The organism is Antarcticimicrobium sp. (assembly GCF_029212575.1).
GTDB lineage: Bacteria > Pseudomonadota > Alphaproteobacteria > Rhodobacterales > Rhodobacteraceae > Antarcticimicrobium.
Genome location: NZ_JARGPK010000055.1, coordinates 1 through 56673, shown reverse-complemented (window position 1 = coordinate 56673; position 56673 = coordinate 1). Strand labels below are relative to the sequence as shown.

55 protein-coding genes (1 of these 55 only partly in view) are annotated in these 56673 nt (G+C 67.1%); 21 read left to right on the top strand and 34 right to left on the bottom strand.

The features are described from left to right. The 7 genes from tolQ to ruvC all read right to left on the bottom strand — a co-directional run. Nucleotides 1-544, bottom strand: partial view of a protein TolQ gene (gene tolQ / locus P1U75_RS11555; RefSeq protein ID WP_300243407.1) — the 5' portion only. It extends 152 nt beyond the left edge of the window; the window shows 544 of its 696 coding nt (coding positions 1-544); the start codon lies at nt 542-544; the stop codon falls past the left edge of the window. Between the two features lie 102 nt (nt 545-646). Further along, a complete protein-coding gene (gene ybgC / locus P1U75_RS11550) occupies nt 647-1036 on the bottom strand; it encodes a tol-pal system-associated acyl-CoA thioesterase (protein ID WP_300243405.1) in 390 nt (129 codons plus the stop codon). After that, entirely contained in the window at nt 1033-1389 is a 357-nt protein-coding gene (locus tag P1U75_RS11545) for a nuclear transport factor 2 family protein (protein WP_300243402.1), read from the bottom strand. Before P1U75_RS11545 ends, ybgC begins: the two co-directional genes overlap by 4 nt. Then, nucleotides 1389-2012: a hypothetical protein gene (locus tag P1U75_RS11540; protein ID WP_300243400.1), complete on the bottom strand. Its 624-nt coding sequence runs from the start codon at nt 2010-2012 to the stop codon at nt 1389-1391. Before P1U75_RS11540 ends, P1U75_RS11545 begins: the two co-directional genes overlap by 1 nt. A 94-nt stretch (nt 2013-2106) precedes the next feature. Next, nucleotides 2107-3135 (bottom strand): Holliday junction branch migration DNA helicase RuvB, encoded by a 1029-nt coding sequence (gene ruvB, locus P1U75_RS11535; RefSeq protein ID WP_300243398.1) that lies wholly within the window; start codon nt 3133-3135, stop codon nt 2107-2109. A gap of 33 nt (nt 3136-3168) precedes the next feature. Continuing rightward, nucleotides 3169-3855 (bottom strand): Holliday junction branch migration protein RuvA, encoded by a 687-nt coding sequence (ruvA, locus tag P1U75_RS11530; protein ID WP_300243395.1) that lies wholly within the window; start codon nt 3853-3855, stop codon nt 3169-3171. Further along, nucleotides 3852-4355 (bottom strand): crossover junction endodeoxyribonuclease RuvC, encoded by a 504-nt coding sequence (gene ruvC, locus P1U75_RS11525; RefSeq protein ID WP_300243392.1) that lies wholly within the window; start codon nt 4353-4355, stop codon nt 3852-3854. The genes ruvA and ruvC overlap by 4 nt, the downstream gene beginning before the upstream one ends. Before the next feature lie 341 nt (nt 4356-4696). Between ruvC and P1U75_RS11520 the strand changes: the two genes are divergently transcribed. Beyond that, a complete protein-coding gene (locus P1U75_RS11520; protein ID WP_300243389.1) occupies nt 4697-4915 on the top strand; it encodes a DUF1127 domain-containing protein in 219 nt (72 codons plus the stop codon). A gap of 93 nt (nt 4916-5008) precedes the next feature. Here P1U75_RS11520 and P1U75_RS11515 read toward each other — a convergent pair whose 3' ends face one another. The 3 genes from P1U75_RS11515 to P1U75_RS11505 form a co-directional block, all read right to left on the bottom strand. Then, nucleotides 5009-5353: a hypothetical protein gene (locus P1U75_RS11515; RefSeq protein WP_300243386.1), complete on the bottom strand. Its 345-nt coding sequence runs from the start codon at nt 5351-5353 to the stop codon at nt 5009-5011. A 106-nt stretch (nt 5354-5459) separates the two neighbouring features. Continuing rightward, nucleotides 5460-6332 (bottom strand): 50S ribosomal protein L11 methyltransferase, encoded by an 873-nt coding sequence (locus P1U75_RS11510; RefSeq protein WP_300243384.1) that lies wholly within the window; start codon nt 6330-6332, stop codon nt 5460-5462. 63 nt (nt 6333-6395) lie between these two features. Next, nucleotides 6396-7628 carry an MFS transporter gene (locus tag P1U75_RS11505; protein ID WP_300243381.1) on the bottom strand — a complete coding sequence of 411 codons (1233 nt, stop codon included), beginning with the start codon at nt 7626-7628 and terminating at the stop codon, nt 6396-6398. 131 nt (nt 7629-7759) lie between these two features. Here P1U75_RS11505 and P1U75_RS11500 point away from each other — a divergent pair, with 131 nt between their 5' ends. Then, nucleotides 7760-8821 (top strand): YeeE/YedE family protein, encoded by a 1062-nt coding sequence (locus P1U75_RS11500; RefSeq protein ID WP_300243378.1) that lies wholly within the window; start codon nt 7760-7762, stop codon nt 8819-8821. Nucleotides 8822-8941: 120 nt separating this feature from the next. Here the strand turns inward: P1U75_RS11500 and P1U75_RS11495 are convergent, their stop codons facing one another. Beyond that, nucleotides 8942-11155 (bottom strand): primosomal protein N', encoded by a 2214-nt coding sequence (locus P1U75_RS11495; RefSeq protein ID WP_300243375.1) that lies wholly within the window; start codon nt 11153-11155, stop codon nt 8942-8944. A gap of 102 nt (nt 11156-11257) precedes the next feature. On the opposite strand from P1U75_RS11495, the gene fsa reads away from it, so the two are divergent. From fsa to P1U75_RS11475, 4 genes are all read left to right on the top strand, one after another. Continuing rightward, nucleotides 11258-11911, top strand: coding sequence for a fructose-6-phosphate aldolase (gene fsa, locus P1U75_RS11490; RefSeq protein WP_300243373.1), 654 nt, complete (start codon nt 11258-11260; stop codon nt 11909-11911). Nucleotides 11912-12011: 100 nt separating this feature from the next. Continuing rightward, on the top strand, nt 12012-12719 hold the full coding sequence (locus P1U75_RS11485; RefSeq protein ID WP_300243370.1) for a DUF484 family protein: 708 nt from the start codon (nt 12012-12014) through the stop codon (nt 12717-12719). A gap of 7 nt (nt 12720-12726) precedes the next feature. Continuing rightward, a complete protein-coding gene (locus P1U75_RS11480) occupies nt 12727-13650 on the top strand; it encodes a tyrosine recombinase XerC (protein ID WP_300243367.1) in 924 nt (307 codons plus the stop codon). 80 nt (nt 13651-13730) lie between these two features. Further along, nucleotides 13731-14435: a CDP-alcohol phosphatidyltransferase family protein gene (locus P1U75_RS11475; protein WP_300243364.1), complete on the top strand. Its 705-nt coding sequence runs from the start codon at nt 13731-13733 to the stop codon at nt 14433-14435. A 10-nt stretch (nt 14436-14445) separates the two neighbouring features. On the opposite strand, the gene P1U75_RS11470 is transcribed toward P1U75_RS11475, so the two are convergent. The 8 genes from P1U75_RS11470 to P1U75_RS11435 all read right to left on the bottom strand — a co-directional run bounded on the left by P1U75_RS11470 (nt 14446) and on the right by P1U75_RS11435 (nt 22791). Continuing rightward, entirely contained in the window at nt 14446-14913 is a 468-nt protein-coding gene (locus tag P1U75_RS11470; protein WP_300243361.1) for a hypothetical protein, read from the bottom strand. A gap of 83 nt (nt 14914-14996) precedes the next feature. Continuing rightward, nucleotides 14997-15452 carry a methylated-DNA--[protein]-cysteine S-methyltransferase gene (locus P1U75_RS11465; RefSeq protein ID WP_300243704.1) on the bottom strand — a complete coding sequence of 152 codons (456 nt, stop codon included), beginning with the start codon at nt 15450-15452 and terminating at the stop codon, nt 14997-14999. A 7-nt stretch (nt 15453-15459) separates the two neighbouring features. Then, complete coding sequence (locus tag P1U75_RS11460; protein ID WP_300243358.1) at nt 15460-15825, bottom strand: VOC family protein; 366 nt, start codon at nt 15823-15825, stop codon at nt 15460-15462. Between the two features lie 85 nt (nt 15826-15910). Then, nucleotides 15911-18937 carry an isoleucine--tRNA ligase gene (ileS, locus tag P1U75_RS11455; protein ID WP_300243355.1) on the bottom strand — a complete coding sequence of 1009 codons (3027 nt, stop codon included), beginning with the start codon at nt 18935-18937 and terminating at the stop codon, nt 15911-15913. Nucleotides 18938-19145: 208 nt separating this feature from the next. Beyond that, nucleotides 19146-19856: a VIT1/CCC1 transporter family protein gene (locus tag P1U75_RS11450; protein ID WP_300243352.1), complete on the bottom strand. Its 711-nt coding sequence runs from the start codon at nt 19854-19856 to the stop codon at nt 19146-19148. Between the two features lie 66 nt (nt 19857-19922). Then, entirely contained in the window at nt 19923-20930 is a 1008-nt protein-coding gene (locus tag P1U75_RS11445) for a YcjF family protein (protein ID WP_300243349.1), read from the bottom strand. Further along, complete coding sequence (locus P1U75_RS11440) at nt 20927-21376, bottom strand: GNAT family N-acetyltransferase (protein WP_300243346.1); 450 nt, start codon at nt 21374-21376, stop codon at nt 20927-20929. The genes P1U75_RS11445 and P1U75_RS11440 overlap by 4 nt, the downstream gene beginning before the upstream one ends. Further along, nucleotides 21373-22791 carry a YcjX family protein gene (locus P1U75_RS11435; protein ID WP_300243343.1) on the bottom strand — a complete coding sequence of 473 codons (1419 nt, stop codon included), beginning with the start codon at nt 22789-22791 and terminating at the stop codon, nt 21373-21375. Before P1U75_RS11435 ends, P1U75_RS11440 begins: the two co-directional genes overlap by 4 nt. Nucleotides 22792-22890: 99 nt before the next feature. Here P1U75_RS11435 and truA point away from each other — a divergent pair, with 99 nt between their 5' ends. After that, on the top strand, nt 22891-23664 hold the full coding sequence (gene truA / locus P1U75_RS11430; RefSeq protein ID WP_300243340.1) for a tRNA pseudouridine(38-40) synthase TruA: 774 nt from the start codon (nt 22891-22893) through the stop codon (nt 23662-23664). Nucleotides 23665-23757: 93 nt separating this feature from the next. On the opposite strand, the gene P1U75_RS11425 is transcribed toward truA, so the two are convergent. The 7 genes from P1U75_RS11425 to aroQ all read right to left on the bottom strand — a co-directional run bounded on the left by P1U75_RS11425 (nt 23758) and on the right by aroQ (nt 30205). Next, nucleotides 23758-24630: an amidohydrolase family protein gene (locus P1U75_RS11425; RefSeq protein WP_300243337.1), complete on the bottom strand. Its 873-nt coding sequence runs from the start codon at nt 24628-24630 to the stop codon at nt 23758-23760. Nucleotides 24631-24693: 63 nt separating this feature from the next. Further along, nucleotides 24694-26508: a feruloyl-CoA synthase gene (locus P1U75_RS11420; protein WP_300243334.1), complete on the bottom strand. Its 1815-nt coding sequence runs from the start codon at nt 26506-26508 to the stop codon at nt 24694-24696. 3 nt (nt 26509-26511) lie between these two features. Beyond that, nucleotides 26512-27000 (bottom strand): MarR family transcriptional regulator, encoded by a 489-nt coding sequence (locus tag P1U75_RS11415; RefSeq protein ID WP_300243331.1) that lies wholly within the window; start codon nt 26998-27000, stop codon nt 26512-26514. Further along, on the bottom strand, nt 26997-27773 hold the full coding sequence (locus P1U75_RS11410; RefSeq protein ID WP_300243329.1) for a crotonase/enoyl-CoA hydratase family protein: 777 nt from the start codon (nt 27771-27773) through the stop codon (nt 26997-26999). The genes P1U75_RS11415 and P1U75_RS11410 overlap by 4 nt, the downstream gene beginning before the upstream one ends. Nucleotides 27774-27956: 183 nt before the next feature. After that, nucleotides 27957-28655 carry a fumarylacetoacetate hydrolase family protein gene (locus P1U75_RS11405; RefSeq protein ID WP_300243326.1) on the bottom strand — a complete coding sequence of 233 codons (699 nt, stop codon included), beginning with the start codon at nt 28653-28655 and terminating at the stop codon, nt 27957-27959. Then, nucleotides 28652-29686 (bottom strand): cupin domain-containing protein, encoded by a 1035-nt coding sequence (locus tag P1U75_RS11400; RefSeq protein WP_300243324.1) that lies wholly within the window; start codon nt 29684-29686, stop codon nt 28652-28654. Before P1U75_RS11400 ends, P1U75_RS11405 begins: the two co-directional genes overlap by 4 nt. Nucleotides 29687-29767: 81 nt before the next feature. Further along, nucleotides 29768-30205, bottom strand: a complete 438-nt coding sequence (aroQ, locus tag P1U75_RS11395) for a type II 3-dehydroquinate dehydratase (RefSeq protein WP_300243322.1) — start codon at nt 30203-30205, stop codon at nt 29768-29770. 159 nt (nt 30206-30364) lie between these two features. Here aroQ and P1U75_RS11390 point away from each other — a divergent pair, with 159 nt between their 5' ends. Next, entirely contained in the window at nt 30365-31195 is an 831-nt protein-coding gene (locus P1U75_RS11390) for a 3-keto-5-aminohexanoate cleavage protein (protein WP_300243319.1), read from the top strand. A 10-nt stretch (nt 31196-31205) separates the two neighbouring features. On the opposite strand, the gene P1U75_RS11385 is transcribed toward P1U75_RS11390, so the two are convergent. The 4 genes from P1U75_RS11385 to P1U75_RS11370 all read right to left on the bottom strand — a co-directional run bounded on the left by P1U75_RS11385 (nt 31206) and on the right by P1U75_RS11370 (nt 36739). Further along, entirely contained in the window at nt 31206-32480 is a 1275-nt protein-coding gene (locus P1U75_RS11385; protein WP_300243316.1) for an FAD-binding oxidoreductase, read from the bottom strand. Then, nucleotides 32477-34660 (bottom strand): alpha-ketoacid dehydrogenase subunit alpha/beta, encoded by a 2184-nt coding sequence (locus P1U75_RS11380; protein WP_300243312.1) that lies wholly within the window; start codon nt 34658-34660, stop codon nt 32477-32479. Before P1U75_RS11380 ends, P1U75_RS11385 begins: the two co-directional genes overlap by 4 nt. A gap of 153 nt (nt 34661-34813) precedes the next feature. Next, nucleotides 34814-35971 carry an acyl-CoA dehydrogenase family protein gene (locus P1U75_RS11375; protein WP_300243309.1) on the bottom strand — a complete coding sequence of 386 codons (1158 nt, stop codon included), beginning with the start codon at nt 35969-35971 and terminating at the stop codon, nt 34814-34816. 111 nt (nt 35972-36082) lie between these two features. Continuing rightward, nucleotides 36083-36739 (bottom strand): TetR/AcrR family transcriptional regulator, encoded by a 657-nt coding sequence (locus tag P1U75_RS11370; RefSeq protein ID WP_300243306.1) that lies wholly within the window; start codon nt 36737-36739, stop codon nt 36083-36085. A 77-nt stretch (nt 36740-36816) separates the two neighbouring features. Here P1U75_RS11370 and P1U75_RS11365 point away from each other — a divergent pair, with 77 nt between their 5' ends. The 5 genes from P1U75_RS11365 (at nt 36817) to P1U75_RS11345 (ending at nt 41703) form a co-directional block, all read left to right on the top strand. Next, a complete protein-coding gene (locus P1U75_RS11365; RefSeq protein ID WP_300243303.1) occupies nt 36817-38136 on the top strand; it encodes an NAD(P)-binding domain-containing protein in 1320 nt (439 codons plus the stop codon). Next, complete coding sequence (locus tag P1U75_RS11360; RefSeq protein WP_300243301.1) at nt 38133-39035, top strand: bile acid:sodium symporter family protein; 903 nt, start codon at nt 38133-38135, stop codon at nt 39033-39035. Before P1U75_RS11365 ends, P1U75_RS11360 begins: the two co-directional genes overlap by 4 nt. Continuing rightward, complete coding sequence (locus P1U75_RS11355) at nt 39032-39970, top strand: SDR family oxidoreductase (RefSeq protein ID WP_300243298.1); 939 nt, start codon at nt 39032-39034, stop codon at nt 39968-39970. Before P1U75_RS11360 ends, P1U75_RS11355 begins: the two co-directional genes overlap by 4 nt. Beyond that, the gene (locus tag P1U75_RS11350) at nt 39967-40728 is read left to right on the top strand and encodes an SDR family NAD(P)-dependent oxidoreductase (protein ID WP_300243295.1); all 762 of its coding nucleotides are present in this window, start codon (nt 39967-39969) and stop codon (nt 40726-40728) included. The genes P1U75_RS11355 and P1U75_RS11350 overlap by 4 nt, the downstream gene beginning before the upstream one ends. Before the next feature lie 111 nt (nt 40729-40839). Beyond that, nucleotides 40840-41703, top strand: coding sequence for an NAD(P)-dependent oxidoreductase (locus tag P1U75_RS11345; RefSeq protein WP_300243293.1), 864 nt, complete (start codon nt 40840-40842; stop codon nt 41701-41703). A 111-nt stretch (nt 41704-41814) separates the two neighbouring features. Here P1U75_RS11345 and P1U75_RS11340 read toward each other — a convergent pair whose 3' ends face one another. From P1U75_RS11340 to P1U75_RS11325, 4 genes are all read right to left on the bottom strand, one after another. Beyond that, nucleotides 41815-45024: an efflux RND transporter permease subunit gene (locus P1U75_RS11340; RefSeq protein WP_300243291.1), complete on the bottom strand. Its 3210-nt coding sequence runs from the start codon at nt 45022-45024 to the stop codon at nt 41815-41817. Next, complete coding sequence (locus P1U75_RS11335; protein ID WP_300243289.1) at nt 45017-45997, bottom strand: efflux RND transporter periplasmic adaptor subunit; 981 nt, start codon at nt 45995-45997, stop codon at nt 45017-45019. Before P1U75_RS11335 ends, P1U75_RS11340 begins: the two co-directional genes overlap by 8 nt. A gap of 115 nt (nt 45998-46112) precedes the next feature. Then, nucleotides 46113-46280, bottom strand: coding sequence for a hemin uptake protein HemP (locus P1U75_RS11330; RefSeq protein ID WP_300243287.1), 168 nt, complete (start codon nt 46278-46280; stop codon nt 46113-46115). Between the two features lie 263 nt (nt 46281-46543). Beyond that, complete coding sequence (locus tag P1U75_RS11325; RefSeq protein ID WP_300243285.1) at nt 46544-47491, bottom strand: LysR family transcriptional regulator; 948 nt, start codon at nt 47489-47491, stop codon at nt 46544-46546. Between the two features lie 112 nt (nt 47492-47603). Here P1U75_RS11325 and P1U75_RS11320 point away from each other — a divergent pair, with 112 nt between their 5' ends. From P1U75_RS11320 to P1U75_RS11285, 8 genes are all read left to right on the top strand, one after another. After that, nucleotides 47604-48593: a class 1 fructose-bisphosphatase gene (locus P1U75_RS11320; RefSeq protein WP_300243702.1), complete on the top strand. Its 990-nt coding sequence runs from the start codon at nt 47604-47606 to the stop codon at nt 48591-48593. A gap of 10 nt (nt 48594-48603) precedes the next feature. Next, on the top strand, nt 48604-49476 hold the full coding sequence (locus P1U75_RS11315) for a phosphoribulokinase (RefSeq protein ID WP_300243282.1): 873 nt from the start codon (nt 48604-48606) through the stop codon (nt 49474-49476). Nucleotides 49477-49486: 10 nt separating this feature from the next. After that, nucleotides 49487-51478: a transketolase gene (tkt, locus tag P1U75_RS11310; protein ID WP_300243280.1), complete on the top strand. Its 1992-nt coding sequence runs from the start codon at nt 49487-49489 to the stop codon at nt 51476-51478. A gap of 9 nt (nt 51479-51487) precedes the next feature. Next, nucleotides 51488-52489, top strand: a complete 1002-nt coding sequence (gene gap / locus P1U75_RS11305; RefSeq protein WP_300243278.1) for a type I glyceraldehyde-3-phosphate dehydrogenase — start codon at nt 51488-51490, stop codon at nt 52487-52489. Beyond that, nucleotides 52486-53694 (top strand): phosphoglycerate kinase, encoded by a 1209-nt coding sequence (locus tag P1U75_RS11300; RefSeq protein WP_300243276.1) that lies wholly within the window; start codon nt 52486-52488, stop codon nt 53692-53694. The genes gap and P1U75_RS11300 overlap by 4 nt, the downstream gene beginning before the upstream one ends. A 16-nt stretch (nt 53695-53710) precedes the next feature. Continuing rightward, nucleotides 53711-54793 carry a class II fructose-bisphosphate aldolase gene (gene fba / locus P1U75_RS11295; RefSeq protein WP_300243274.1) on the top strand — a complete coding sequence of 361 codons (1083 nt, stop codon included), beginning with the start codon at nt 53711-53713 and terminating at the stop codon, nt 54791-54793. A 28-nt stretch (nt 54794-54821) separates the two neighbouring features. After that, complete coding sequence (locus tag P1U75_RS11290) at nt 54822-56210, top strand: ribulose-bisphosphate carboxylase (protein WP_300243271.1); 1389 nt, start codon at nt 54822-54824, stop codon at nt 56208-56210. A 61-nt stretch (nt 56211-56271) separates the two neighbouring features. After that, a partial coding sequence (locus tag P1U75_RS11285; RefSeq protein ID WP_300243269.1) for a ribulose-phosphate 3-epimerase occupies nt 56272-56673 on the top strand: 402 nt, incomplete at its 3' end.

The following is a 56673-nucleotide window of genomic DNA, read 5'->3' as shown; positions in this document are numbered from 1 at the left end:
CCTCGGCGATGCCCGGCGCCACCACGGCCAGGTTGGTGTTCTGCTGTTCGGCAATGCTGATGAAGGCGTGCATGATACCCCAGACCGTGCCGAACAGCCCGACGAAGGGTGCAGTCGAGCCCACCGTGGCCAGCACCGGAAGCCCCTTTTGCAGATCCTCGGCCTCCTTGGCGATGGCCACATCCATGCTGCGGTCGATCCGCGCCTGGGCGCCGGCGATCAGCCCGCCGTCGTTGCGGTGCGAGCGGCGCCATTCGACCATTCCGGCGGCAAAGATGCGCTCGGAGCGGCCGTCTGGCGTGGGTCCGGTTTCCTCGAACAGCCCGTCGAGCGGCTCGCCCGACCAGAAGGCGCGGTCAAAGGCCGCCGCCTCGGAGCGGGCCGCGCGATAGGAGATCGTTTTCTGTATGATGATGGCCCAGGCCCAGAACGAGGCGAAGACCAGCATCCCCATCACAAGTTTCACGATCAGGGTTGCACGTGCGAAAAGCGCCCACAGGGAGAAATCCATCTCCTGCGCTAGCGCCAGGGTTTCTGCTTCCATCCGCCTGCTCTTTGCCTACCGGCCGGGTTCTTGTTTCGGCCTTGTTGCGGCGAATCTAACCCAGTTTGCCGACAAATACCATTCCCGCCGCAGGGTCGTGATTCAGCCCTGCATCAATGCGCGAATCTCCGCTGGCAGGCGCACCGGCCTGCCCTCGGTATTCATGCAGACGGCGGTGACCGCCGCCGTGAAGATCGGGGTGCCGTCGCGTTTGACCACCTGGTCCATCACCAACCGCACGCCCGAGATGCTGCGCAGGGTGGTCTCGACCTCCAGCTCGTCCTCGAATTTCGCGGTGGTGATATAATCAGCCTCGATCCGACGCACCACCCAGACGAGGCCGGCGTCGCGCATGGCGTTCTGGTCGTTGCCAAGCTGGCGCACCCAGTCCGACCGTGCCCGTTCGATATAGCGCAGGTAATTGGCGTGATAGACGATGCCGCCCATGTCGGTGTCTTCGTAGTAGACGCGGATGGGGAACCTGTGGGTCATCGGGCCGCCTCCTCGTTCCGATGACAGGCCGATGCCTCGACGACAAGGCCGCCGGGTCCGAACCGCAGCGTTTCGGCGGCAAGCACGCCGCGATGGTTGCGATAGGTTATCACGATCATCTCGTGCCCTTCGAAAACATCCACCACCTTGAAACGCAGATCCGGTTGCGCCGCGAGCGCCCGCCCCCAATAGTCGCGCAAAGCACCGCGCCCCCGCACATCACCCGCCCCCACCAGCGCCGCGGCCTTGGCCGAGCGGAACAGGATTTCTGGGGCATAGTGCGACAGAATCCGGTCCAGGTCATGGCTGTTCCACCCGGTTTCCCACTCTGCCGCGAAACCCTGTGCATCCATCACGCGTCCTTTCTCATCCGAGCGAACAGCCGCAGCGCGTGCGAGGGGTCATGCGCCACCGCCGGCAGCACCGGGTCGTAGGCAGCGCGGATCACACCGGCGATCTCGGGGCGAAGAATGGTCTTTCCGCCCGCCACGGCCAGCGGAGAGCTGTCGCGAAAGGCGCCTTCGGACCACAAAAGAAACGTCTGCACCACCTGGCCGAGCGCGAGGCTTTCCGCCGGCACCTTGAGTAGGGCCTCGTCCATGCGCAGAAACACGAAAGCCGCCTTGATCGCGCCCCCCTCGTCGAAGCGAAAGGCGCGGTACTGGTTGGCGCCTGCCGCCGTCAGCCGCGCCACCAGCGGACCGAGGTCGGGCAACAGCCGGTCCATCCCCGGCATCTGCGGCAGTTCTGCCCAGTCGCGGATGAAGAACACCATGCAATTGCTGCCCAGCTCCGGGTCGGTCTCGGCCAGCTTGTGCCCTGACAGCGCCGCCACCGCCTCGAACGCGCCCTTGACCACCGAGAGCGTCTCCGCCTCGACGCCGAAGACCACCGGCGCGATGGGCCGGCCCCAGCGCGCGACCAGAAATGCGCCGTCATCGCGGGTAAACAGCGCCTCGATCTCTTGCGGTGTCACGCGGGGGGCCTCCGATCCCTTATTGCCGCCCCAAGGCTAAGACCGCCCCTTCGCAACCGCAAGAGGAGCGCAACGTCGCAGGGCGCTCCGGCGGCTAGCTGAACAGGTCTGACTGCGGTTTGGGCATCGGCAGGCCCAGATGCGCCCAGGCCTTTTGCGCCAACATCCGGCCGCGCGGGGTGCGCTGGATCAGCCCCTGTTGCAGCAGGTAGGGCTCGATCACCTCTTCCAGCGCGTCGCGGCTCTCCGACAGCGCCGCCGACAGGGTCTCGATCCCCACCGGCCCGCCGCCGTAGTTCTCGGCAATCAGCGCCAGATACCGCCGGTCGGCGCCATCCAGCCCCAGATGATCGACCCCCAGCCGGGTCAGCGCGTTGTCGGCCAATGCCTGCGTGATCGTGCCGTCGCCCTCGACCACCGCGAAATCCACCACCCGGCGCAGCAGGCGGCCCGCGATCCGGGGCGTGCCACGGGCCCGCCGGGCGATTTCGCGCGCGCCCTTCGGGTCGGCGGGCGCACCCAGCTTGCGCGCGTTGCGGGTCACGATCTCGAACAACTCGTCCTCGGTATAGAACTGCAACCGGGTCGGAATGCCAAAGCGGTCGCGCAGCGGCGTGGTCAAAAGGCCCATCCGCGTGGTGGCGCCGACCAGCGTGAAAGGCTGCAACTCGATCCGCACGGTGCGCGCCGCTGGCCCCTCGCCGATCACCAGATCGAGCTCGAAATCCTCCAGCGCGGGATAGAGCACCTCCTCGACCGCCGGATTCAGCCGGTGGATCTCGTCGATGAAGAGGACATCGCGCGCCTCCAGGTTGGTCAGAATGGCGGCCAGATCCCCCGCCTTGGCCAACACCGGGCCCGAGGTCATGCGGAAATTCACCCCCAGTTCGCGCGCCATGATCTGCGCCAGCGTGGTCTTGCCCAGCCCGGGGGGGCCGTGGAACAGGGTGTGATCCATCGCCTCGCCGCGTTGGCGGGCGGACTGGATGAAGATCCGCAGGTTGGCCCGCGCTTCGGCCTGGCCGATGAAATCGCCCAGCGTCTGCGGCCGCAGCGCGCGGTCGTCGCCGGCGCCGTCCTCGGGCAGCGGATCGGGCCGCAAGGTGGGGTCGGGATCGTTCATCGGGAAATTCTCCGATCAGTTTCCAGCATTCCCCTACCCCTTCGGCGCCAGAAGCTTCAGCGCGGCGCGGATCAGCGCGGCCTCGCCCGCCTCCGGATTCTCGCCGGCGGCCTCGGCCACGGCACCGGCGGCCTCCGACGGGCCATAGCCCAGGTTGGACAACGCCGAAAGCGCATCGGCCTGCGCGCTGGCACTGGACGGCACACGCGGCGCCGGTTTCTGACGTGTTTTCGGCCCGCTCGGCTCCACCACCTCGACCACCGGCGCCGGCTCCGGCCCCTCCATCGCCTCGGTGATCGACCCACCCATTGCCATCACGCCGGGCGCCTTGTCCTTGAGGTCGAGCACGATCCGCTGCGCCGTCTTGGGGCCGACGCCGCGCGCGGCCTTGACCGCCGCCCAGTCGCCCAGCGCGATGGCGCGACCGACGCCCTCGGGGCCCAGCGCGCCGAGAATCGCCAGCGAAACCTTGGCACCGACCCCCTGCACGCTGGTCAGCAGCCGGTGCCATTCCTTTTCCACCAGGGAGGGAAAGCCGAAGAGCTGCATCAGATCCTCGCGCACCACCAGATCGGTGTAAAGCGAGACCGCCTCGCCCACCCCCGGCAGCGCCGCCATGGTCCGGTCGGAGCAATAGACAAGATAGCCGACCCCGCCCACGTCGATCAGGATGTGATCCGTGGCCCGGTACCCGATCCGCCCGGTCAGCCGCCCGATCATGCCCGCACCTCGCGCAGGCGCATGCCGCCCTCGGTGCCGCCGTAGTATGCGTGACAGATCGCGATCGCCAGCGCGTCGGCGGCGTCCGGTCCGGCCGGGTTGCAGCCCGGCAATTGCAGCCTGACCATGTGCAGCACCTGTTCCTTTTCCGCGTGGCCGACGCCGACGACGGTCTTTTTCACCCGGTTGGGGGCGTATTCGCCCACCGGCAGCCCGCCCTGCGCCAGCGTCAGCAACGCAACCCCGCGCGCCTGACCCAGTTTCAGCGTCGCAACACCGTCCTTGTTGACGAAGGTCTGTTCGATAGCGGCTTCGTCGGGGGCGTAGTCCGCAATCACCTCGGCAATCTGCCGGTTCAGCGACAACAGCCGCAACGCCAGTTCATCGGAGGCCTGCGACTTGCACAGCCCATTGGCCACATGCCGCAACCGCCCGTTCCGCGATTCGATCACGCCCCAGCCAAGGGTTCTCAACCCCGGATCAATGCCCAGAATCCGCATGTGCTGCCCGGCCCCGCCCGGAAATTGTTGCTTTTTTGATGCAGTAGCACGAAAGGCGAACACGGTCCAAGAAAAACGCGGCGAACTTTCGATCACAACAAATGCGACATCCGCATTTTCCAAACACGACACATGGTCTGAAAACGACAGAACCCATGCCCGAAAACGACACACATCTTCACCGGAAGTCACGAATATTTCAGGTTTTTTTCAACCTGCACGACCCATGCACAAGGCGCATAAGAACCATGCGTTTTGCGCCCTTGTGCGGAAAATTCGGGCAGACTACCTGCCGGTGACAACGACACACAGTGCAAACCATCAATCAAAGGAACACGTCAATGGCTGCATTCGACACCACCCGCCCCGTTTCCGACTCGGCCATCCTGTTCGGCCGCATCGGCTCCGCGATCTGCGCCGTCATCAGCGCCGTCGCCGCCTGGAACGACGCCCGCGTCACCCGCAACGCGCTGGCATCGCTGAGCGACCGCGAACTGGAAGACATCGGCCTGATCCGCGGCGATATCGACCTGGTCGCAAACCGCATCTCGTCGAACTGACGCTGTCTTCGTCTCTCCCTCGGAGACATCTGAAACCGCCGCGGGGCCCTGGCCCACGCGGCGTTTCTTTTTTGGCGCCCCTTTCCGCCCCGCTCAGGGCAGCAGCCGCACGATCCGCCCGGCAAGCGCCTCTGTCACCGGGTCCGATTGCATGATCCAGGCGCCTGCGGCCTCGGCGGCGGTCCCGGCCTGCAGGCGCGCGACCCGCTCGTCATAGGCGGCGGTGCCGGCCGCGGCCATCAGCAAGGCCTTGAAGGCGAAGAATACCGCGACGAACAGCAAAATCACCCGCAGAGACACCCACCGCCGGGGCCGCGCGGGCGCGGTCACCAGCAACCCGTCGGGACGCATCCGGGTTGAGTACCCGCGCGACATGGCGCGGTGTTTGCGCGTCAACCGATTGACGCGGTTGGTAAATTCCAGATCTTGATGGGCCATGACAGCCTCTCCATCTCCGGCCCCCACCGGATCGGGAGGCGAAGATCGGGCTGAATTGTGGCAAGAATGGGGCAGATGTCTCAAATGCCCCTAAAACCCGCCTGATTTACGCCTTTTTCTGCAAAAGCAGCGTGGTCCAATCACCAATCTCTTCGCTTTCGACAAGATTGACGCCAGAGCGTGCATAAACCGAAATCACGTCTTCGGCCTGCTCGTTGAGAATCCCCGACAGGATGGCATATCCACCCGCGCGCAGATGCGCCGCCAGGTCCGGGGCCAGCGCCACCAGCGGCCCTTTCAGGATATTGGCAAAGATCAGGTCATAGGGCGCCAGCGCCGCCAGGTCGGGATGGGCAAAGCCTGCCGCCTCGACACAGCGCACCCGGCCCGCCATGTCGTTGGCGCGCAGGTTGGCCTCGGCCACGTCCACCGCCACCTGATCGATGTCGCTGGCGATGATCGCGCCATCCCAGACCCGCGCCGCCGCCATCGCCAGCACCGCGGTGCCACAGCCGATATCGGCGACCTTTTCACCCATGAACCCGCCCTCGATCAGCCGGTCCAGCGCCCGCAGACAGCCCAGCGTGGTGCCGTGATGCCCGGTGCCAAAGGCCATCGCCGCCTCGATCAACAGCGGGATGCGCCCCTCGGGCAGCTTGTCGGCGTCATGGCTGCCGTAAACGAAGAACCGCCCCGCCTCGACCGGCGCCAGTTCGCGCCTCACATGGGCGACCCAATCGGTCTCGGGCAGTTCAGAGACGGTGAACTCCCTCGCCCCGAAGGCGACGGACAACAGCGCCAGCGCGGCCACATCGGGGGGTTCGGTGAAATATCCGCCAACCTCCCACAGGCCCGACCCGTCCTCGACCTCGAACACGCCGACGCCGGTGGGCACCGGCTCCAGCCGCTCCATCGCCTCGCCCAGCGCCTCGGCCTGGGATTTTCCGGGAAGCGTGGTCAGCGCGGTGAACGTCGGCATGGGGCATCTCCTGCAAGGCTGCGCCCGGCCCTAGGGCGGCGGCGCGGCAAGGTCAAGCGCGCCCTATTCCGCCGGGGCCGGAACGAAGCGGGCCAGCACGGTCTCGTTGCCCGGCTCCGGGTGGCGCGGGATCAGCAGCGCCAGGCAGAGCGAGGTCATCGCCATGCCGGCCGCCAGCCCGAACACCGCGCCCGGCGAGGCCAGCCAGAGATAGCCCAGCAGCGCCGGCAGAACCACCGCGGCGATATGGTTGATGGTAAAGGCCACGGCGGCGGTGGGGGCGATATCGGCCGGATCGGCGATCTTCTGGAAATAGGTCTTCAGCGCCAGCGCCAGCGCAAAGAACATGTGGTCGATCACATAGAGCGTGGCGGCCAGCACCACCCCCCAGCCGAAGAAATAGATGCCGCCATAGGCCAGAAACACCACCACCAGCCCGGAATACTCGAACAACAGAGCGCGACGTTCGCCAAAGGCGCCGACGGCGCGCCCCACCAGAGGCGCGAACACCATGTTGGCAACCAGGTTGATCAGGAACAGCGCCGTGACCTCATGCACATCGAAGCCGAATTTCTCGACCATCATGAAGCCGGCGAAGACGGTGAAAATCTGCCGCCGGGCACCGGCCATGAACTGCAGCGCGTAATAAAGCCAGTAGCGGCGGCGCAGCACCATCTTCTTGCTCTGCACGGTGTCGGCCTGAAACTGCGGATAGAGAAAGAACGCCGCCGCCGCGACCAGCGCGGTGAACCCGCCGGCCAGCGCGTAGACGATGTTATAGGTCAGGCCCAGCGGCTCCCACAGCAGAACGATCAGCCCGTAAGAGACCAGCGTCGCCGCGGACCCTGCGGCCAGCAGCCAGCCCAGCATCCGCGGCGCGCGGTCCTTGGGCAGCCATTGCAGCTGCAGCGACTGGTTCACCGTCTCGTAATAGTGGAACCCGATCGAGCTGAGCATGGTGATCACCAGGATACCGCCCAGCGAGGGGAACTGCGCGGTCAGCGCCGTCGCCACCCCCAGCAGGATCAGCGACACCAGCCCCAGGACCTGCTCGCGCATCAACATCAGAACCGCGATCACCCCGATCGCCAGGAACCCCGGGATCTCGCGCACCGTGTGCAGCCAGCCGATGTCGCTGCCGTCGAACTGCGCCACCTCGATGACGAAATTGTTGAGCAGCGCCGACCAGGTGGCAAAGGCCACCGGCATGGCCACAGCCATCAGGAACAACAGCGCCACGGGGCGGCGCCAGACCGGCAATTGCCGGGCTTCGGACAGGGTAACGGGCGTGCTCATGACCCGGGCTCTTACGCCGGATTCTCAACCTTGGCGAGGGCAAATGCCCGCCCGAACATCTGATCTGCATCAATGCACCAGAGCACCGGGCCGTATATATCGCCATGAACGAATGTATGGGAGGGCGCGCGATGGATCTGGTCGCTGTCGTGGAACGGATCGGCGAGGCCCCGACAGCGGCGCTGTTCGGGCTGATCACCGGGATCGTGTTCGGGGTGGCGGCGCAAAGGTCGCGGTTCTGCCTGCGCGCGGCCACGATCGAGTTTGCCCGCGGCGCGATGGGGGCCAAGGTCTCGGTCTGGCTGCTCACCTTCTCGACCGCCGTGGTCTGGGTGCAGGGCGCGCAATTGCTGGGCCTGATGGACAGCGCCGATGCGCGCATGATGGCGGTCCCGGGAAGCTGGTCGGGCGCGGTGATCGGCGGCTTGCTGTTCGGCTCCGGCATGGTACTGGCGCGCGGCTGTTCCGGGCGGCTCCTGGTGATGGCGGCCACCGGCAACCTGCGCTCGGTGGTGTCGGGCCTGATCTTCGCCGTGGTCGCACAGATGAGCCTTTCGGGCCTCCTCGCCCCGCTGCGCGACACCCTCGCCGCGCTCTGGATCACCGAGGGTGGCCGCAACATGGATCTTCTTGCCGCGCTGGGTCTGCCACACTACGGCGGGTTCGTGCTCGGCCTGCTGATCGCGGCGCTGGCGCTGGTGCTGTCGCGGCGCAACCGCATCGGCGCGGGGCGGCTGGTCTTCGCCTCCGGGGTCGGCTTCTCGGTGGCGCTGGGCTGGGTGCTGACCTATTCGCTGGCCCAGGTCGCCTTCGAGCCGCTTCAGATCGAAAGCGCCACCTTCACCGGCCCCTCGGCGCATACGCTGATGTTCTTCCTCGAACGCAACGCCATCCTCGAATTCGATGTCGGCCTGGTGCCGGGGGTCTTCATCGGCGCGATGATCGCCGCCGGGCTGGCCGGCGAGATGCGGATCCAGGCCTTCGACGGCGCGGTGACCATGCGCAAGGCGATGATCGGCGCGGCGATGATGGGTTTTGGCGGCATGCTGGCCGGCGGCTGCGCCATCGGCGCCGGCGTCACCGGCGGCTCGATCTTCGCCGGCACCGCCTGGGCGGCGCTGTTCTTCATGTGGGTCGGCGCGATGGCCACCGATTTCCTGGTCGATCAACCGGGCAGCACGGTGACCGCCTGAGGTCGCCCCGGGCAATACCCTCTCCCGCTCTTTTTCTGGCCGAAAATACTCCCGCCGGAGGCTCCGCCGCTTGCCGTCGGCGCAGCATGAGCCGATCCCTCTCCCCGAAGCCACAGGCCCCTAGAGAAAGCTTTGCGGGTCGATATCCACGCTCAGCCGCAAATCCCCCTTCAGCCGCAGCGGCGCCAGCCAGCGGGCAAGCGCGGCCTGCAACGGCGCGCCCTTGGCCGCCTTGACCAGCAGCCGCACCCGGTGCCGTCCGCGAATGCGCGCGATGGGGGCCGGTGCCGGGCCGAAGACCTGCGCGCCGATCTGGTGCAGCGGGCCGGCGTTGCGGGCCAGCGCATTGCCCAGATCGAACACCGCACCGGCGTCGGTGCCCGACAGGATGATCCCGGCCATGCGGCCATAGGGCGGCACGCCCGCCGCCTGTCGTTCCGCCGCCTCGGCGCGCCAGAACCCCTCCTCGTCGCCGGCCAGAATGGCGCGGATCACCGGATGCTCGGGCTGAAAGGTCTGCAACAGCGCCAGCCCCGGCTTGTCGGCCCGGCCCGCGCGCCCGGCCACCTGCCGCATCAGTTGAAAGGTCCGCTCCGCCGCGCGCAGGTCCGAGCCCTGCAATCCCAGGTCGGCGTCGATCACCCCGACCAGCGTCAGCTTGGGAAAATTGTGCCCCTTGGCGACCAGCTGGGTTCCGATGATGATATCGGCACCGCCGGCCCCGATCTCGACGATCTTCTCCTTCAGCGCCCGGGCGCTGGCAAAAAGATCGGAACTCAGCACCGCGATCCGCGCCTCGGGGAACAGCGCCGCGGTCTCCTCGGCCAGCCGCTCGATCCCCGGCCCCACCGGCGCCAGCCGCCCCTCCACCCCGCAAGAGGGGCAGACCTCGGGCATCGGCCTGGTCTCGCCGCACTGGTGGCACACCAGCCGCTTGAGAAACCGGTGCTCGACCATCCGCGCATCACAATGATCGCAGGCGATCTGGTGACCGCAGGCCCGGCAGATCGTCACCGGCGCATAGCCCCGGCGGTTGAGAAACAGCAGCGCCTGCTCGCCGGCCTCCATCCGCGCCTGCACCGCGCCGCGCAGGCTGGGCGAGATCCAGCGCCCCGCCTCCAGCTTTTCGACGCGCATGTCGATCGCCCGCATCTCGGGCAGCACTGCATCGCCGAACCGCGCGGTCAGGTCCAGCCGGTCATACTTGCCCGCCTCGGCATTGGCCCAGCTTTCAAGGCTGGGCGTCGCACTGGCCAGCACCACCCGCGCCGCGGCCATCGCCGCGCGCAGCACCGCCATGTCGCGCGCATTGTACATCACCCCGTCCTCCTGCTTGTACGAGGTGTCATGTTCCTCGTCGACGATGATCAACCCCAGATCGCGGAACGGCAGGAACAGGGCCGAGCGTGCGCCGACGACCAGTTGCGCGCCGCCCTGTCCGACCATCCGCCAGATCCGACGCCGCTCGGTCATCGTGGCACCCGAATGCCACTCGGCCGGTTTGGCGCCGAACCGCGCCTCGACCCGGGTCAGGAACTCGGCCGTCAGCGCGATCTCGGGCAGCAGCACCAGCGCCTGCCGCCCCATCGCCAGGCATTCCGACACCGCCTCGAGATAGACCTCGGTCTTGCCCGAGCCGGTCACCCCCTTCAGGAGCGTGGTGCCGTATTGTCGACTGCGCAGATGCCCGCGCAGCACATCCGCCGCCGCCGCCTGATCCTCGGTCAGCGGCTTGCCCGGCAGCTTCGGGTCCAGCACCGGAAATGGCAGGTCGCGCGGGCTGTCCTCTTCGCGCACGGCGCCATGTTTCACCAGCCCCTTGACGACCGAGGGCGTCACGCCCGCCATCTCGGCCAGCTCCTTCAGGGTAAAGGCCAGCCCGCCATAGTCCTCGAGCACCTCCAGCACCCGGCGGCGGGCATCGGTCATCCGGTCCGGCTCCCCCGTTCCGCGACGATAAATTTTGCGCATCGAGGGCGGATCGCCCAGCCCCGGCGCCCGCATCGCCAACCGCAGCATCACCGGCATCGGCGTCAGCGTATAATCGGCGGCCTTGGCGAGAAAATCGTGCATTTCCTCGCGCATCGGGGCCACGTCCAGCACCCGGATCACCGCGCGGATCTTGGCGCGGTCGAAATCGCCCCGCCCCGGCCCCCAGACCACGCCCGGCACCTTGCGCGGGCCCAGCGGCACCTCGACGAAATCGCCCAGCACGCAGCCGCCCTCGGGCGCGCGGTAATCCAGCGTCCGGTCCAGCGGCTGGGTGGTCTGCACCGCCACAAGATCGCCTTCGTCGAACATGTCCCGCCCGCCGTGATCCCGCCCGTCCGTCATGCCGTTTGCGCCATCCTCCGATACTGCGCGGGGGGTTCCCGCCCTTCCCTTTCTGAGGTAAAGCCAAGCCCGAGCAAGGCCAACCCATCAAAGGATGCCCCCATGAGATTCTTCGTAGACACCGCCGAGATCGATGCCATCGCCGAGCTGAACGATCTGGGCATGGTCGACGGCGTCACCACCAACCCGTCGCTGATCATGAAATCGGGGCGCGACATCCTCGAAGTGACCAAGGAGATCTGCGATCTGGTCGATGGTCCGGTCAGCGCCGAAGTGGTCGCCATGGAGGCCGACGCGATGATCGCCGAGGGCCGCAAGCTGGCCGAGATCGCCGAGAATATCGCGGTCAAGGTGCCGCTGACCTGGGACGGGCTCAAGGCCTGCAAGGTGCTCTCGGGCGAAGGCCACATGGTCAACGTCACCCTGTGCTTTTCCGCCAACCAGGCGCTGTTGGCGGCCAAGGCCGGCGCGACCTTCATCAGCCCCTTCATCGGTCGGCTCGACGACATCAACATCGACGGGATGGAGCTGATCGCCGACATCCGCACCATCTACGACAACTACGGCTTTGACACCCAGATCCTCGCCGCCTCGATCCGCACGGTGAACCACGTGACCGAGGCCGCCCGCATCGGCGCCGACGTGATGACCGCGCCGCCAGCCGTGATCAAGGCGATGGCCAACCACCCGCTGACCGACAAGGGGCTGGATGCCTTCATGAAGGATTGGGCCAAGACCGGGCAGAAAATCCTCTAAGTCGCCACCTGTCGCGGGAATTTCGCGGAATTGGCGGATTTTTCGGCCCATTTCCGCGAAACCCGTGATATAAGGCGCGCAAGACCAAAAAGAGGCGGACATGAGCAGCAGCCCGAAACTGGAAGACAACCTGCGCGCGGCGATCATCGCCAAACCCGACGCCATCCTCGAGGACCGCGACGTGATGCATGCGCTGATCGCGGCGAACGAGCGGTCGATGGGCGGCAATATCGTCGATCTGCGCGGCATCGCGATGGAGCGGATGGAGGCCCGGCTCGACCGGCTCGAGGATACCCACCGCAGCGTCATCGCGGCGGCCTATGAGAACCTCGCCGGCACCAACCAGGTGCACCGCGCCATCCTGCGCATGCTCGACCCGACCGAGTTCGAGGTGTTCCTGCGCGACCTCGGCGGCGAGGTGGCCGAGATCCTGCGCGTCGATGCGATCCGGCTGGTGCTGGAAACCGCCCAGAACGGCGACGACCCGGCGGTCAGCCGCCTTGACGGGGTGCTGGCCCTGGCCGGCCCGGGCTTCGTCGACGATTTCCTGACCCGCAGGCGCGGCGGCCAGCCGCGCCAGGTCACCCTGCGCCAGTTGCAGAAGGGGTCGGAGCGCATCTATGGCAAATCGGCCGAGTTCATCCGCTCCGAGGCCTGCCTGCGGCTCGATTTCGGCGCCGGCCGCCTGCCCGGGCTGCTGGTAATGGGCGCCGAGGACCCGCATCAGTTCACCCCCCAGCACGGCACCGATCTGCTGGCCTTCTTTGCCGGCGTGTTCGAACGCACGATGCGCCACTGGCTCAGGTGAGCCCGGAATGACCCTGACGATTTCAGCCGCCTGCCGCGATGCGCTGCAGGACTGGCTGGACCGGCAAAGCGCGCTTTCGGGCGCGGCGCAGAACACCCTGACCGCCTATCGCACCGACGTGGCGGCCTTTCTCGCCTTCATGGCCGAACATCGCGGCGGGCCACAGGGGCTGGCCGCGCTGGAGAAGATCACCGTCACCGAGATGCGCGCCTGGATGGCGCGGACGCGCGGCACCGGCATTTCCTCGCGTTCGCTGGCGCGCAAGCTCTCGGCGGTGAAAAGCTTTTACCGCTGGCTGGCCGAGCGCGAGGGCTTCGATCCCACCGCCGTGCTCGCCGCCCGCTCGCCCAAGTTCCAGAAGAAACTGCCGCGCCCGCTGGCCCCCGAGGCCGCCCGCGCGGTGATCGACACCGTCGAGCTGCAATCGCAGACGCCCTGGGTCGCGGCCCGCGACGCCGCCGTGGTCACGCTGCTCTATGGCTGCGGACTGCGCATCTCCGAGGCGCTGGGGCTGACCGGCGCCGACGCGCCGCTGGGCGCCTCCCTGCGCATCCTCGGCAAGGGCGGCAAGGAACGGGTGGTACCGGTCCTGCCGGCGGCGCGCGACGCGGTCGATGCCTACCTGCGGCTCTGCCCGCACCCGAAAGATCCGCGCGCGCCGCTGTTTCGCGGCGTGCGCGGCGGCGCGCTGAACGCGCGGCTGATCCGCGGCGCGATGGCGCAGGTGCGCATGCAGCTCGGCCTGCCCGCCACCGCCACGCCGCACGCACTGCGCCACAGCTTCGCCACCCACCTTCTTGAGGCGGGCGGCGACCTGCGCAGCATTCAGGAACTTCTGGGCCATGCCTCGCTGTCGACGACACAAGCCTATACGGCGGTGGATACCGCCCGCCTGATGGAGGTCTACGCCCGCAGCCACCCCAAGGCGTGACACCACCCCACCCGCGAGGCTCGAAAAGAGAGACCCCCGCAGCAATTGCGATTTGCCGCGATTTGCGCCATGACATCTTCATGACACCCCAATTGCGCGCCCTTTCCGTCCATCTCTTCACTGCCACCGGCGCGGTTTTCGCCATGCTCGCCATGCTCGCCGCCGCCCAGGGAAAATGGAGCCTGATGTTCCTCTGGCTGGTGGTCGCCTTCTTCGTCGACGGCATCGACGGACCGATGGCGCGGCGCTACCACGTCAAGCATTTCGCGCCGGAATTCGACGGCGTGCTGCTCGACCTGATCATCGATTATCTCACCTATGTCTTCATCCCCGCCTTCGCCCTGTTCCAGTCCGGGCTGATGGACGGCTGGACCGGCTGGGTGGCGATCTTTGTCATCACCTTCGCCAGCGCGATGTATTTCGCTGACACAAGGATGAAGACCGATGACAATTCGTTCAAGGGGTTTCCCGGCTGCTGGAACATGGCGGTGCTGGTCTTCTTCGCGGTCGAGCCGAACTTCTGGATCATCCTCGGCTTCGTCGCCGCCCTGGCACTCGCGATGTTCCTGCCGCTGAAATTCGTGCACCCGGTGCGCACCGAGCGCTGGCGGGTGGTGACCCTGCCGGTGGCGCTGGCCTGGACCTTTTTCGCCGGCTGGGCCGCCTGGGTCGATTTTCATCCGGAAAGCTGGGCCAACTGGGGGCTGGTGGCCTGCACGCTCTACCTGCTGCTGGCCGGCATCGCGCAACAGGTGATCCCGGCCCGCAACGCGCAGGCCGGGTGACGGGACCCGCCTAAGCGACGTCCTCGATCTCGATCTCCCGGCCCTGGAAGGCAAAGCTGTCGCCGGCCTGCAGCCCGTCCATCGCCTTGTAGATCGGGCTCTCGGGCGAGATGCCCATATAGGTCACGCCGCCCACCTCGAACCGCGCGGTCGAGACGGCAACGATCAGGTGACGCCCGTCAAGGGTCACGATCGCACCGGGCCGCACCGTGTCGGTCGGGGTGAAATCCAGGTTCTCGATCACGTCCACCTTGGCGTGATGGGTCATGACCGGATGATGAAAGGCCGCAGCCAGGCCGACCTCTTCGGTCGAGCCGGCAAGTTCGTCGTTGTCATGGCCTTCGCGGTCGTCCAGCACGGATTCCTTCATATGCGCCTCATAGTGCGCAACGGCACTGGCCAATTCCTCGGATTCCAGCGACAACAACCTGTCGTACACAGCTTTTTTCAACGCGGCGCGGTCCTGCGAAGTGCTCATCTGTCTTGTCCTTCCTGACGGTTTGCCGCCTAACCTGCGGCCCGCCAGCGGCAAATGCAATCGGCTTTTGGCCGCAGCGCCGCTCAGATCAGAAAGCCGCCGGCGCCCTCGTGGCGCAGCAGCGCCACCTTGGTTTCCACGCCGCCCTGGCCAGAGTACCCGGTCAGCTTTCCATCCGCCCCCATCACCCGGTGACAGGGGATCAGAACCGGGATCGGGTTGTGCCCGCAGGCCCGCCCGACCGCCTGCGCCGACTGGCCCAGATCGCGGGCAATCTCGCCATAGGTGCGGGTCTCGCCAAAGGGAATCTCCAGCATCGCGGCGCAGACCGCGCGCTGGAACGCCGACCCATCGACGCGCAGCGGCAGGTCGAAGGTCTGGCGCGCGCCGGCGAAGTATTCCGTCACCTGCTGCCTGGCCCGCCGCAGCAGCGGAGTGTCATCAACCCCGCCCTCCTGCCAGTCCACCCGGGTGATCGCGCCATCCTCTTCGGTGAGGGTCAGCACCCCGACGGGCGTCTCGACGCTCAGGCGCGGAATTGCGGCATCAGATCTGACGGGCGACGTACCACTGCGTCCCGCAGGGCGTGCGAAACCCGCCGCGCCGGTCGCCGTCACCCTTTTCCATCATCGGCTGGATCTCCTCGGCGCCCAGGGCCAGCGCGCGGGAAAAGGCGGCGTCCGGATCGGGCAGGTAGACATGCACCATCGCAACCGGCCCGCCCTCGGCCCCGCCCATCATCAGCACGGTGTCACCGATGCGGCACTCCGCATGCATGATGCGGTCGCCGTCATGGATCACCCGCAGCTCCTCGGCGCCGAAGACAGCAGCGCAGAACTCCAGCACCGCGCGCGGATCGGGCACCACCAGGTAGGGCGCCAGCGAAGTATAGCCATCGGGTTTGTACGACATGGCCCCAAGGCTACCCGATTCCCCATCAGTCCAACAGTCGCATGATAGCGCGCCCTGCAAACGTCGTGCCGGGCGCGCAGGCGGGTTACCCCAGCGCCGTGTTGCAGCGGTGGCAGACGCCCGGATGCGGGTGCTGGCCGACGTCGGGCAGGATCTTCCAGCAGCGCTGGCATTTCTGCCCCTCGGCCTTTTCGAACACCACGCCGACGCCCTCCACCTCGGGCATGCGGAAGGCCTCGTTCGGGCTGGGATCGCCGGTCAGCACGATGTCGGAGGTGATGCAGACATCCTCGAAATCGACCGAGCGCAGCGCCTTCAGCACGTCCGTGTCGGACACATGCACCACCGGTGCGGCCTCCAGGCTCGCGCCGATCACCTTGTCGCGGCGCTGGACCTCCAGCGCGGCTGTGACCGCCCGGCGCACCTGCCGGATACCGGCCCATTTCGCCGCCAGCGCCGCGTCGCGCCATTCCGCCGGCGTCTCGGGGAAATCGACCAGATGGACCGAGCTCTCATCGCCCGGGAACCGCTCCAGCCAGACCTCTTCCATGGTAAAGACCAGGATCGGCGCCAGCCAGGTGGTCAGCCGGTGGAACAGCGCATCCAGCACGGTCAGCGCGGCGCGGCGGCGCATGGTATCGCCGTCGCAATACAGCGCGTCCTTGCGGATGTCGAAGTAAAAGGCGCTGAGTTCCACGGTGGCAAAGGTAAAGACCGACTGGAACACCGACTGGAAATCGAACGACGCGTAGCCTTCGCGCACCTGCCCGTCCAGCTCCGCCAGCCGGTGCAGCACCCAGCGCTCCAGTTCCGGCATCTCGGCGGTGTCGATCCGGTCGGCTTCGGTGAAATCGCCAAGGCTGCCCAGCATGAACCGCAGTGTGTTGCGCAAGCGGCGATAGCTGTCGGCGACGCCTTTCAGGATCTCCGGCCCGATCCGCTGGTCGGCGGTGTAATCGGTCTGCGCCACCCAGAGCCGCAGGATATCGGCGCCGTATTGCTTGACCACATCCTCGGGCGCGATGGTATTGCCGAGCGATTTGGACATCTTGTTGCCCTTCTCGTCCAGCGTGAATCCGTGCGTCACCACGTTGCGATAGGGGGCGCGGCCCATCGTGGCGCAGCCCTGCAGCATCGAGGAATGGAACCAGCCGCGGTGCTGGTCGGTGCCCTCCATGTAGACATCGGCGATACCGTCCTCGGTGCCGTCGGCCCGGTCGCGCAGCACGAAGGCATGGGTCGAGCCGGAATCGAACCAGACGTCCAGCACGTCGAACACCTGTTCCCATTTCGCCGGATCGTGATCGCCACCCAGGAATCGCTCCTTCGCCCCCTCGGCGTACCAGGCATCGGCGCCTTCGGCCTCGAAGGCCTCGGCGATGCGGGCGTTGACCGCCGGATCGCGCAGCAGGAAATCCGGATCGGTCGGCAGCACCCCCTTGCGGGTAAAGCAGGTCAGCGGCACGCCCCAGGCGCGCTGGCGGCTCAGCACCCAGTCCGGGCGCGTTTCGATCATCGAATAGAGCCGGTTGCGCCCGGTTTTCGGGGTGAAGGTCACCAGCTCGTCGATCGAGGTCAGGGCCCGCTCGCGGATCGTCTTGCCATAGGTGTCATCGCCGCCGCAGGGCACGTCGATGGCGGCGAACCATTGCGGCGTGTTGCGATAGATCACCGGCGCCTTGGAGCGCCAGCTATGCGGGTAGGAGTGCTTGATCTTGCCGCGTGCCAGCAACCCGCCGACCTCGGTCAGCTTGGCGATCACGGCGGCGTTGGCCTCGCCCTCCCAATCGCCCTTCTTGGGCTTTTCACGCAGGATGCGCTTGCCGCCGAAGAACGGCAGATCGGCGCGGAACGAGCCGTCATCGGTCACGTTATAGGTGATGACCTGCTCCAGCATCCCCAGCCCGCGATAAAGCTCGTATTCCTCCATCCCGTGGCTCGGCGCGCAATGGACAAAGCCGGTTCCCTCGTCGTCGGTGACGAAATCGGCGGCGCGGAAATCGCGCAGATCGTCCCATTCGCCCTCGGAGCCCTCGGCCCCGGCCAGCGGGTGCAAGAGCCTGATGCTGGCCAATTCCTGTTTCGGGACATCACGCAAGCGTTTCCACTGGCTTTTCTCGAGCCGGGCGCGGGTAAAGACGTCATCCGCCAACTTGTCGGCCAGAATGTATTTGTCGCCCATGCTGACCCAGCATTCCTCCGGCGTGCCGGTGACCTCGTAAAGGCCATAGGAAATGCCCTCGCCGTAAACCACCGCCTTGTTGCTGGGCATGGTCCACGGAGTCGTGGTCCAGATCACAACGCTCGCATCTTTGATTGCCTCGATCCTGCGGCTAAACTCATACAGGCCAGCTTCGGTATCTAGGTCTACGTCGTCAAATTCCCCTTCCCAGTGAGCGTGATTGACGGCCACTTCCGCCACCTTGAACTTCACCCAGACGGTAAAACTTTCCTTGTCGTGATACTCCACCTCAGCCTCGGCCAGCGCGGTCTGCTCGATCGGTGACCACATAACGGGCTTGGACCCCTGGTAGAGCGTGCCGTTCATCAGGAATTTCATGAATTCCTCGGCGATCACCCTCTCGGCGTGGAAATCCATCGTCAGATAGGGATCGGCCCAGTTGCCGGTGATCCCCATCCGCTTGAACTCCTCGCGCTGCACGTCGACCCATTCGGCGGCGAACTTGCGGCACTCCTGGCGGAAATCGACCACCGGCACCTCGTCCTTGTCCAGCCCCTTGGCGCGGTACTGTTCCTCGATCTTCCATTCGATCGGCAACCCGTGACAATCCCAGCCGGGGATGTAACGGCTCTCGTGGCCCATCATCTGGTGGCTGCGCACGATCATGTCCTTGATCGTCTTGTTCAGCGCGTGACCGATGTGCAGGTGCCCGTTGGCATAGGGCGGGCCGTCGTGCAGGGTAAAGGGCTTGCGGCCCTCGGCCGTCTCGCGCAGCTTATCGTAAACGCCGATCTTCTCCCAGCGCGCCAGCCACTCGGGCTCACGCTTGGGCAGGCCGGCGCGCATCGGGAAATCGGTCTTCGGCAGGTTCAGGGTGTCTTTGTATTCAGGCGTCTCGGTCGGGGTATCGGAGGGGGTGTCGGCGCACATTTGCGGCGTCCTTCGGAATTGGTCGTATGGCAAGGGTCGGTGAGGTCGGTGCGAGGGCTCAACACCTTTGCCCGGCGTCTCCTTGGGTCAGAGCGCCGGGGCCGTAATTCGAATGATGATGACGCGCGGATGGGTCATGGGCCGCCTTATAGGCGGGGCCGCAGGCGGGGTAAAGTGGGCGTGCCTTCCCCCGACCGCCCGATCCCCCTCACATGCTGAACAGCGTGCCCACGACATAAGCCAGACCGGCCGCCACGCCGCCGATCGCCAGCGTCTCCAGCCCCGACCGCCACCAGGGCGCCAGCGACCAGCGGCTTTTCAGCGCGCCGATGGCAAAGAACACGCCGCCGGTCATCCAGGACGACAGGGCAAAGGCGCCCTCCAGCCCCAGCACGAAGGGCATCAGGGGCACCATCCCGGCGACCAGAAAGGCGGCAAAGGTGGCCAGGGCCGCGCGCATCGGGTGCGGATCGACCCCGGCCAGCCCGTATTCGCCCTCCAGCATCAGCTGGATCCAGTTCTCGCGGTCGCCGCAGATCTCCTCGGTCGCCTCCTCCAGAACCCGGCCCGACAACCCCTTGCGCGCCAGGATCTCACGCACCTCCTGCCGCTCGCCATCGGGGTAGCGCGCGATGTGGCGCTCCTCGACCTGGCGCAGGCGCTGGATGTCGTCCAGTTCTGCCTTGGTGCCCGAGAAATTGCCCGCCGCCATGGAAAACCCGTCGGCCAGCACGTTGGCCAGCCCCAGTGCCACGATGACAAAGGGCGACAGCCCCGCGCCTGCCACCCCCGCCACGATGGCAAAGGTGGTGACCGATCCGTCGATGGCGCCGTAGACCACGTCGCGCAGATGGCCGCGCCCCTGCGGCGCGCCGACCCGCGCGGCGATCTCTTCGTGGCTGTGGCCGTGATCCTGCATCGCTACTCCCTCGCTGATCCCGGGGGACAGGCTAACCGACCCCGCCGCCCCGCCCCTTGCGGCAGATCAATCCGCGCCCCTGCCCGGCAACAGCCCGGTCAGCGCCCGCCGGATCATGCCGCGGATCGAGGGCCGGTGACGCTTGGAGAACGGCAGCGGCCGGCACACCTCCATCGCCGCGACGCCGACCCGCGCGCTGAGGGCGCCGTTGACCAGACCCTCGCCGAACCGCCGCGACAGCTTGGTCAAAAGCGACCCGCCCAGAACCGGCTCCAGCAGGTCGTCGCCCACCGCCACCGCGCCGGTGGCGACCAGGTGGGCAAACACTGCCCGCGTCAGCCGCCAGCTTCCCAGCACGCCCGAGCGCCCGCCATAGATCTCGGCGACCCGCCGGATCATCCGCAGATTGGAGGTGAGCGCGGCGGCCACGTCAGCCAACGCCAGCGGCACCAGCGCGGTCACCGCCGCCACCTGCCGCGCCGCCGCCTCGACCTCGCGGCTGGCCGCCTGGTCGAGCGGGGCCAGCAATTCGTCCTCGACCAGCGCCAGCACCGCCTCGGCGTCGAACTGCTCTTCGATCCGCCCCTGCAGCCGCGCGCGACCCCAGCGGGTGTCCTCGCGCCCGGCGTAAAAGGCGATCAGCCGCCCGGCGGCGGCGCGCGCGGCACTCAGATCCTCGCCCGCCAGCGCCGCCTCGGCCTCGCGCCGCAGCCCGTCGATCCGCTTGAGCCGCCCGATCGCCGCCAGTTCACGAAGGCTAAGCAGCGCCAGAACCCCGAGGAAGGCGGCGATCAACCCCGTCATCGCCCAGCCCAGCAGCGGCGCGCGTGCCAGCAGGCCCATGACGAAATCCCAGGCCGCAAGCGAGATCACCGCGCCCAGCAGCGCCCCGGCCAGCCCCCAGGCCCAGCGCGCCAGCCGCGACGGACCCCGCGCCGCCAGCCGCGCGGCCCGCGCCATCGCCCGCCCCTCGACGGGCGGCTCCATCGCATCGGGCACCGGCGCGGCACGGGCCACGTCCGGGGCCGGCTCGCCGCTCTGTTCCAGGTCGATCAGCACCGGGCCCCTGGTCATCGCGCCCCCTCCCTTCGCCATTCCATCGTGATATCCGGCAGCCCGTCGTCGTTCTCTGCCCCGTCGCTGCGGGCGATCTCGACAAACCCGTTGCGCCGGTAGAACCGCCGCGCGCCCGCGTTCTGTTCCAGCACCATCAACCGCAACCGGTCGCGCCCCTGCATGGCCGCGTCAAGCAGGCGCTGCCCCACCCCCGCGTTGCGCGCCTCCGCCGCGACATAAAGCGCGCAGATCTCCAACCCGTCGCAGGCGAGAAACCCGGCGACGCCCTCCGCCGCCTCGGCCACGGTGACCCAGCCGCGTTCGATCATCGCGCCGCAATCGGCGATCGTCTCGGCCCCCGAGTACAGTTTCGGGCCACCGTACACTTCGGCCTGGAAACCGTACAGGATATCCCCCATCGCCCCGGCATCCAGCACCCGGGCCGGGCGCAGATGCAGGCTCACAACCGGTCTCCGAACAGGAATTGCGCGGCCCGGTCCAGCCGGATATGCGGCGGCCCGTCCCCCGGCGTTAGCACCAGCCGCGCGGGCGCGAACCGCATCGCCTCGAACTCCGCATCGAGCCAGGCGTCGGCCCCCTCGCGCGCCGGCCCCAGCAGCCGCGCGGGATCTTCCGGCAACTCGCCGGGATAGAACGCCGCCTGCCGCCCATCCTCCAGCAGCCGCCCCCGCACGCAGGCCAGCTCGTGCCCCTCGTGGCGGCGCGTCTCCTCCGTCGTGGCGCGCAGCGAGGCGATGGCCATCGCCGCGGTCTCGGCCCCGGCGAACTGCGCCCGGTCACGCGCCCCGCGGGTCAGCGCCGCCATGATCGCGGTCAGCCTTGCATGCTGGCCGTGGTGCAGATGATCCGCCTTGGTCGCGGCAAACAGGATGCGGTCAACCCGCCGCCCATGCCAGAGCTGGCTGAGAAGGGCGTTCCGCCCGGGCCGGAAGGACGACAGGATATCGCCCATCGACCGCGCCAGATCATCGACCGCGCGCGGCCCGCGATGGATCGCCCCCAGCGCATCGACCAGCACCACCTGCCGGTCGATCCGGGCGAAGTGATCCCTGAAAAACGGCTGTACGACCCTGGACTTGTAGGCCTCGAACCGCCGCTCCATCTCGCGGTGCAGGGTGCCGCGCCGCGACGCCGTCGTGACCGGGACCGGCGCAAAGGTCAGCACCGGAGAGCCCGCCAGGTCGCCCGGCAACAGGAACCGCCCCGGCGGGATGCAATCGTAGGAGCCCAGATCGCGCGCGCCCGCAAGGTAACTGGTAAAGCGCGCCGCCAGATCCTGCGCCTGCGCCTCGTCATGCGGCGCCTCGGGATCGGCAGAGCGGGCCCGCGCCATGAACCCCTGTGCGTCGGCGCGGTTTTCCAGCCGGCTCAGGGTATCCTTCGCCCACTCGCGATAGCTCTTGTCCAGCAACCCGAGGTCCAACAGCCACTCGCCCGGGTAATCGACGATGTCCAGATGCACCGTGCGCGGCCCCTGCAACCCGGCCAGCAGCCCCGCCGGGCGCACCCGCAGCGACAGCCGCAGTTCCGAGATCATCCGCGTGCTCTCGGGCCAGTGCGGCTCCGGCGCGGTGAGCGCGGCCAGATGCGTCTCGTAGTCGAACCGCGGCACCGTCACGTCCGGCTGCGGCTGCAGAAAGGCTGCCTCGATCCGCCCCTGCTGCTGGGCCACAAGCCCGGGCATCCGCCCCCGGTCCAGCAGGTTGGCCACCAGCGAGGTGATGAACACCGTCTTGCCCGACCGCGCCAGCCCGGTCACGCCCAGCCGGATCACCGGCTCGAACAGGGTCTCGGAAATCCGGTCGCCCAGGGTCTCGACCCTGCGCGTGATCCCGTCTGCCAGTGTTGAAATGACCAAGCCGGTCTCCTGCCGTTGCCTCGGCCCAAGATAGGCATGCCCGGCGCCCGCGCCAAGCGGGACTTGCCCCGGACCCGCGCCCGCGCTACCAGCCCGGCCATGCCGCGTTACGCATTGAAAGTCGAATACCAGGGCGCCCCCTTTGCCGGCTGGCAAAGGCAGAAGGCGCAGCCGTCGGTGCAGGGCGCGATCGAGGCGGCGCTGGCGCGGCTGGAACCGGGGCCGCATACCATCGCCGCGGCGGGGCGCACCGACGCGGGCGTGCACGCGCTGGGACAGGTGGCGCATTGCGATCTGCAAAAGGACTGGGACCCGTTCCGCCTGTCCGAGGCGCTGAATTACCACCTCAAGCCGGCGCCGGTCGCCATCGTCGCCGCCGCAAGGGTGGCGGACGACTGGCATGCGCGGTTTTCGGCGGTGGAGCGGCAGTATCTTTTTCGCCTGCTGACGCGCCGGGCACCGGCGACCCATGACCGGGGCCAGGTCTGGCAGGTCCCGCACCGGCTGAACGTGGAGGCGATGCAGGCAGGCGCCGACATGCTGCTGGGGCGGCACGATTTCACCACCTTTCGCAGCACGATCTGCCAGGCGGCCAGCCCGGTCAAGACGCTGGACGAGCTGCGGGTCGAGGAGGTCGCTGGCTTTTGCGGCCCCGAGATCCGCTTTCACGTGCGCGCGCGGTCCTTCCTGCACAACCAGGTGCGCAGCTTCGTCGGCACGCTGGAACGGGTCGGCGCCGGCGCCTGGACACCGCAAGACGTGCGCGCGGCGCTCACAGCCCGAAACCGCGCCGCCTGCGGCCCGGTCTGCCCGCCACAGGGGCTCTATCTCGCCCGCGTGGGTTACCCGGACGACCCTTTCCCGGCCGTCTGAGCCCTATCCGCTCTTTTTCTGGCCGGAAGTACTCCGGGGTGCGCGAGGGGCTGGCCCCTCGCTCCCACGCGGATCACCCGCACTACAGGCAGGTCACGCCAGCCCCAGCAGGCGCGCGGCATTGCCCTTGGTGATGTCCTCGCGCAGGTGGTCCTTGATGTCGATCTTCTCGAAGTCGCTCAGCCAGCGTTCCGGCGTGATCATCGGCCAGTCGGAGCCGAACAGCACCTTCTTCTTGAGGATCGAGTTGCAGTATTTCACCAGGATCGGCGGGAAATACTTCGGCGACCAGCCGGAAAGGTCGATATAGACGTTGGGCTTGTGCTGCGCCACCGAGAGCGCCTCTTCCTGCCAGGGGAACGAAGGGTGGGCGAGGATGATCTTCAGGTCCGGAAAATCCACCGCCACGTCGTCGATCACCATCGGGTTGGAGTATTTCAGCCGCATCCCGTTGCCGCCCGGCATGCCCGAACCGACCCCGGTCTGCCCGGTATGGAACAGCGCGATGCAGCCCTCCTCCTCCAGCGCCTCGTAGAGCGGATAGGCCATGCGGTCGTTGGGCCAGAACCCCTGCATGGTCGGGTGGAACTTGAACCCCTTGATCTTGTACTCGCGGATCAACCGGCGCGCCTCGCGCACGCCCATCTTGCCCTTCCACGGGTCTATGCTCGCGAACTGGATCAACACGTCGCTGTGCTCAGCCACCTGTTCGGCGACCTCGTCGTTGGAATAGCGCCGATACCCGGTCTCGCGCTCGGCATCGACCGGAAAGATCACCGCGGCGATGCTCTGCTCGCGGTAATGCGCGGCGGTCTGGGCAATCGTCGGCGGGTGGCTCCAGGGCGCGCCGAAGTAGCTGGCCATGGTCGATTGCAGATCGTCATAGCCGTCATCGGCATGACAGCCGCAGGGTTCCTCGGCATGGGTGTGAATGTCGATAGCGCGGATTTTGGTTAGATCAACCATGGGTCTGGTCCTTGTCCTTGATCATGCGGGGGAGGAGCGGCGCTCCGATCGGTTTGGGCGGGGTCAGATCCGCGTCACGCAGGGGTCGTCGTCGGCATAAAGCCGCGCCAGAAGGTCTGCGCGCCGGGTCAGCACCTTGCGAAAGTTCAGGTTGCCCTTGGCGGTCATCTCGCCCTCGCCCATCGAGGGCGGCTCGGAGAGCACCATGGCGCGGGCCACCCGGGTCGAACTGCCGGAGATGTCGCGGGCGCGCTCGGCCAGACGGCGATGGATGTCGGAGAGCAAAAGCGGGTCCGACAGGGCGCCGCCCTGCGCCTGCGTGCCGTAGCCTTCGGCCTCCAGCTCGGCCAGATTGGGAAAGATCATCACCCCGATCTCGTCGCGGTCGGCGCCGGTGATCACCAGGTCCGAGGCCAGCGGCGTCAGGCAGGACAGCATGTCGAGCCGAAGCTGCGCCGCGCGCACCCATGTCCCGGTGGTCAGCTTGAAATCCTCCGAGATGCGTCCGTCGAACCGCATTCCCTTGTTGACGTCGCCGGGATCGACGAAACACATCGCGTCGCCGGTGATGAAATACCCCTCCTCGTCAAAGGCCTCCGCCGTCTTTTTCCGATCGCGGAAATAGCCCGGCATGATGTTGGGCCCCTTGGCGCGCACCTCGCAGCGGCCATCCTGATCGGGCAGCAGCTTGATCGTCACCCCGGTCATCGGCACCCCCACCACGCCCGAGCGCGTCGTCGGTTCCTGCTGGATCATGGTGGCCGGCGCGGTTTCGGTCAGCCCCCAGGAGGAGGTCATCAGCGGCACCTCGCCCCGGACCTGCATCGCCATCCGCTCGAACCCCTCCCAGACGTCCTGCGTCAGCGAGGCCCCGGCGTAAAAGATCATGTCGAGATCGGAAAACAGGGTCTGGCGCAATTTTTCGTCCTTGCGCGCCGCCTCGAGCATCATCGCGTAGCCCACCGGCACGTTGAAGATCGCGGTGCCGGGGATCATCGACAGGTTCTCGACGGTGCGGTCGAACAGCCCCTTCACCGGCTTGCCGTCGTCGATGTAAAGGCTGCCGCCATTGGCCAGCATCATGTTGAAATTATGCGAGCCGCCGAACACGTGGTTCCACGGCAGCCAATCGACGATCACCGGCGGGCGGTCGCGCAGGAAAGGCAGCGAATCCGCCAGCATCGCCTGGTTGGCGCACATCATCCGATGCGTCGTCATCACCCCCTTGGGCGCCGAGGTGGAGCCGGAGGTCATCAGGATCTTGACCACCGAATCCGGCGTGATGGCGGCAAAGGCCGCGTCCACATCGGCGCTGCCGTCGCCCTTCAGCAGGTCGGCAAAGGGCGTCGCGCCCGTTGCGCCGGGGCGGGAGGCGACGATTTCGATCCCGTCGAAGACATCGAGCGCCAGCGCCTCGGCATAGTGATCGCCGTCGACCGTGTAGGCCATCTTGGGTTCGACCAGTTCGATCGCGTGGCGCAGCCGCCCGTGGGCGCCGTGGATCAACGAATACTGCTCGGCCACCGGCACCACCGGGATCCCCGCATATTGCCCGGCCAGCGCCAGGATGCCGTGATCCACCCCGTTGCCCGACAGCACGATGATCGGCGTGTCCGGCCCCAGCCCGCGCGCCAGCAGCGACGCGGCCACCGCGCGCACCTGCTCCAGCGTCGCGGCATAGCTCAGCGCGCGCCAGCCCGCGCCGCTGCGTTCGGCCAGGAACACCCGGTCGGGCGCCTCAGCCGCCCATTGGTGCAGCCAGTCGCCGGTGCGCTCCGCGACCGGGCTCAGATCATAGGCCGAGCGCAGCAGGATCGTTCCGTCGTTCCGATCCTCGCGCAAAACGTCATGCGGCCGGAACCGCGTGGTGCGTTGCATGTCTCATCCTCCCTCAGAACCGCGCCGGATCACGGACATCGCCCGGATCACGGCCTGTTTGCTCTCCTCGTCCATCCCGTTCAGGATGCGTCTTTCGTGATCGCGCACCGCCTCCAGCGCGCGATCGTAGAGCCGCCGCCCGGCAAGCGTGGCATGCAGCGCATAGGCGCGCCGGTCGGTCGGCACCCGGTCGCGGGTGATCAACTCGCGCCCCTCCAGTTCGTCGATGATGACCACCAGGTTGGCCCGCTCGATATCCAGCGCCTCGGCCAGCTGCGACTGTCGCAGGCCGGGATTGTCCACGATCAGCACCAGCGCCGAATAGGTCACCATGCGCAGATCCAGCGGCTTCAGCGCCTGGTTCAGGTCGGCCTGCACCACGTTGAAGGCCCGCTTCATGTGATAGCCGATGAACCCGCAGAGCGTCGCGTCGGAGACCCGCGCGACCCCGGCCTCGGCGACGGCCCGACCCTTTGCCGCCGGGCGGCTCACCGCCCCTGCCCGAAACTGGGCACGCGTTTCTCGAGGAAGGCCGCCAGCCCCTCGACCGCGTCGGGGCTGGTCTGGGTCAGCGCGGCGCAGAGGCTTTCGGTAAAGAGCCCGCCCTGTTTGTCCATATCCTCGATCCGGCTCAGCGCCTGGATCATGACATAGTTGGACAGCGGCGCGTTATCGGCGATCTTGCGCGCCAGTTCCATCGCCTTGGGCAATGCCTCGCCCACGCCCACCGCGTAATGCGCAAGACCCAGCGCGACGCCCTCCTCGGCATTGTACTTGCGCCCGGTCAGCATCATCTCGATCATCCGGTCGGCACCCAGGATGCGACCCACCCGCACGCTCGCGCCGCCGCCGACATAGATCCCGCGCCGCCCCTCGGGCAGCTGGAAGATCGCCGACGGCTCGGCGATCCGCACATGGGTCGCGGTGGCCAGTTCCAGCCCGCCGCCGATCACCGCGCCCTGCATCGCCGAGACCACCGGCAACCCGCCGTACTGGATCCGGTCCATCACCGCGTGCCAGCCCCGCGAATGGCGCATGGTGCCCTCGGCATCGCGCGCCACGTGCTCGCTCAGGTCCAGCCCCGAGCAGTAATGCCCCTCGGTCCCGGTCAGCACCGCCACCTTGGCCGCCTCGGGCGGATTGGAGAAAAAACCGTCGATTTCGGCCAGAAGCTGATCGCACATCGCGTTCCGCTTGCCCGGACGGTTCATGGTGAGCACGGCAATATCGCCCTGAAGATCGACCTTGAGCATCGGCTGGGTCATGGTGGCTCTCCGGTTTCGGCACGCCCGACAGGCGGCAATGTTGAATAACTGTTATAGTTTATAACTAAAATCGTGCAGATTCGCAATCGCTGTTTAATCGGGCAGAAATGACAAACGGCCGGGGGCATCCCCGGCCGCCTTTTCCGCGCCAAATCACATGCCGGGGGCGGAGCGCGCCGCGTCCTACTCCGCCGGTCCGATCGTCAGCGCGATAGGATCAAGCCCGTCGATCCCGCCGGTGATCCGGTCGCCCGCGACCACGGCCCCCACGCCTGCCGGCGTGCCGGTCAGGATCACGTCACCGGGTTCCAGATGGTAGTATTTCGACAGGTCGGCGATGACCTCGGGCACGCTGTGGATCAGATCGCTCAGATGCGCGTCCTGCCGGACCTCGCCGTTGACCTCCAGGTGGATGCGCTGCGGCCCGATCTCGCCCAGCTCCGCCGCGCGGGTCAGCGGGGCAAACACCGCCGAACCCTCGACATCCTTGCCCAGGTCCCAGGGCCGCCGCTTGTCCTTTCCGGCCTGCTGCAGGTCGCGCCGGGTCATGTCCAGCGCGCAGCCATAGGCGTAGACGGCGCCGCCGGCCTCCTCCGGCGTCCCCCGGAACACCGGCTTGCCGATCACCAGGGCCAGTTCCATCTCGTAATGGAAGTTCTCGGTTCCGGGCGGATAAGGCAGGGTTGCGCCGCTGGCCAGCGTGGCCTGTGGCGACTTGGTGAAATAGAATGGCGCCTCGCGGTCCACCTCGACGCCCATCTCGGCGGCATGGGCGGCATAGTTGCGCCCGACGCAGAAGATGCGGCTTACCGGATATTCCGCCGCCTCGCCCCTCACGGGGATGGAGTGAACCTCGGGCGGCTCGAACAGGTAATCGGTCATTTCGCGCGTTCCTCGTAATATCCCAGTCTGTCCTGCAGCGGGCGGTCATGGACCCGCACCAGAAAGGCCTCTTCGCCCGCCTCGTGCCGGATATCGGCAAAGACCGGGGCGGAAAAGGTATCTTTCGGCCCCCATTTGAACCGCGCGCCGTCGATCGTCGTCACGCCGCGCCCCTTGACCACGTGAAAGGCCGAGGAGCACGACCGCAACGGCGGCTCGTCAACCTGGCCCGCGCCCAGCATCATCGCGGTAAAGCCCATGGTGGGCAGCACGTCCTCGCCGGTTTCGGGGTTGATGTAATCCAGCTCGGCAATCCCGTCGCCGCCCTGCGCCGCCATCCCGCGCAGCGCCGCCTCGGTCCGGCCCCAGGGGTAGCGCATCATCGGATAACGCCGCGCCCGCGACCGGCTGCGGCTGGGCGCGAGGCCGGAGGACAGATATTCCACCTGGCTGGCATCCGGGCGGTTGCGCTGCGCCTGCAGCGGCCCCTCCCTGGCGTAGGAGCCTTCGAGATAGACAAAGACCGGCAGGTCCAGCGCATCGAGCCAGACCACCGGCGCATCGCCGTCATGGCCGTGATCGTGCCATTCGCCGCCCGGTGTCAGCACCAGGTCACCTTCCTCCATCGGCAGCTTTTCCCCATCGACGACGGTAAAGGCGCCTTCGCCCTCGACCATGATCCGCACCGCGCTGGGCGTGTGCACATGGGCCGGCGCGGTTTCCCCCGGCAGCAGCAGTTGCAGCCCGAGATAGATCGAGGCGGTCGCCTGCATCGCCCCCGGCCCCCGGCCCGGATCCGACAGCACCAGGACCCGCCGCTCGGCCTTTTCCACCGGCGTCAGCTCGCCCGCGCGCAGCAGCAGCGGCCGCAGCGCGTCATAGTTCCAGTACCCCGGCCTGGTCTGCGGCCTGGGCACCCCGTGCGGCAGCACGTTACGCATCATCGGCCAAAGCGGCGCAACCCCCGCCGCGGTCATCGCATCGCGGTAGTCCTGCGGCAGATCCTCCAGCGTTCCCAATCGCTCCGCCATGGCGGTCTCCTCCCTGTCGCGGCATCCGGGTGTATACTTATCATAAGCATGCACGTCAATTCCAATACCGCCCGAATTGCCTCAGCCCAGCAGCACCGCCATGCGGCGCAGCGCCAGCGCATATCCCTGAACGCCGAAGCCGGCGATCACCCCTTCGGCGCGCTGCGACACGTAGGAATGATGACGAAACCCCTCGCGCTTGTGCACGTTCGAGATATGCACCTCCAACACCGGCCCGTCATAGGCATTGAGCGCATCGAGGATCGCCACCGAGGTATGCGAATAGGCCGCCGGGTTGATGATGATCCCCGCCGCCGCCGCGCGGGCGCGATGGATCATCTCGACGATCTCGCCCTCGTGGTTCGACTGGAACAGCGCGGTCTCCAGCCCCAGTTCCTTGCCCAGTGCGGCGCAGGCTTGCGCCACGTCCTCCAGTGTCTCGGACCCGTAGATCTCGGGCTCGCGTTTGCCCAGCAGGTTGAGGTTGGGTCCGTTCAGGATATGGATCGTCCGGGCCATGTCTGCGTCCTGTGATGAAGCTCGATGCGCAGCCTAGGCAGCCCGGGCCAAAGGCGCAACCGTCCGCCGCACCCGGTCGCGGGTGGCTGGCCCATTGCATGTAAGCGCAGGGAATATAGTTTGGGCAAATCCCCGTCCCGCCCCGCGAAAGGTTCGAGAATGACCAGACCCTGCATCCTGTGCTGCGCGATCACCGGCAGCGTGCCGACCAAGGCCGACAACCCGGCGGTGCCGATCACCGTGCCGGAACAGATCGAAAGCAGCCACGCGGCGGTCGAGGCCGGGGCCAGCATCATCCACGCCCATGTGCGCAACGACGACGGCACCCCCAGCTCGGACCCGGAAAAATTCGCGCGGCTGAAAGAGGGACTGGAAAAGCACTGCCCCGGCGTCATCGTCCAGTTCTCCACCGGCGGCCGCTCCGGCGCCGGCCGGACGCGCGGCGGCATGCTTTCCTTGCGTCCCGACATGGCCTCGCTCTCGGTGGGGTCGAACAATTTCCCGACCCGCGTCTATGAGAACCCGCCCGATCTGGTCGCCTGGCTGTCGGAGGAGATGATCAAACATGAGATCACGCCGGAGATCGAGGCTTTCGACCTCTCGCACATCCTGCACGCGATCCGCATGAGCGGCGAGCACCGGCTTTTCGGCAAGCTGTACGTGCAATTCGTCATGGGGGTGAAAAACGCCATGCCCGCCGACCGCGAGGTGTTCGATTTCTACGCCCATGTGATGGCAGCCCGCGCGCCGGGGGCCGAATGGTGCGCCGCCGGGATCGGCCCGAACCAGATCGTGGTCAACGAATGGGCCATTGCCGCCGGCGGCCACACCCGCGCCGGGCTCGAGGACAACATCCGCCTCGACCGCGACAGGCTGGCACCGTCCAACGCCGCGCTAATCGCCCGCGCCGCCGATCTCTGCGCCAAATACGACCGCCCCGTCGCCACCCCGGCACAGGCGCGCGAGATCCTCGGGTTGCGCCCGGCCTGACGCGCCGGACCTAGCGCCGCGCGCCGACCAGATGCGTGAGCGCGGCACCGCTCTCGAAGAACGCCTGCCGCAGCCCTGTGAACCGCTCGCCGTAGCCTGCGATCACCGGCACCGGCAATTGGCCCTCATCGTCGCTCAACAGCGCCGCCGCCAGGTCGCGACCAAAGAGCGTGCCGGGCCCGATCCCGCGCCCGGAATAGCCGAACACGCTCAGGCCCGCCGCCCCCAGGCGCACCACCTTCGGCAGGTGATCGGCGGTCATCGCGATGCGCCCGCACCAGGCCTGCTCCAGCGCCTGCCCTGCCAGCGCCGGGAACAGCCGGGCCAGCGCCCGCCCGGCCCAACCGCGATGCAGCGCGCCGCCCGGATGACCCAGATCCCCCATCGCTCCGATCACCAGACGCCCGGCGGCATCCATCCGGAACGAGGTCATGATCAGCCCGGTGTCCCAGCCGCCCTCGCCCGCCGGCAGGATCTGTGCGCGCAGCGCCTCGGGCAGGGGCGCGGTGGCCAGCTGGAAGAAATGCACCGCCGTGTAGGAGGGTGCCGGCAGACCGGCGCAGCCAAGGTGATAGGCATTGGTCGCCAAGAGCAGCGCCCGCGCCCGCACCGTGCCGCCGGGGGTCTCCACATGCCACAGCCCGGCCTCGCGGCGCACCGCCTGCGCCGGGGTTCGCCCGTGCAGATGCGCACCCGCCTCCGCCGCCGCGCGCGCCAGCCCGCGCGCATAGGCCAGCGGCTGCACCGTGCCCGCACGCGGATCGAACAGCGCCCCGTGATAGGCCTCCGACCCGATCCGGCGCACCGCGTCATCGTGCGGCAACAACTCCACCGGCGCGCCGCTGGCGCGCAACTGGGTGAACCGCCGCCGTAGATCCGCCATGCCGGCGGCCGAATGGGCGCAATGCAGCGTGCCAGCGCGCACCGGTTCGCAGGCGATGCCATGCTGCCCGATCAGCGAGAACACCAGCTCCGGCGCGCCCGCCAGCGCCGCGATCAGCCGGTCGCCCGCCGACTGCCCCATCTGGGCGCGGATCTCGTCCGGCGGCGACCACAGCCCGGCATTGACCAGCCCCACGTTGCGCCCCGAGCCGCCGTGGCCGATATCCCGCGCCTCGAGCAGGCGCACCCCGGCGCCGGTCTGGGCCGCGTGCAAGGCCGCCGAAACGCCGGTGAACCCGCCGCCGATCACCACCAGGTCGGCCCCGACATCGCCCTCCAGCGGCGGCGCCTGCACCGCCTCGACGCAGCTCTGCGCCCAGAGCCCCTGTTCCGCCCCGCTCATGCGCGGCCCGCCAGTTCGCGCGCAGCGGCCACGATGCCCGCACGCGACGGCATCGTCGCGGCATAGGCCGGGCCGGTGGCGATGAAGCTGTCCTCTGCGGTCAGCCGCGCCGCCGCGATGCCCTGTTCGGCGAACAGCGTCATCAGCGCCTCGGAGATATTGCCGGAACGGCGGCACTCATCCACCACCAGCACCTTGCCGCAGCCCTTGACCGCCTCCAGCAGCGCCGCCTCGGGCAGGGGCGCCAGCCAGCGCAGGTCGATCACCCGCGCCGCCATCCCGGCCGCCGCGATCTCCGGCAGCGCCTGCCGCGACAGGTAATGCCCGTTGCCATAGGTCACGATGGCCAGGTCGCTGCCGGTCCCATGCACCCCGACCTCGCCCAGCGCGATCCGCGCATCCGGGGCGGGATAGGGCGTCATCCAGCCGCCATCACCCGCCTCGTGCAGATCCCGCATCGGGTAAAGCGCGATGGGTTCGAGGAACACCACCACGCGGTTTTCCTCCCGCGCCAGCCGCATGCATTCGCGCAGCATCATCGCCGCGTCGGCGCCGGTCGAGGGACAGGCCAGGATCACCCCGGGAATGTCGCGCAGCACCGCCAGCGAGTTGTCGTTGTGGAAATGCCCGCCGAACCCCTTCTGGTATCCCAGCCCGGCGATCCGGATCACCATCGGGTTGGTGAACTGCCCGTCCGAGAAGAACGGCAGCGTCGCGGCCTCGCCGCGGATCTGGTCCTCGGCATTGTGCAGATAGGCCAGGAACTGGATCTCGGGGATGGGGAGAAACCCGTTGTGCGCCAGACCGATCGCCAGCCCGAGGATCGATTGCTCGTCCAGCAGCGTATCCACCACCCGGTCCGGCCCGAACCGCCCGACCAGCTTCTGCGTCACCCCGTAAACCCCGCCCTTGCGGCCCACGTCCTCGCCCATCAGCACGATCTCGCCGTACTCCAGCATCAGGTCGCTCAGCGCCCAGTTGATCTGCCGTGACAGGATCTGTGGCTCGTCCCGCGCCTTCAGATCGGCGCCAAAGACCGCTGCCCGCGCCGCCTCCGACGGCCCGTTCGAGGGCGCGCAAACCCGTGTCGGCGGCACGATGCTCGCCATCACCTCCGGGGCCGTCCGCAGGTGCGGCCGCGCCGCCGCCTCGTCCGCCCGCGCCGCGACACGGGCGCAGGTTTCCTCGTAGATCGCCAAGGCCGCATCGGGGTCCAGCGCCCCAGCCTGATCCAGCAGCCGCACCGAATGCAGCAGCGGATCGTTGGCCTCCTCCGCCTCGACCTCCTCGCGGCTCAGATAGGCGGTCGGAACATCCGCCCCCGCATGACCGTAAAGCCGCACGGTGCGCAGATGCAGGAACGCCGGCTTGCGCCGCTGGCGCACATAGTCCGCCGCCTCCCGCGCCACGGCAAAGGTCTCGTAAAGGTCCAGCCCGTCGGCGGCGAAGTATTTTACCCCCGGCCGCTGCGCCATCGAGGCCGCGATCCACCCCTTCGGCGTCTTCACCGAGATGCCGATGCCGTTGTCCTCGCACACAAACAAGAGCGGCAACGGCCCGCCCTGCACCGCGGTCCAGCCGGCGGTGTTGATCGCCCCCTGCGCGGTGGAATGATTGGCCGAGGCATCGCCGAAGGAACAGACGGCGATCCCGTCTTCGGGCAGCGCGCGATGCTCGGGCGGTCGCCGCCGCGCCAGCCCCAACGCATAGGCCGCCCCCACCGCCTTGGGCAGGTGGCTGGCGATGGTCGAGGTCTGCGGCGGGATCATGAGCCGTTTCGAGCCCAGCACCTTGTGTCGCCCACCGCTGATCGGATCCTCCGACGAACAGGCGAACGACAGCAGCATGTCCCACGCCATGTCCTGCCCCGGCACCTGGTCGGCCCGGGCAATCTGGAACGCGGCATCGCGGTAATGCAGGAACGCGATGTCATCGGGGCGCAGAGCATGGGCCACTGCCGCCATCCCCTCATGCCCCGAGGAGCCGATGGTGTAAAACCCTTGCCCCGCCTTCTGCATCGCCCGGCTGGTGCGGTCCAGCGCCCGGCTCAGGCATTGCGCGCGAAACAACGACACCGCCGCCGGGTCCGACAGCCCCGGGCGCGGCAGCGCCCCTTGCGGGAAATCCCGCGCAGCCACCCGTCTTAGGAAATTGCGGTGAACGATCTCGGCGCGATCCATGGCTGGCCCTTCTGCTGTCGCTGTCCTGCGCCGGGCACATCACCACAAGATCGGAGCGGAGAAAAGCGCAGAAGCGCCGCCCTGCGTGGCGACGCTCCCTTCTTCTCGTGCCAAATACTCCCGCCGGAGGCTCCGACGCCCGCCGCACGCGGCTCACACGTCAAGCGAGCGCGCGATCAGCTCCTTCATGATCTCGTTGGTGCCGCCATAGATCATCTGCACCCGGCTGTCGGCGTAAAGCCGCGCGATGGGATACTCCATCATGTAGCCATAGCCGCCAAAGAGCTGCAGGCATTCATGCACCACCTCGTTCTGGGTCTGCGAGCCCCAGTATTTCGCCATCGAGGCGGTGGCGGCGTCCAACTCGCCCGCCTCCAGCCGGGTAATGCAATCGTTGACGAAACTGCGCAGCAGTTCGGCCTTGGTCTTCATCTCGGCCAGCTTGAAGCGGGTATTCTGGAAATCCATCACCCGCTGGCCGAAGGCCTTGCGCTCCTGCACGTATTTCACCGTCTCGGCGATGGCGAAATCGATTACCCCCAGCGCACTCAGCGCGATCAGCAGCCGTTCCCACGGGAGTTGTTTCATCAACTGATAAAACCCCTGCCCCTCCTCGCTGCCCAGAAGGTTGGTCATCGGCACCTTGACGTCCTCGAAGAACAGCTCGGCGGTGTCGTTGGCCTTCATCCCCAGCTTCTTGAGGTTGCGGCCCCGGCGGAAGCCCTCGGCGCCCTCGGTCTCCAGCGCGATCAGCGACACGCCCCTGGCGCCCGCCGCCTTGTCGGTCTTGGCCACCACGATGATCAGGTCGGCAGTATGACCGTTGGTGATGAAGGTCTTGGAGCCGTTCAGCCGGTAGGAATTGCCGTCCTTCTCCGCCGTCGTCCGCACTGCCTGCAGATCCGATCCGGTGCCCGGCTCGGTCATCGCGATGGCCGCCACCATCTCGCCCGAGACCAGTTTCGGCAGCCAGCGCGCCTTCTGCTCCTCGGTGGCAAAGCTGACCAGGTAGTGCATCACGATGGACTGGATCGAAAAGCCCCAGCCGCTGTCGCCGCGCGCGCCCTGCTCATAGACGGTGACGGCGTCAAACCCGATGCCGCCGCCGGAGCCGCCCAACTCCTCGGCGATCGCGCCGCCCATGATCCCGGCCTCCCCGGCCCTGGTCCAGAAGGCGCGGTCGACCATGCCCTGATCGACCCAACGGTCGATGTTCGGCACCAGTTCATCATCGTAAAAGCGGCCGACGCTGTCGGCGAACAGGCCGTGTTCTTCCTGCGCCCAGACGGATGTCTTTGTGATCAGGCTCATGATCCGTTCCTCCCGGAAATGCGATTTCGTCCGCGATCCTAGGCCGTGGCCGGTCAAACGCAATCCGCGCGAGGGCGCACTACGCAACGTCCCCGCCGTCCTGCCGCTACGTCAAAGCGGGCGCAACGCCGCCTCGATCCCCGCCGAGCAGAACGCCACCAGGTCCTCCGCCTGAATTTCACCCGCCGCTTCGCCCGCCAGCGCCCCGACCCGCCAGCCCGAGGTGACATGCGCCAGCATCGCCGCGACGGAATAGACGAAGCCTGAGGCCACCGCCTGGCGCGACGCATCGGGGTACAGCGCGGCGATCTCGTCGATGAAACGACCCGCCGTCGGGTCGAACCACTCCGCCGCCAGTGCGCGCCAGCGCGGATCGGCCGAGACCTGCGCCACCAGCCGCGCATAGGCCAGCCATTGCGGTCCACCATCCCGCGCCCTTTCGACATAAGGTCCCAGGAAACAGGCGACCACGTCGCGCAGCGCCATCGGCCCCGCCGCCCGGCGCGCCTCCAGCGCCTCCAGCCGCAGGCGCGACAGTTCCTCGGCGCGGCGCGCCACGGTCTGGTGAAACAGCGCCGCCTTGCCGCCGCCGTGGTGGTGCACCAGCCCCGCCTGCACCCCGGCCGCCGTCGCGATGTCGCGAATCGTCGCAGCGTCGAAACCGCGCTGGGCAAAGATCCTTTCCGCCGCGTCAAGAATGCGGCTCCGGGTCTGCAATGACCGCTTTGAGGGGGCCCTTTGGCGTTGTTCTTCCACGACTTTTCCCATTCACCCCTCCTTCATGCAAATGCATATTGCGTTATTTTATACACATGTTCAATATAAGCACAACGCAGGGAGGAAACATGACGGAAACGCGCGACAGGTTCGCCCTTATCGGGGCCGGACCGATGGGATTGGCCGCGGCCAAGGTTCTGGCCGAACAGGACATCCCGTTCCAGGGGTTCGAATTGCATTCGGACGTGGGCGGGCTGTGGGACATCGACGGGCCGAAATCGACGATGTACGACAGCGCCCATCTGATCTCGTCCAAAACGATGACCGAGTTCACCGATTTCCCGATGCGCGAAGGGGTCGCTGACTATCCTTCGCACCGGGAACTGAAACAGTACTTCCGCGATTTCGCTAGGGCATTCGATCTCTACCGCCACTACCATTTCGGCGCCGAGGTGACCAAGGTCGAGCCGCTCGGCGGGTCCGGCGAGGGCTGGCGTGTCTCATGGAGCGACGCCGAGGGCACACACGACGAGGTTTTCGCCGGCGTGCTGATCGCCAACGGCACCCTGTCGGAACCCAACATGCCGGAGTTTCCCGGCCAGTTCGACGGTGCGTTGATCCATTCCTCCGGCTATCGCAGCGCCAGCCAGTTCGACAGCAAGCGGGTGCTGATCATCGGCGCCGGAAACTCGGGCTGCGACATCGCGGTGGACGCGATCCACCACGGGCAAAGCTGCGACCTGTCGATGCGGCGCGGCTATTACTTCGTGCCGAAATACGTCTTTGGCAAACCCGCCGACACCATGGGCGGGCTGATCAAACTGCCGATGTGGCTCAAGCGGCGGATCGACGGGCTGATCCTGAAATGGTTCGTCGGCGATCCGCAGCGGTATGGATTTCCGAAACCCGACTACCAGCTTTACGAGAGCCACCCGGTGGTCAACTCGCTGGTGATGCACCACGCCGGGCATGGCGATCTTGCGATCCGGCCCGACATCGTACGTTTCGAGGGGAAAACCGTACATTTCGCCGACGGTTCGGCGCGCGATTATGACATGATCGTCGCCGCCACCGGCTACAAGCTGCATTACCCCTTCATCGATGCCGCGCTGCTGAACTGGCAAGGCGACGCGCCGCATCTCTACCTCAATGCCATGCACCCCACCCGCGACGACCTTTTCGTGCTGGGCATGGTCGAGGCCAGCGGGCTGGGGTGGCAGGGACGCCACGAACAGGCCGAGATGGTGGCACGCTATATCGCCGGGCTGCGCGACGGCACCACCGAGGCAAAGACGCTGCAACGGGAAAAGGCGAAAGGGTTCGACCGTGCGACCGGCGGTATGGCCTACCTCGATCTTCCCCGCATGGCCTATTACGTCGACAAGGCCACCTATCGCAAAGCGGTCACCGGCTGGATCGCCCGGCTCAAGCGGGGACAAGCGGCATGAGTGGCATCGACGAGATCACGCTGAATTTCAGCCCCGCCTCGCTGACGCTGCTGAACGCGATCCTTGCGGTGGTGATGTTCTCCATCGCCATCGACCTGAAGCCCGAGGATTTCCAACGCCTGCGCCGCGCCCCCAAGCCGCTGATAATCGGCCTTTTTTCACAGTTCCTCGTGCTGCCCGTCCTGACCTATCTGATGATCCTGGCGACCCAGCCGCGCCCCTCGATCGCGCTGGGGCTGATCCTGGTCGCGGCCTGTCCGGGCGGCAATATCTCCAACTTCATCACCCATCGCGCGGGGGGCAATGCCGCGCTGTCGGTGTCGATGACCGCCTTTGCCACGGTGGGAGCGATCCTGCTGACGCCGGTCAACATCGCGCTCTGGGGCGGGCTTTACGGGCCCACCCGCGACATCCTGCGCGAAACCGCCATCGACCCGGTGCAGGTGGCGATCACCGTGGGGCTGATGCTGGTGCTGCCGCTGGTGCTCGGGGTGCAGTTGAACATGCGTCGCCCGCAGCTCACGGCGCGGCTGCATCGGCCACTACAGGTGCTGTCGATGACGATCTTCTTCGCCTTCATCGTGCTGGCGCTGGCGGCGAACTGGGATTTCTTCCTGGGGTATGCCGGGGCGGTTGCGGGTCTTGTGATCCTGCACAACGCCCTGGCATTGGGGGGCGGCTGGACCGTGGCCACTCTGGCCCGGCTGTCCCCCTTCAATCGCCGCGCGGTCACCATCGAGACCGGAATCCAGAACTCCGGCCTTGGGCTGGTGCTGATCTTTGCCTTCTTCGGGGGTCTGGGCGGGATGGCAGTGGTCGCGGCATTCTGGGGCATCTGGCATGCGATCTCGGGCATCGCGCTGGCCGCGCTGATGGCCCGGACCGAGGCGGCGCGATGAGCCGCATCCTGATCACCGGCGCAGGCGGCATGGTCGGGCGGGCGCTGCTGGCCGAACTGGCCGGATCAGGCCATGAGGTCATCGCCACCGACCTTGCCGAACCCGCCGCGCTGCCCGCGACCGCGCGCTTCGCCCGCATGGACGTGACCACCGACGACCCCGCCCAGGTGATCGGGGTGGAAAGGCCCGAGGTGATCGTGCACCTGGCCTCGATCGTCACGCCGCCGCCGGGATCGGGACGCGCCTTAGCCCACCGGGTGGACGTGGAAGGCACGAAAAAGGTTCTCGCCGCGGCTCTGGCGGCCGGAACCCGGCGGCTGGTGGTCACCTCCTCGGGCGCGGCTTATGGCTATCACGCCGACAACCCGGCCTGGCTGCGCGAAAGCGACCCGGTGCGCGGCAACCCGGAGTTCCCCTATTCAGACCACAAGCGGCAGGTCGAGGAGATGCTGGCCGAGACCCGTCGCACCCATCCGGAGCTGGAACAGGTGGTACTGCGCGTCGGCACGGTGCTGGGGCAAGGCACCGACAACCAGATCACCGCGCTGTTTCGCAAGACGCGGCTCTTGACGATCAAGGGCAGCGACAGCCCCTTTGTCTTCATCTGGACCCGCGACCTGGCCCGCATCCTGCTGCGCGCGGCCACCGATGGACCGGCGGGGATCTACAACGTGGCCGGTGACGGCGCACTGGGAATGTCCGAGATCGCCGGGCGGCTGGGCAAGCCGGTGCTGCGCCTGCCGGCCTGGGCGCTCAAGGCGGCGCTGACGATTGCCCACCCGCTGGGCCTGTCGCGCTATGGACCGGAACAGGTGCGGTTCCTGCAATACCGCCCGGTGCTGGCCAATGACGCGCTGAAACGGGAATTCGGCTATGTGCCGGAGAAGACCAGCGCGGAGACCTTCGAGCTTTGGAAAACATGGGCGGGGCTATGAGGTACGCGGTGATTTCCGGCGGCGCCGGGGGATTGGGCCGCGCCTTGTCGGCGCGATTGCAGGCCGGGGGCTGGGCCGTCGCGCTGCTCGATCTCCGCACCGAGGGGCTGGAAGAGAGCGCCACGCAACTCCCCCTCGCCTGCGACCTGACCGACAGGGGCAGCCTGACCCATGCCTTGGCGCGGGTGACGGAGTGGAGTGGCGGCGCGGTCGACCTTGCGATCTACAACGCCGGCGTGACCCAGATCGGGGCATTCGACGCGACCGATGCCGCCAGCCATCGGCGGGTGTTCGAGATCAACTATTTCGCCGCCGTGGAAATGGCCCGCGCCCTGCTGGCCCCGGTACGCAAGGCGCGCGGCACCCACCTGGCGATCTCCTCGGTCGCCGGGTTCTCGCCGCTCTATCAACGCACCGCCTATGCCGCCTCGAAACATGCGCTGGAGGGGTTCTTTTCCTCGCTGCGATCCGAGGAGCGCGCGCATGGCGTGCATGTCGCCATCGCCGCGCCGTCCTTCGTGGCCACCAACATCGGCAAGCCGGAGCGCGGCGACGACGGCATCGCCCGCCCCGGCTCGGCCGGCGACGGGATGGACTACATGACGCCGGATCAGGCGGCGGCGGAGATCCTGCGCGGGCTGGAGCGTCGCCGCGATTTCATCCCCGTCGGCCGCGTGGCGCGGCTGGCCTGGCGGATCAACCGGCTGTCGCCGCGCCTGTTCCAGAAGCTGATGGAGCGCAACATCGGCGGGAGGTAACGGCCCGGCGGACGCGCCGTCGCCGGCGGGCTTTCCGATCCCTGGCCGGGCGGCTAAGGTCGCGGGCAAGCGGGCGCGGCCCGATGACAGGACAAGCGAAAGGACGAGAGAATGGCGAAGGTTGCGTTTCTGGGGCTGGGCGTGATGGGCTACCCGATGGCCGGGCATCTGGCAAAGGCGGGCCATGAGGTGACGGTCTACAACCGCACCCCGGCCAAGGCCGAGAAATGGGTCGCCGAGCACGGCGGCGCCATGGCCGCCACCCCGCGCGAGGCGGCGGCAGGCGCCGATTTCGTCATGGCCTGCGTCGGCAACGACGACGACCTGCGCGCGGTCTGCACCGGCGAGGACGGCGCCTTTGCCGGGATGGAACGCGGCGCGATCTTCGTCGATCACACCACGGTATCGTCCAAAGTCACCACCGAAATGTACGCTTTGGCCAAACCCGCCGGGCTGGGCTTTGTCGATGCGCCGGTTTCCGGCGGTCAGGCCGGGGCCGAGAACGGGGTGCTGTCGATCATGTGCGGCGGCGATGCGGAACAATACGATGCCGCCGAGCCGGTGATGCAGGCCTATGGCCGCTCCATCAAGCGGCTGGGCGAGAGCGGCGCCGGGCAATTGACCAAGATGGTCAACCAGATCTGCATCGCCGGGCTGGTGCAGGCGCTGAGCGAGGGGGTCAATTTCGCCCAGAAGGCCGGGCTTGACGGCCGCGCGGTGGTCGAGGTGATCGCCGGCGGCGCGGCCGGGTCGTGGCAGATGGCGAACCGGCACGAGACCATGATCGACGACAAGTTCGACTATGGCTTTGCGGTCGACTGGATGCGCAAGGATCTGGGGATCTGCCTGGATACCGCCGACGAGATCGGCGCCAGCCTGCCCATCACCGCGCTGGTCGACCAGTTCTACAAGGATGTGCAGGCCATGGGCGGCGGGCGCTGGGACACCTCCAGCCTGATCAAGCGGCTGAAATAGGCGCTGACCCTGCGGAACTGCGCCTTGGGCGCAGGCCTCCGGCGGGAGTATTTTCAGCCAGAAAATGACCGGCAGGTCGGGGGGCCGGAGAGCCCCCCGAAGCGCCTCGGATCAGCCCTTGAACACCCGGTAGATCGCCGGGATCACCAGCACCGTCAGCAAGGTCGAGCTGAGCAGCCCGAACAGCAGCGAGATCGCCAGCCCCTGAAAGATCGGGTCGGCCAGGATCACCACCGCGCCGATCATTGCCGCGATGGCGGTCAGCAGGATCGGCTTGAACCGGATGGACCCGGCCGCGATCAGCGTGTCGATCAGCGGGATGTCCGGGCCGCCCTCGTGCCGGATGAAATCCACCAGCAGGATCGAGTTGCGCACGATGATGCCGGCCAGCGCGATGAAACCGATCATCGAGGTGGCCGAGAACGGCGCCGAGAACAGCCAGTGACCGCCGATGATGCCGAGGAAGGTCAGCGGGATCGGCGTGAGAATCACCAGCGGCAGACGGAAGCTGCCGAATTGTGCCACCACCAGGATGTAGATGCCCAGCAGCGCCACGGCAAAGGCCGCGCCCATGTCGCGGAAGGTGACCCAGGTGACCTCCCACTCGCCGTCCCAGAGCAGGGTGACGTGGCTTTCGTCCTCGGGTTGGCCGTTCAGCGCGATCACGGGTTTCGTGCCCTCGGGCCAGTCCATCGCATCCAGCTTCTCGGCGACCGCCAGCATGCCGTAGAGCGGTGCCTCGAAACTGCCGGCAAGCTCGGCCATCACCATGGTGGCGGCGCGCCCGTTGTGGCGGAAGATCGGGAAAGAGGCATGCTCTTCGCGGATCTCGATCACGTCGCCCAGTTCGACTACCCCACGCGCGCCGGGCAGCACATTGGCCGGGATCGGCGTTGTCAGAAAGGTCTCGTCCATGACGCGCTGGTCACGGCCCCGCTCGACCCGGATCGGGATCGGGCGGCGCCCCTCGCCGCGGTGGGAATAGCCCACCGTGGTGCCGCCGTTCAGGATCGCCATGGTCGAGAAGACATCCGATTCCTGCACGCCGAAGAACTCCAGCTGGTCAGAGGAGATCGTCGCGCGCAGGCGGCGGCTGCGTTCGCCGAAGTTGTCGTCCACATCGACGACGAAAGGAACCTCTTCGAAGGCGGCGCGGATCCGACGCGCCGCCTCGCGCCGGGCGTCGGCATCGGGACCGTAGACCTCGGCCAGAAGGGTGGCGATCACCGGCGGGCCGGGGGGCGGCTCGACCGTTTTCAGGCTGGTGCCCGGCGGCACGTCCAGCGCGGTGATCCGCTCGCGGATTTCCAGCGCGATGTCGTGGCTGGTGCGATCCCGCTCGGCCTTGGGCAGCAGGTTGATCTGCACGTCGCCCAGCTCGGGCTTTTCGCGCAGGTAGTAATGGCGCACCAGCCCGTTGAAGTTGAACGGTGCCGCCGCGCCCGCATGGGTCTGGATCGAGATCACCTCGGGCAGGTCGAGTACCGCGCGGGCGACGTCCTGCGCCACCGAATCGGTCGCCTCGACCGAGGAGCCCTCGGGCAGGTCGATCACCACCGAAAGCTCGGACTTGTTATCGAAGGGCAGCAGTTTGACCGTCACGTCCTTGGTGTAGAAGGCCGCCATCGAGCCAAAGCTCAGCCCGGCGGCAATCAGCAGGAACAGCCCCGAGCGCCAGCGCGTCTTGAGGATCGGCCGCGCCACGGTGGCATAGAGTTTCCCCAGCCGACCGCCATGGCCGCCCGCCTCGTCATGATGCAGCGGCGCGCCGCCGGCGATCTTGAGCATCAGCCAGGGGGTGATGATGACCGCGACGAAGAAGGAGAAGATCATCGCCGCCGAGGCATTGGCGGGGATCGGGCTCATGTAGGGGCCCATCAGGCCGGAAACGAAGAGCATCGGTAACAGCGCCGCCACCACGGTCAGCGTGGCGACGATGGTGGGGTTTCCGACCTCGGCCACGGCGCGAACCGCCTTGGTGGCGCGGTCGGCCTTGTCCGGCATGCCCCAGTGGCGCGCGATGTTCTCGATCACCACGATGGCGTCGTCCACGAGGATGCCGATCGAGAAGATCAGCGCGAAGAGCGACACCCGGTTCAGCGTGTAGCCCATGATCCAGGCGGCAAAGAGGGTGAGCAGGATGGTCACCGGGATCACCACCGCCACCACGATGCTTTCGCGCCAGCCGATGGCGAACAGCACCAGCGCCACGATCGAGATCGTCGCCAGCCCGAGGTGGAACAGCAGCTCGTTGGCCTTCTCATTGGCGGTTTCGCCATAATCGCGGGTGACCTCGACCGCCACGTTCTCGGGGATCAGGCTATCCTCCAGCAGGAGCACCCGGTGCAGCACCTGTTCGGCCACCACGACGGCGTTGGCGCCGGCGCGCTTGGCCACGGCCAGGGTCACGGCGGGGGTGCGGCGGATGCTGCCATCCTCCCCGCGGGTGAGGTTCGAGACGATCTTGTCCGAGGTGTCGGGAACAAAACTGATGTCGGCCACGTCGCGCACATAGACCGGGCGACCGTCGCGCGCGGTAAGCAGCAGGTTGCCGATCTCGGCCGGGGCGCGCAGGGTTTCACCCGCCACCAGTGGGATCTGCGCGCCGTCGTCCCGCACGGTGCCGATGGCAAAGGCCCGGTTGGCCGCCTCCACCTTTCCGGCGAGTTGCTGCAAGGTCACCCCGAACAGCGCCAGGCGATCGGGATCGGGGGCGATGCGGATCGCCTCGGGGCTTTCGCCGACGAGGTAGGTCAGGCCGACGTCCTGGATCTTGGCCATCTCGACCTGAAGCTCGCGCGCGACGCGGGTCAGGTCGTTGGCGGTCATCGCCTCGGCGCCCGCCTTGGGCGTCAGCGTCAGCGCCACGATGGCCACGTCGTCGATCCCGCGTCCGACGATCAGCGGCTCGTCGATGCCCACCGGGATCCGGTCGAAGTTGCCGCGCACCTTGTCGTGCACGCGCAGGATCGCCGCGTCGGACGAGGTGCCCACCAGGAACCGGGCGGTGACCATGGCGTAATCGTCCATCGACTGGGAATAGACGTGTTCGACCCCGTTGATTCCCTTGACGATGGTTTCCATCGGCTCGGTCACCAGCTTGACCGCATCCTCGGCGCGCAGACCCGGCGCCTGGATGTGGATGTCGACCAGCGGCACGGAAATCTGCGGCTCTTCCTCGCGCGGCAGGCTGACCAGGGCCACCAGCCCCACCGCCAGCGCAGCGAGGATCATCAGCGGCGTCAGCGGCGAGCGGATGAAGCTGCGGGTCAGGCTGCCGGCGATGCCGAGTGCGCCGGGTTTGTCCTTGGCCTCACTCATGGCTGTCCACCAGAACATCGCCTGCTGCAAGGCCGCTCAGGATTTCGGCCATCAGGGTGCCATCGACGGGATGGGTTTCACCCACCACCACGGCGCGGTCCACCGGGTCGCCGCCGGGGCCGCGCACAGTAATGAAATCAAGCCCCATGCGGGTCTCCACCCGCTCGGCCGGGACCAGCAGTGCCATCCGCCGGCCGACCGGCAGGCTGACCAGCACGCGAGCGTTGACGAACTCGCTGCTCATCCCCTCGACCTCGACATCGGCAATGACGCGGCCGTTCTCGATCTGCGGATAGACCTTGGCCAGGCGCCCGGGCTGGCTTTGACCATCGGCGCCGATGCGGATCTCCAGCCCTTCGCGCAGGTAGCCGGCGTGCCGTTCCGGCACCGCGAGGCGCAGGAAGAAGCCGCCGCCGCCGATCTGCGCGATCACCTCGCCCGGCATCACGACAGCGCCGCGGGTCACCGGCACATCGATCACCTTGCCGGCAATCGGGGCCAGAACCGCCCCTTCGGCGGCCTGCTGTTCGATCACGCGTTTCTGGGCGCGGGTCGCCTCGATCTGGTTTTGCAGCACCTCGACCTGGGTGCGCAGCGCGTCAAGCCGCTGCGCAGTGGTGACGCCGCGCTCCAGCAGATCCTCGCCGCGCTTCAGTTCGGTCTTGGCATTTTCAAGCTGCGACAGCAGCGCATCGACCTGACCCTGAACCGAGTCGAGTTGCAGGTTCAGCTTGGGGTCGTAGATGTCGGCGATTTGCTGCCCCTCGGTGACGGTGCTGCCCTCGGTCACATCGACCGAAACCAGTGTGCCACCGATGCGCGACCGGGCGGGGATCAAGTCCCGCGCCTCGACGCGACCGAACACGGCCTTCCATTCGGTGACCTCGCGCCATTCGGCGACCTGTTCCGGCGCCGCAGACCCCAGGACCGGCCCCAGAACCGCCAGTGCCGTCGCCAAAATGAATGTCCGCATGACCAATCCTCGCTACCGCCACATCGCAGGACACAGATGCATACCAAGGAATATTTTGCAATCCCGTGGCCCTGCGTCAGAGCCGCGCGAAAGCGTGGCGGCGGTGGCTGAGGGGCTATTTGGTGAGGATCAGCTTGCCAGCCCGGGTGATGCGCAGGGTGTAGACCTGGTCGCCCAGGGCGATATGGGCCAGGTTTCCGCCGCCAGTCAGCTCCTCGGCGCGGTGGGCGGGCAGCACGGCCTCGGCTCGATCGGTTCGGGTGTCGGGGCTGTAAAATGTCATCGGTTTGTCCTCGTCTCTGTCTCAAGTCTGTCGATCACCGCATCCACGGACAGACCGGGCCAAAGGCCGATCTCGAAAAGAACGGTCCAGACGTCATCCAGCGTGCGCGGGGCGCAGCCCATTGGGCGCGCCGACAAACAGGCGGGGGGTGCCAACTGGCGCATCGTTTTCGTCCCGTGTTGTGCGGATGGCTCGCCCGGCACGACGCGGGTTGGCTGTACCTTCCTATTCCTGAGTAAAACTATAATGTTTGTCAAGACAAGTCATTTAGCGTTTTCCGATTTCACCCGCGCGCCTCCGGGCAGGAACCGGTCGGGATTGGCGACGATCCAGTCCATCACCCGCACCGCCGGCTGAGACAGGTCCTGGTTGGCGCCGTGCAGCACGAACCAATGCCGGATGATCGGCAGGCGTTGGGCGGGGATCGTCACCAGCCGGCCCGACTTCAACTCTTCATGGATCGTGTGTCCCGACAGGATCGCCACACCCAGCCCGGCCGCGACCGCCTGCTTGATGGTCTCGTTCGATTCCATCTCGGTATAGGCGAACTCGCGCCCCTCTCCGATCTCGTCGAGGAACCGCATGGTCAGGATGCGGGTTCCCGAGCCCTCTTCACGCATCACGAACCGCTGCGACAGGATATCGTCCGGTGTGACCTTCTCCAGCCGGGTCAGCGGGTGACCCGGCGGCGCCACCAGCAGATGCGGGTGTTCCGCGATGGACCGCGCCACCACCGCCGGCACCCGCGGCGGACGGCCCATGATGACGAGGTCGAGATCGCCGGTTTCGATCATCTGGATGATCCGCGCGCGGTTGCCGATGCGGAGCACCACGTCGATATCGGGAAACTCCTGCCCCAGCAGGGCCACCAGGCGCGGCGCGTAGTATTTGGCGGTACTGACGACCCCCAACACGACCGTTCCCGACAACCCCTTGCCCAATGTATCGATCTGGCGCACCGCCCGTTCCAATGCCGCCTGAGCGGTCCGAAAGGCAGCCAGAAGTGCCGTTCCCGCCTCGGTCGGGGCGAATCCCCCCGAGGTCCGCGTCACCAGGGCGCAGCCGAAATTCTCCTCTAGTGCGCGAAGCTGGCTGTGCACCGCCGGAGGCGTGAGCGATAACATCTCGGCGGCCGTGCTGATGGCGCCGAATTCGCAGACCGCGCCCAACGCACGCAACTGCTTGAATGTAATGGAGTTGAGGCGCTTCATTCAGAAAAATCTAATCCAGCTTCACAAGTTTTAAATTCATTATAATACCGAAACCCAGATAACAATCGTTCCGAGGACGGAGGAGAACGCCTTGACACAAGAGAACAACCTGATCGCCCCCGCCGGGCTTGTCCCGGCGCAGCTGGAGGCCCCGATGCAGGCCCTGTGCCGGGTCGCGTCGGAACTGGCGCTGACCATCGCGCGCGGCCCGCTCGGCGGCGCGCTGGGTGCAGAGGTCGGCAGCAACACCGACGGCGACAACCAAAAGGCGCTGGACGTGATGGCGGACGAGGCCTTTGCCGCCGCCCTCCCCGGCACCGGCGTCCGCTGGTATGCCTCGGAAGAGCGGGACACGGTCGAGCCCATCGACCCCGACGGCCAACTGGCTCTGGCGATCGACCCGCTCGACGGCTCCTCCAACATCGATGTGAACGTCTCGATCGGGACGATTTTCTCGATCCGCCCGGCCCAGGACGGGGCCGAGGAAAGCTTCCTGCGTTCGGGGCGCGAGCAGATCGCCGCCGGTTACTTCGTTTACGGCCCGATGACTGCCCTCGTGGTCACCTTCGGAGACGGTGTTCTGACCTTCGTGCGCGACCCGAAAGACGGCCTGTTCCACCAGTCCGGCGGCAAGCTGACGATCCCCGAGCAATCCTCGGAATTCGCCATCAACGCCTCGAACTACCGCCACTGGTCGAAGCCGGTGCGGGCCTATATCGACGACTGCCTGCAGGGCGACGAAGGACCACGCGCCAAGAATTTCAACATGCGCTGGGTCGCCTCGCTGGTGGCGGAAACCCACCGCATCCTGTCGCGCGGCGGTATTTTCCTTTATCCCTCCGACGGGCGCCCAGGCTATGAACACGGGCGGCTGCGCATGGTCTATGAATGCGCGCCCATCGCCATGCTGGTCGAACAGGCCGGCGGGCGGGCCACCACGGGCCGCGATCCGCTTCTGGATCAGTCCCCCAACCAGCTGCACGCGCGCACGCCGCTGGTTTTCGGCACCCCCGACAAGGTCGATCGCGTCACCGCCTACCATGACCTGCCCGAACAAGAGGTTTCGGCCCTGTTCGGCAAACGCGGGTTGTTCCGCGCCTGAAGGAGACTCAATGTCCAAGAAACACCCCATCATTTCGGTGACCGGCTCCTCCGGGGCGGGAACCACCACGGTCAAGACCACCTTCGACCAGATCTTTCGCCGCGAGGGGATCGAGGCGGTCTCGATCGAGGGCGACGCGTTCCATCGCTTTGACCGCGCCTCGATGAAGGCCGAGTTGGAAAAGCACAAGGCGGCCGGCGAAGACACCTTCAGCCATTTCAGCTATGACGCCAACGAGTTGGGCAAGCTGGAGGAGGTGTTCCGCACCTACGGCGAGACCGGCAAGGGCGAAACCCGCCACTATGTCCATGACGAGATCGAGGCCGAGCGCTGGGGCGCCGAGCCCGGCAATTTCACCCAATGGAAGGCCTTCTCCGACCCTTCCGACCTGCTGTTCTACGAGGGGCTGCACGGGGCGGTTGTCAATGACGAGGTCAATATCGCCGAGTTCGCCGACCTCAAGATCGGGGTGGTGCCGGTGATCAACCTGGAATGGACCCAGAAAATCCACCGCGACAAGGCCAGCCGCGGTTACTCGACCGAGGCGGTGACCGACACCATCCTGCGCCGGATGCACGCCTATGTGCATTGCATCTGCCCGCAATTCGTCGAGACGGACGTGAATTTCCAGCGTGTGCCCGTGGTCGACACCTCGAACCCGTTCTGCGCCCGCTGGATTCCCACCGCCGACGAAAGCCTGGTGGTGATCCGGTTCAAGAACCCGCGCGGGATCGATTTCCCCTATCTCACCTCGATGATCGAGGGCAGCTGGATGACCCGCGCCAACTCGATCGTCATCCCGGGCGGCAAGATGGATCTGGCGATGCAGTTGATCTTCACCCCGATGGTTCACCGTCTGGTGAGCGAGTCCAAACGCGCCTGAGGAGGATATCATGAACCAGCAAGCCCAGATCTCTGCAGGAACCGAAGACATGATGGCCAACGCGATCCGCGCGCTGGCGATGGACGCGGTGCAGGCTGCCAACTCCGGCCACCCGGGCGCGCCGATGGGCATGGCGGATGTGGCGACGGTGCTGTTCAACCGCTTTGTCACGCTCGACCCGGCCGACCACAGCTGGCCCGACCGCGACCGTTTCGTGATGAGCGCGGGGCACGGCTCGATGCTGGTTTACGCGATCCATCACCTGCTGGGCTATGACGACATGGACATGGAGCAGATCCGCAATTTCCGGCAGATGGGCTATCGCACCGCCGGGCACCCCGAATACGGCCATGCCAAGGGGATCGAGACCACCACCGGCCCGCTGGGTCAGGGGTTGGCCACCGCCGTCGGCATGGCGCTGGCCGAGCGGATGCACAACGCGCGGTTCGGGGACGATCTGGTCGACCATTACACCTATGTGATTGCCGGAGATGGCTGCCTGATGGAGGGGATCAGCCACGAGGCGATCGACATGGCCGGCCACATGGGTCTGGGCCGGCTGATCCTGTTCTGGGACGACAACGGCATCACCATCGACGGGTCGACCGAAATCTCCACCTCCACCGATCAGCAGGCGCGGTTTGCCGCCGCCGGCTGGCAGGTGCAGGCGGTGGACGGGCACGACAAGGGGGCCATTGCCGCCGCGATCGAGGCCGCGCGCGCCGATGCCCGCCCCTCGCTGATCGCCTGCAAGACGGTGATCGGGTTCGGCGCGCCGAACAAGCAGGGCACCGCGGCCACCCATGGCGCGCCGCTGGGCGAAGAGGAGATCGCGGCGACCCGGGCCGCGCTGGGCTGGCCCCACCCGCCGTTCGAGATCCTGCAAGACGTTTATGATGCCTGGCACGCCATCGCCGTCCGTGGCGCCGAGGCCCGCGCAGAGTGGCAGGCCCGACTCGAAGCCAGCCCGAAATCCGCCGATTTCACCACCTCGCTTGCCGCCCCCGATGCCGATGCGCTCAACACCGCGATCACAGCCTACAAGGCCCGGCTTTCGGCCGAGGCGCCCAAGGTGGCCACCCGCAAGGCCAGCGAAATGGCGCTTGAGGTGGTCAACGCGACCCTGCCCAATTCCATCGGCGGTTCGGCCGACCTGACGGGTTCGAACAACACCCGCACCAAGGGCATGACCCCGGTCAGCCGCGGCGCCTACGGCGGGGATTACATCCATTACGGCATCCGCGAGCATGGCATGGCGGCGGCGATGAACGGTATTTCGCTGCATGGTGGCTTCCTGCCTTATGGCGGCACCTTCCTGGCCTTCGCGGACTACTGCCGCCCGGCGATCCGCCTCTCGGCGCTGATGCAACGCCCGGTGGTCTACGTGATGACCCACGACAGCATCGGGCTGGGTGAGGATGGCCCGACCCACCAGCCGGTCGAGACCATCGCGTCCTTGCGCGCGATGCCGAACCTGAACGTCTTTCGCCCCGCCGACGCGGTGGAAACCGCCGAGATGTGGGAACTGGCCGCGATGAGCCACAGCACCCCCAGCGTGCTTTGCCTGTCGCGGCAGGGCCTCCCGACCCTGCGCACCGAGCATGTCGCGGAAAACCTGACTGCACGCGGCGCCTATGTGCTGCGCGAGGTGGAGGGGGACCGCGACATCACCCTGATCGCCACCGGCTCGGAGGTGGAGATCGCCTGTGCCGCCGCCGATGCGCTGAAGGCCGAGGGCATCAAGACCGCCGTGGTCTCCGCCCCCTGCTTCGAACTGTTCGCCCACCAGGACGCCGCCTATCGCCTTTCGGTGCTGGGCACCGCCCCCCGCATCGGGATCGAGGCCGCCATCCGGCAAGGCTGGGACAGCCTGCTGCGCCCGGAGGACGGGTTCATCGGCATGACCGGCTTCGGGGCCTCGGCCCCGGCGCCCGAGCTTTACGAACATTTCGGCATAACCGCCGCCCACACCGCCGCCAAAGCGCGCGAGATGACAAGCTAAGAGGTTGATATGACAATCAAAGTTGCAATCAACGGCTTTGGCCGAATAGGCAGGTGCACCCTGAGCGCCATCGCCGAGAGCGGACGGAACGACATCGAGGTCGTCAAGCTCAACGCCACCGGCCCGATCGAGACCGCCGCGCATCTGCTGAAATACGACAGCGTGCATGGCCGTTTTCCCGGCGAGATCCGCATCGACGGGGCCACGATGGACGTGGGCCACGGGCCGATGCGGGTGTTCTCGACCTATGACCCCACTGATCTTGACTGGTCCGGCGTCGACGTGGTGCTGGAATGCTCGGGCCAGTTCAACTCCCGCGATGCCGCAGCCGTGCACCTGGGCCAGGGCGCGAAAAAGGTCCTCGTCTCGGCCCCCGCGAAAGGCGCCGACAAGACCATGGTGTTCGGCGTCAACCACCGCGATCTGAAGCCCTCGGAAATCGTCGTCTCCAACGGGTCCTGCACCACCAATTGCCTGGCCCCGATGGCCAAGGCGTTGAACGACGCGGTGGGCATCGAACAGGGCATCATGACCACGGTGCATTCCTATACCGGCGATCAGCCGACGCTGGACCGGCGGCATTCCGACCTCTACCGCGCCCGCGCCGCCGCCATGTCTCTGATTCCCACCAGCACCGGCGCCGCCAAGGCGATCGGCGAGGTTCTGCCGGACCTCAAGGGCAAGCTCGACGGCTCCGCGATCCGGGTGCCCACGCCCAATGTCTCGGCCGTCGATCTGACATTCCGCCCCGGCAGATCGGTGACGGTGGAGGAGGTCAACGCAATCATCGCCGAGGCGGCCCAGGGCCCGATGCGCGGCATCATGAGCTACGAGACCGAGCCCAAGGTTTCGGTCGATTACAACCATGAAACCCATTCGTGCAACTTCGCCGCCGACCAGACCCGCGTCATCGACGGATCGCTGGTCCGGGTGATGGCCTGGTACGACAACGAATGGGGGTTCTCCTGCCGCATGGCCGACAACGCGGTCCACATGGGGCTGGTGAAATGAGCATCGCGCATATCTCCGACATGGACGTGACCGGCAAACGGTTGGTGGTTCGGGCCGATCTGAACGTGCCGACCGAAGGCGGGCAAATCACCGATACCACCCGGATCGACCGGTTCGCGGCCGGCATGCGTCCGCTCTTGGCGCGCGGCGCGCGGCTGGTGATCCTGACCCATTTCGGACGCCCCGAGCCGAACGAGCTGAACTCCAGCTTCTCGGTGGACAAGTTCCGCCCGGCACTGGCCGAGGCGCTCGGCGTGCCGGTGCGGTTTTCCGATGTCTGCGCCGACGACTCCGCCGTGATCCTGTCGCAGCAGCTTGCAAATGGTGAGGCGCTGCTCTGCGAGAACCTGCGCCTCAACCCGGGCGAGACCGAAAATGACCCGGGCTTCGCCGCGCAGCTGGCCCGGCTGGGCGACATCTATGTGAACGACGCGTTTTCCAGCGCTCACCGCGCGCATGCCTCGACCGAGGCTCTGGCCCGTCTCCTCCCCGCCGCCGCAGGGCCGCTCCTGGTCGAAGAGCTCGCCGCCCTCGGCGCCGCGCTTGACGCGCCCCGGCGGCCCTCGGTGGCGATTGTCGGCGGCGCCAAGGTCTCGACCAAGATCGCGGTGCTGAAACACCTGGTCCAGCGGCTCGACGCGGTGATCATCGGCGGCGGCATGGCCAACACCTTCCTTTTTGCCGATGGCGCGCCGATGGGCAAATCGCTGCACGAGGCCGACCAGGTCGAGACCGTGCGCGAGATCCGTCGGCTGGCCGACAAGGCGGGATGCTCGCTTCACCTGCCGCAAGACGTTGTCGTGGCGCGGGAGTTCCGCGCCGGGGCCGACAGCCTTGTCGTGGCAGCCGGCGATTGCCCCGCTGACGCGATGATCCTCGATGCCGGGCCGAAGGCGCTGGCCGCGTTCCAGACGGTGCTCTCTGGCGCACGAACGATCCTGTGGAACGGCCCGTTGGGCGCCTTTGAAATCCCGCCCTTCGACGTGGCCACCGTGGAATTGGCCCGCAGCGCCGCCGAACGTACCCGGCAGGGGCACGCGGTCAGCGTGGCCGGTGGCGGCGATACCGTCGCGGCGCTGAACGCGGCGGGCGTCACCCAAGATTTCACCTATGTCTCCACCGCCGGTGGGGCATTCCTGGAATGGCTGGAGGGCAGAACGCTCCCCGGTATCGCGGCGCTGAACGGCGCCGCCGCAGCCGCATGAGGCAAGGAGGCCCGAAATGGCACTGATTACGCTCCGGCAATTGCTGGATCACGCGGCGGAACACGGATACGGCGTTCCCGCCTTCAACATCAACAACATGGAACAGGGTCTGGCGATCCTGCGCGCGGCGGAAAAATGCGACGCGCCGGTGATCCTGCAGGCCAGCCGCGGCGCGCGCTCTTACGCGGGCGACATCATGCTGCGCCACATGGTGCAGGCGCTGGCCGAGATGTTTCCCGACATCCCCATCGTGATGCACCAGGACCACGGCAACAACGACGCCACCTGCCTCACCGCGATCCGCCACGGATTCACCTCCGTGATGATGGACGGCTCGCTGGAAGCGGACATGAAGACCCCGGCGAGCTACGACTACAACGTCGACATCACCGCCCGCGTGACATCCGCCGCCCATGCCGTCGGCGCCTCGGTCGAAGGCGAACTGGGCGTGCTGGGCAGCCTGGAGACCGGCGAGGCCGGCGAAGAGGACGGCTCCGGCGCGGTCGGCAAGCTGAGCCAGGACCAGTTGCTGACCGATCCCGACCAGGCGGTGGATTTCGTGATGCGCACCAAGTGCGACGCGCTCGCCATCGCCTGCGGCACCAGCCACGGCGCCTACAAGTTCAGCCGCAAGCCGGATGGCGATATCCTGTCAATGAAGACCATCGCCGCGATTCACGAGAAACTGCCCGACACCCACCTGGTGATGCACGGCAGCAGCTCGGTCCCGCAGGAGTTGCAGGACATCATCAACGCCTATGGCGGCGACATGCCCCAGACCTACGGCGTGCCGGTCGAGGAGATCGAGCGCGGCATCAAGATGGGCGTGCGCAAGGTCAATATCGACACCGATTGCCGGATGGCGATGACCGGCCAGTTCCGCAAGGTGGCCGCCGAGAAAACTGCCGAGTTCGATCCGCGCAAATTCATGATCCCGGCGATGGAGGCGCTCGAGACGCTCTGCGCCGACCGGTTCGACCGCTTCGGCACCTCTGGCCACGCGGCCCGCATCAAACCCGTCCCGATGGACGATATGGCCGCCCGCTATGCCGCAGGCGCGCTTGACCCGCAAATCGCCGTGACCCGGGCGGCCGAATAACACCCGGGATCTCAAGGAGGAAACGCAAATGGACCAATCTAACCGCTACGCCCGCCTGGACCTCAAGGAGGCCGACCTGATTGCCGGAGGCCAGCATGTCTTGGTGGCCTATATCATGAAGCCAAAACCCGGCTTTGGCTCCTATCTCGCCACCGCAGCGCATTTCGCCGCCGAAAGCTCGACCGGCACCAATGTGGACGTCTCCACCACCGACGATTTCACCCGCGGCGTCGATGCGCTGGTCTATGAGACCGACGAAGCCAACGAGCTGACGAAGATCGCCTATCCGGTCGAGCTGTTCGATCGCAACATCATCGACGGGCGGGCGATGATCTGTTCGTTCCTGACGCTGGCGATCGGCAACAACCAGGGCATGGGCGATGTCGAATACGCCAAGCTTCACGATTTCTACGTGCCGCCCGCCTACCTGCGGCTGTTCGACGGCCCCTCGACCACGATCAGCGATCTGTGGCGGGTGCTGGGACGGCCCCATGTGGACGGCGGTTTCATCGTCGGCACCATCATCAAGCCCAAGCTCGGCCTGAGGCCCAAACCCTTTGCCGATGCCTGTTATGATTTCTGGCTGGGCGGCGATTTCATCAAGAACGACGAACCGCAGGGCAACCAGCTGTTCGCGCCGCTGCGCGAGACTATTCCGCTGGTCGCCGACGCGATGAAGCGCGCCCAGGACAAGACCGGCGAAGCCAAATTGTTTTCGGCCAACATCACCGCGGACGATCACTTTGAAATGATGGCGCGCGGCGAATTCATACTGGAGACCTTCGGCGAGAACGCCGATCACGTCGCCTTCCTGGTGGATGGCTATGTCACCGGCCCGGCGGCGATCACCACCGCGCGGCGCGGTTTTCCCAACCAGTACCTGCATTACCACCGCGCCGGTCACGGCGCCGTCACCTCGCCGCAGGCCAAGCGCGGTTATACCGCCTTCGTTCTGTCGAAGATGGCGCGGATGCAGGGGGCCTCGGGCATTCACGTCGGCACCATGGGCTTCGGCAAGATGGAGGGCGAGGCCAGCGACCGCGCCATCGCCTACATGATCACCGAAGACAGCGCCGACGGCCCCTATTTCCATCAAGACTGGCAGGGCATGGCGCCGACCACGCCGATCATCTCGGGCGGCATGAACGCGCTGCGGATGCCGGGATTTTTCCAGAACCTCGGCCACTCCAACCTGGTGATGACCGCCGGCGGCGGCTCGTTCGGACATATCGACGGCGCGGCGGCCGGGGCCATCTCGCTGCGGCAGGCGGAGCAATGCTGGAAAGAGGGCGCCGATCCGCTGGAGTTCGCCAAGGATCACAAGGAATTTGCCCGCGCCTTCGAAAGCTTCCCGAAGGACGCTGACGAGCTCTTCCCCGACTGGCGCAAGGCGCTGCGGCTGAACTCTGCCGCCTGATCCCGCCGGGGGCGGCCGCGCCGCCCCCGACCACTGACGCGCCAATTAGGAGAGCCCGAAGATGACCTTCGACCGTTCCATCAAGATCGCGCCGTCGATCCTGTCCGCCGATTTCGCCAACTTCGGGCGCGAGATCCACGCCATCGAGGACCAGGGCGCCGACTGGGTCCACGTCGACGTGATGGACGGCCATTTCGTGCCCAACCTCACCTTCGGCCCGCCGGCCGTCAAAGCCTTCCGACCGCATGTGAAAACCGTGATGGACGTGCACCTGATGATCGCCCCGGTCGATCCCTATATCGAGGCCTATGCCGGGGCCGGGGCCGATGTGATCACCGCCCATTTCGAGGCCGGACCGCACCCCCACCGCACCCTGCAGGCGATCCGGGCGGCGGGCTGCAAGGCCGGGCTGGCGCTGAACCCCGGCACGCCGGCCTCTGCCGTCGAATACCTGCTCGACATG

Bases quoted from the DNA above. Each gene is read 5' to 3' on its own strand.
- ruvB (WP_300243398.1), bottom strand. From the start codon at position 3,135: ATGAACGATCCCGACCCCACCTTGCGGCCCGATCCGCTGCCCGAGGAC.
- P1U75_RS11330 (WP_300243287.1), bottom strand. From the start codon at position 46,280: ATGACATTTTACAGCCCCGACACCCGAACCGATCGAGCCGAGGCCGTG.
- ybgC (WP_300243405.1), bottom strand. From the start codon at position 1,036: ATGACCCACAGGTTCCCCATCCGCGTCTACTACGAAGACACCGACATG.
- truA (WP_300243340.1), top strand. From the start codon at position 22,891: ATGCCGCGTTACGCATTGAAAGTCGAATACCAGGGCGCCCCCTTTGCC.
- P1U75_RS11385 (WP_300243316.1), bottom strand. From the start codon at position 32,480: ATGAGCGGGGCGGAACAGGGGCTCTGGGCGCAGAGCTGCGTCGAGGCG.
- P1U75_RS11340 (WP_300243291.1), bottom strand. From the start codon at position 45,024: ATGAGTGAGGCCAAGGACAAACCCGGCGCACTCGGCATCGCCGGCAGC.
- P1U75_RS11495 (WP_300243375.1), bottom strand. From the start codon at position 11,155: ATGACGGACGGGCGGGATCACGGCGGGCGGGACATGTTCGACGAAGGC.
- P1U75_RS11460 (WP_300243358.1), bottom strand. From the start codon at position 15,825: ATGTCGTACAAACCCGATGGCTATACTTCGCTGGCGCCCTACCTGGTG.
- P1U75_RS11545 (WP_300243402.1), bottom strand. From the start codon at position 1,389: ATGGATGCACAGGGTTTCGCGGCAGAGTGGGAAACCGGGTGGAACAGC.
- tkt (WP_300243280.1), top strand. From the start codon at position 49,487: ATGAACCAGCAAGCCCAGATCTCTGCAGGAACCGAAGACATGATGGCC.
- P1U75_RS11445 (WP_300243349.1), bottom strand. From the start codon at position 20,930: ATGACCAGGGGCCCGGTGCTGATCGACCTGGAACAGAGCGGCGAGCCG.
- P1U75_RS11425 (WP_300243337.1), bottom strand. From the start codon at position 24,630: ATGGTTGATCTAACCAAAATCCGCGCTATCGACATTCACACCCATGCC.
- ruvA (WP_300243395.1), bottom strand. From the start codon at position 3,855: ATGATCGGGCGGCTGACCGGGCGGATCGGGTACCGGGCCACGGATCAC.
- P1U75_RS11510 (WP_300243384.1), bottom strand. From the start codon at position 6,332: ATGCCGACGTTCACCGCGCTGACCACGCTTCCCGGAAAATCCCAGGCC.
- P1U75_RS11380 (WP_300243312.1), bottom strand. From the start codon at position 34,660: ATGGATCGCGCCGAGATCGTTCACCGCAATTTCCTAAGACGGGTGGCT.
- fba (WP_300243274.1), top strand. From the start codon at position 53,711: ATGGCACTGATTACGCTCCGGCAATTGCTGGATCACGCGGCGGAACAC.
- P1U75_RS11365 (WP_300243303.1), top strand. From the start codon at position 36,817: ATGACGGAAACGCGCGACAGGTTCGCCCTTATCGGGGCCGGACCGATG.
- P1U75_RS11315 (WP_300243282.1), top strand. From the start codon at position 48,604: ATGTCCAAGAAACACCCCATCATTTCGGTGACCGGCTCCTCCGGGGCG.
- P1U75_RS11470 (WP_300243361.1), bottom strand. From the start codon at position 14,913: ATGAGCACTTCGCAGGACCGCGCCGCGTTGAAAAAAGCTGTGTACGAC.
- P1U75_RS11375 (WP_300243309.1), bottom strand. From the start codon at position 35,971: ATGAGCCTGATCACAAAGACATCCGTCTGGGCGCAGGAAGAACACGGC.
- fsa (WP_300243373.1), top strand. From the start codon at position 11,258: ATGAGATTCTTCGTAGACACCGCCGAGATCGATGCCATCGCCGAGCTG.
- P1U75_RS11350 (WP_300243295.1), top strand. From the start codon at position 39,967: ATGAGGTACGCGGTGATTTCCGGCGGCGCCGGGGGATTGGGCCGCGCC.
- P1U75_RS11520 (WP_300243389.1), top strand. From the start codon at position 4,697: ATGGCTGCATTCGACACCACCCGCCCCGTTTCCGACTCGGCCATCCTG.
- P1U75_RS11400 (WP_300243324.1), bottom strand. From the start codon at position 29,686: ATGGCGGAGCGATTGGGAACGCTGGAGGATCTGCCGCAGGACTACCGC.
- P1U75_RS11500 (WP_300243378.1), top strand. From the start codon at position 7,760: ATGGATCTGGTCGCTGTCGTGGAACGGATCGGCGAGGCCCCGACAGCG.
- P1U75_RS11300 (WP_300243276.1), top strand. From the start codon at position 52,486: ATGAGCATCGCGCATATCTCCGACATGGACGTGACCGGCAAACGGTTG.
- P1U75_RS11390 (WP_300243319.1), top strand. From the start codon at position 30,365: ATGACCAGACCCTGCATCCTGTGCTGCGCGATCACCGGCAGCGTGCCG.
- ruvC (WP_300243392.1), bottom strand. From the start codon at position 4,355: ATGCGGATTCTGGGCATTGATCCGGGGTTGAGAACCCTTGGCTGGGGC.
- P1U75_RS11370 (WP_300243306.1), bottom strand. From the start codon at position 36,739: ATGGGAAAAGTCGTGGAAGAACAACGCCAAAGGGCCCCCTCAAAGCGG.
- P1U75_RS11325 (WP_300243285.1), bottom strand. From the start codon at position 47,491: ATGAAGCGCCTCAACTCCATTACATTCAAGCAGTTGCGTGCGTTGGGC.
- gap (WP_300243278.1), top strand. From the start codon at position 51,488: ATGACAATCAAAGTTGCAATCAACGGCTTTGGCCGAATAGGCAGGTGC.
- P1U75_RS11505 (WP_300243381.1), bottom strand. From the start codon at position 7,628: ATGAGCACGCCCGTTACCCTGTCCGAAGCCCGGCAATTGCCGGTCTGG.
- P1U75_RS11360 (WP_300243301.1), top strand. From the start codon at position 38,133: ATGAGTGGCATCGACGAGATCACGCTGAATTTCAGCCCCGCCTCGCTG.
- P1U75_RS11410 (WP_300243329.1), bottom strand. From the start codon at position 27,773: ATGACCCAGCCGATGCTCAAGGTCGATCTTCAGGGCGATATTGCCGTG.
- P1U75_RS11450 (WP_300243352.1), bottom strand. From the start codon at position 19,856: ATGCAGGATCACGGCCACAGCCACGAAGAGATCGCCGCGCGGGTCGGC.
- P1U75_RS11475 (WP_300243364.1), top strand. From the start codon at position 13,731: ATGACACCCCAATTGCGCGCCCTTTCCGTCCATCTCTTCACTGCCACC.
- P1U75_RS11345 (WP_300243293.1), top strand. From the start codon at position 40,840: ATGGCGAAGGTTGCGTTTCTGGGGCTGGGCGTGATGGGCTACCCGATG.
- P1U75_RS11480 (WP_300243367.1), top strand. From the start codon at position 12,727: ATGACCCTGACGATTTCAGCCGCCTGCCGCGATGCGCTGCAGGACTGG.
- P1U75_RS11420 (WP_300243334.1), bottom strand. From the start codon at position 26,508: ATGCAACGCACCACGCGGTTCCGGCCGCATGACGTTTTGCGCGAGGAT.
- P1U75_RS11405 (WP_300243326.1), bottom strand. From the start codon at position 28,655: ATGACCGATTACCTGTTCGAGCCGCCCGAGGTTCACTCCATCCCCGTG.
- aroQ (WP_300243322.1), bottom strand. From the start codon at position 30,205: ATGGCCCGGACGATCCATATCCTGAACGGACCCAACCTCAACCTGCTG.
- P1U75_RS11335 (WP_300243289.1), bottom strand. From the start codon at position 45,997: ATGCGGACATTCATTTTGGCGACGGCACTGGCGGTTCTGGGGCCGGTC.
- ileS (WP_300243355.1), bottom strand. From the start codon at position 18,937: ATGTGCGCCGACACCCCCTCCGATACCCCGACCGAGACGCCTGAATAC.
- P1U75_RS11290 (WP_300243271.1), top strand. From the start codon at position 54,822: ATGGACCAATCTAACCGCTACGCCCGCCTGGACCTCAAGGAGGCCGAC.
- P1U75_RS11485 (WP_300243370.1), top strand. From the start codon at position 12,012: ATGAGCAGCAGCCCGAAACTGGAAGACAACCTGCGCGCGGCGATCATC.
- P1U75_RS11355 (WP_300243298.1), top strand. From the start codon at position 39,032: ATGAGCCGCATCCTGATCACCGGCGCAGGCGGCATGGTCGGGCGGGCG.
- P1U75_RS11515 (WP_300243386.1), bottom strand. From the start codon at position 5,353: ATGGCCCATCAAGATCTGGAATTTACCAACCGCGTCAATCGGTTGACG.